Below are 56,318 nucleotides of genomic sequence, written 5' to 3'. Positions count from 1 at the left end.
GTCTTCTTCCAGGCCACGTCCGTCAACGAACTGGCGGGCGTGTCCTTCAAGGCCACGTACTACCACAAGGACGTGTCCGCCCTGTTCGAGCAGCGCCCGCACAGCCGCATCCAGGCCATCGTGTCCCGCCGGGTCATCGAGACCGCGCAGATCATGCTGCGCATCCTCTACGGCAACATGAGCATGGGCTGGGGCAGCCTCTACAGCACCCGCACCCTGGCCACGACGCTGCTGCTGGCGCAGATGCACAACTCCGCGCTGGGCCACTACCGGTCGCACCACACCGGGCGGCGCTGCTACAACCAGAGCGCCGTCGCGTTCACGCTGCTGACGTTCTCGTACATCGTCGCGCAGGCGTGGGTGGACAAGGGCTACGAGTACAACGAGCAGCGCTGGTACTACTTCTGGAAGCTGGTGGGCTCGCTGCTGGGCGTGGACACGCGCCTCATGGTGGATGACCACGCGGAGGCCGCCACCCTGTGGGACCTCTTCTTCGCCCGCGGGGAGTGCTTCGGCGGCCCGACCGCGCCCTACCCCACGAACCTGGACGACAACCGCATCGATCCGGGCCTGCTCGGCGGCTACGACGTGCAGCCGGAGGCGAACCTGCTCCAGTGGATCCCCGCCTTCGTCGTCACCCAGCTGCGCAACGGCAAGCGCTGGGGCAAGTACCTGCTGGGCCTCTGAGTCAGCGCTCCACCGTCACGCCCTTCCAGAAGGCCACGTAGCCCTGGATGTTGGACGCGGCCGGCTTGGGCTCCGGGTAGTACCAGGCGGCGTCGGCGTTCGTCTTGCCGTCCACCTCCACGGAGTAGTAGCTGGCCTCGCCCTTCCAGGGGCAGGTGGTGTGCGTGGCGCTGGGCTTGAAGTGCTCGCGCACCAGGCTGTCCGGCGGGAAGTAGATGTTGCCCTCCACCGTCTCGTAGGTGTCGCTCTTCGCGAGCACCGCGCCATTCCATTTCGCGACAGGCATGGGGAAACCCTCCTGGGGACTTCGCTAACCGTGCGTCAGCCCGCGTGCGCGGCCTGACCGGATGCGTGCTGGGTGAGGAAGGGGGCGAGCTCCGCGTTGACGAGCGCCGGCTCCTCCACCGTGGACGAGTGCCCGCCGCGCGACAGGCGCACCAGCTTCGAGCCGGGGATGAGGGCGTGGAGGCGCTCCGCCTTCTGGGGCACCGTGGCGCGGTCCTCCTCCCCCACGATGACGAGCGTGGGCGTGCGGATGCGCGGCAGCTCCTCCGGGATGCCCTTGCGCTGGATGACGCCGTTGACGGCGCGGTAGATGTCGCGGCGGTTGCCCTTGAGGCGCGCGCGCCACAGCGCCCGCTCCTCCGCCCGGCCCGGGTCGGTGAGGAACGACGCGCCGAACAGGATGCGCATCACCGGCGAGACGACGGGGCCCAGGCCCACGTAGCGCGCGACGAGGTTGAGCGCGGTGTAGCGCGGCACGTTGGCGGCGGGCTCGGGGTCGGAGGACGTCTCCAGCAGCACCAGCGAGCGCAGCAGGTCCGGCCGGCGCGCCGCGAGCCGCAGGCCCACGAAGCCCCCCATGGACAGGCCCACGAAGTGGACGGGGGCCACGCCCAGCGACTCGATGAGCGCCACCGCGTCCGCGTACACCGTCTCCATGTCGATGACCTTCTCCGGGGGCACGTCGCTCTGGCCCTGCCCCCGGTGGTCGTACGCGATGCAGCGGAAGCGCCCGCGCAGGGCCTCCACCTGCGGGTCGAACAGCCGGGTGCTCCAGAGGAGCCCGTGGCTGAAGAGGACCACGTCCCCGGTGCCGCCGGTGTCCTCGTAGTACAGCCGGGTTCCATTCACGGACCGCATGGGCATGGGCGCGGCCTCCCTTCGCTGGGGGCCGACCCTAATCCAGGCCTTGCCGGGACCGCAGCCCTCCCTGGGAGGTCGTTGTCCACTGGAGGTGGAGGGCTTGCTCGGAGCGCCGCTTGTGCCGCCCGGCGCTTGGGAGGAGCATGGGAGGCACCTTCCGGATGCGCTCCTCTCGTCCTGTCCTTGTCGTCCTCGCGGTGGTGGTCCTCGCGGCGGGCCTGTTCTTCTTCCTGCGCCCCTCGTCGGCGCCCACGCCCGCGGTGTCCCCGCCCGTGGCCCAGGCGCCCGCGGCGCCCGTGGACGCGGGCAGCGCCACCGCGCCCGTGCCGGTGAAGACGGTGGAGGCGCCGGCCGCGCAGCCGAGCTCCTTCGTGGGCTCGCAGGTGTGCGCGGACTGCCACGAGGAGCAGCACACCGGCTGGAAGCACGACTGGCACGCGCGCGCGCTGTCGCCCGCGACGAAGCAGTACGTGGCCGGCACGTTCAGCGCGAACACGCACTTCAAGGGCGAGTCCAGCGAGGCGTGGATGCGCCGCGACGGCACCCGGTACCTGATGCGCACCCGGGGCGCGGACGGGAACCTGGGCGAGTGGCCGGTGCAGTGGCTGGTGGGCGGCAAGCGGATGCAGGACCCCATCACGCTCCTGCCGGACGGCCGCTGGCAGGTGCTGCCGGTGTACTTCCACGTGACGGGCAAGGGCGAGTGGGTGGACTACTCGGAGAAGAAGCAGGGGGCGCTGACGCCGGACCACCCGTTCTTCTGGGCGAACTTCCGCCGCAGCGCGCAGCACGCGTGCATGGACTGCCACGTGACGGGGCTGGACGCGCGCTATGACCGGGCGAGCCACCAGTGGGAGACGAAGTTCGCGGACGCGGGCGTCGCGTGCGAGTCCTGCCACGGGCCCGGCGGGCGGCACGCGGAGTCGCAGCTGCCGGCGGACATCATCCAGCCGGCGAAGCTGCCGAAGGAGGAGGGCTTCGCGGTGTGCGCGCAGTGCCACGGGCCCCGGCGCACGCTGTTCCCCATGCTGGACGCGCAGCACCGCTTCCAGCCCGGCCAGCGCTACGACGCGAGCTACCAGCCCATGGTGCTGCTGGTGGGCAACGACCGCTCCGGGGACTTCTTCGAGGACGGGCGGCCCAGCACCTCCAGCTTCGAGTACCAGGCGCTCCTCCAGTCGCAGTGCCACCTGAAGGGCGGGGCCACGTGCCTGACGTGCCACACGGCGCCGCACGACGCGAGCGCGCCCAACGAGGTGCGGAAGCAGAAGCCGGTGGTGGCGCGCACGTCGGTGAACGCGACCACGTGCCAGGGCTGTCACCAGGAGGTGGTGGCGCAGGGCGAGCAGCACACGCACCACAAGGCGGCCGCGGCGCAGGACTGCCTGTCATGTCACATGCCGCCGGTGGTGTCGGGCGTGCTGGACCACTTCGCGGACCACGCGCTGGACGTGCCGGCGCCCCAGAACACGGCGCGGCATGACATCCCCAACGCGTGCAACACCTGCCACGCGAAGGAGACGCCGGACGCGATGCAGGCGGCGCTGGTGAAGTGGTGGCCGAAGGCGGAGGCGCGGCAGGCGCGGCGGCTGCGGCTGGCGGACGCGTTCGACGAGAAGACGGCGGCGCGGAGCCGGGGGGCGCTGGAGGCGGTGCTGGCGGACACGGCGGAGGCGGGCACGCTGCGGGGCGCGGCGGCGAGGCTCCTGGCGCGCCGGTTCAAGCACGACGCGGTGCCGGCGCTGCGCGCGGCGCTGAAGGGCACGACGGACAGCACGCTGCGCTCGGACATCATCGACGGGCTGGGCGCGGCGAACGCGCGCGAGGCGACCGAGGACCTGGCGGCGCTGCTCCAGGACGGCTCGCTGTGGGTGCGGCAGGGCGCGGCGCTGACGCTGGCGGCGTTCGGAGACGCGCGGGGGATACCGGCCCTGCAGGCGCTGGCGACGGAGCCGGAGACGCGCGGGCTGGTGCAGCCGCACGTGATGCTGGGACAGCTGGCCATGCGCCGCAGGGACGTGGCGACGGCGACGCGTGAGTTCGAGCAGGCGCTGGACCTGCAGCCCTACAACGCGGACGTGCTGGTGCGGCTGGCGGACCTCTACATGGTGCAGGGAGATCCGCAGAAGGGCCGTGAGCGGCTGGAAGAGGCGCTCCGGTTCGACCCGCAGAACCGCTACGCGAGGCAGCGGCTGGGCATGATGCCGGCGCAGTGAAGTGAACGGTCCAAGCCCGACCACCCCCTCGTCAGGCCATGGGCCCCCTCCGGGTCCGCGGCCTGCTTCGGTGTGTGGGACCTGGCGGGCATGACGGCCGTGGCGTGCTGAACGCGCGCCCGCCCCACGAGACAGACGCCCGGACGACGCTCACGACGCACGTTGGTGCTTCCCTTGCTCTCGCCAGCGGCAGGACGGCCACCTGCCCTGCCCTGACGTCCGTAAGGGAAACCCCGGACCTCCTACCCGTGGTGGGAGGCCCCTACATCGACTGCTGAGCACTTCCTCGCCCGGCTGTGTTGTCCACTGGAGCGCCGGGGGGCGCGAACCGTGGCGAGGGGCTGGCTTCGCCCCTACCTGGGGAGCATCTCTTATGAACGCGCTCGTGTTCGCAGCCCTGCTGGTCCCCGCCGGAATCCCCGGTGAGGTGACAGGACCGCACGGCTCCGGACCCACCCTGCCGCTCGTCGCGCAGTACACCGCGCCACCCCAGCGAGCCCCGCCCGCGCCGCCTCCGCCCCCGCCGTCCGCGCCGCCACCCGCGCCGGTGGCCCCGGCTCCGAACGCCCCCGCGCCAGCTCCGGCCGCGCCGGCGGCCCGGACCCCGAACGCGCGGACTCCCGCGCAGCCCCCCGGCCGCGCCAGCACGCCCGCCTCCCAGGGCCCGGACGACGTCCCGGAGGTGCCGCCACCGTTCCAGGCGGACGTGTCGGATCCGCTGCTCGCGCCCGCGCCTCCCGCGCCCCAGCAGCTCCAGTCCTGGAACGAAGCGCTCGCGCTCCTGCGCCAGCGCTCCACCGACCTCCAGGCGGCGCTGGGCCAGATTGAAGTCGCCGCGGGCTCGTGGCGCATCGCGCTCGCCAACCTGCTGCCCTCCGTCTCCGGCAACGTGTCCGTCCAGTACAACCTCCTCAACCCGGGCCTCGTCGCCGTCGGTGGCGGCACGGGCGGCACGGTGACGGGCGGCGGGGGCTTCACCCCCACCGAGCTGCTGGGCCTGGGCGTCCTCACCGCCAACGTGCCCGTGGTGGACCTGGCCAGCCTCTACGCCCTGGGCAGCGCCAGGGAGTCCCGGCGCACCGCCGCCCTGTCGCTCGCGGAGACGCGCCGGCAGCTCACCCGCGGGCTCGCGCAGGCGCTGGTCTCCGTGTCCTCCACGGAGCGCCTGGCGGAGGTCAACCGCGTCAACCTGCGCACCGCGCTGGAGCGGCTGGCCCTGGCGCAGCGCCGCTTCGAGCTGGGCGCCGGCACCCGCCTGGACGTCGTCCGCGTGGAGCAGGACGCCCAGGTGGCCCGCCGCAACGTCGTCACCGGCGACGAGGACCTGCGCAAGGCGCGCGAGGCCCTCGGCCTGGCCCTGGGCACCCCCTCCGCCGTGGGCCTCAAGCCGGGCCTCGACCTGAGCACGCTGCTCCAGGGCGCGAGGGCCACCTGCCGCACGCTGGAGGAGCTGGAGAACCGCCCGGACATCGCCGCCGCCCGGTCGCGCCTGGTGGTGGCCGAGCGCGCCATCGGCGAGGTGTACCGCCAGTACGCGCCCACCCTGGACCTCACCAGCAGCACCACCGCGCTCACCGTCAACCCGGGCTTCGCGGAGGTGCCCATCTGGAACGTCGGCGCCAGCCTGGTGCTGCCCTTCTGGGACGGCGGCGCCCGCGAGGGCCGCCTGCGCCAGGCGCGCGGACAGCTGGAGCAGGCCCGCGCGGACACCACCGCCCGCGAGCGCGACGTCGTCGTCGAGGTCGCCCAGGCGAAGCGCGCCGTGCAGGTGACCCAGGCGACGCGCGACCTGGCGGCGCGCGAGCGCGGGCTCGCGGAAGAGAACGACCGGCTCACCCGCCGCAGCTTCGAGGTGGGCACCGGGACGAGCCTCGAGCTGGTGGACGCGGCCGGGGCCCTGCGGCAGGCCGAACTGGAGCTCGTCATCCGCGACTTCCAGTACCGCCAGGCCGTGGTGGACGCATTCCTGTCGGAGGCGGCATGCGATTGGTGAGGGGTGGTTGGGGCGCGTGGGGACTCGTCCTCGCGCTGACGGCGGGCGGGTGCAGCGGCGGCAAGGAGCCCGGCCAGGCCTCGCCCGGCGGCGGCCCCCAGGCGGGCCAGCAGAGCCAGGGCGGCGGCAGGCCCATGCCGGTGCAGGTGATGGCGGTGAAGCCCGGCCCGGTGCGCGACACCGGCGAGTACGTGGGCACCCTCATCTCCCGGCGCAGCATCACCATCCTGCCGCAGGTCGCCGGCTACGTGCAGCGGATCAACGTCCGCCCCGGAGACCCGGTGAAGGCCGGCCAGGTGCTGCTGGTGGTGGATCCGCGCCAGGAGCAGGCCTCCCTGCGCGCCACCCAGGCCCAGAAGGCCTCCGCCGTCGCCAACCGCGAGTTCGCGCGCAGGACGCGCGAGCGCAGCGCGCAGCTCCTCAAGGAGGGGCTCGTCAGCCGCCAGGACTACGACCAGGCCGTGGCCCAGGCCACGCAAGCCGAGGCCCAGGCCCAGGCGGCGGAGGCGCAGATCCAGAACCAGCAGGTGCAGCTGGGCTTCTTCAACGTGAGCGCCCCCTTCGACGGCGTGGTGGGCGACATCCCGGTGAAGCTGGGCGACTACGTGACGCCCCAGTCCGCGCTCACCATCGTGGACCAGAGCCGCGCGCTGGAGCTGTCCGTGCAGGTGCCGGTGGACCAGGCCGCGCGGGTGAAGGTGGGCCAGACGCCGCTGGAGGTCCTCAACGGGGACGGCGAGCCCCTCGTCCGCGCGCCCGCCTTCTTCGTCGCCTCCACGCCCAACCCGAACACGCAGCTGGTGGAGGTGAAGGCCGCCTTCGACAACACCGTGGGCCTGCGCGCCGGCCAGCTGGTGCGCGCGCAGCTGGTCTACGACGTGCGCGACGCCCTGAAGATGCCCACCACCGCGGTGACGCGGCAGGGCAGCCAGTCCTTCGCCATGGTGGTGGGCGAAGGCGACGCCGGCACCGTGGTGAAGCGCCAGCCGGTGACGCTGGGGCTGGTGGAGGGCAACGACTACGAGGTCCTGAAGGGCCTGGACGCGGGCACCCAGGTCATCATCAGCGGGGTGCAGCAGCTGCGGGACGGCATGCCCATCCAGCCGAGGCCCGCGCAGCCGGCGCGGGGCCAGACGGAAGGCATGCCCCTGCCACCCGCCCAGGGCATGGGCGGCGGCGCGGACGCGGGTCAGTGAGGGACGGCCATGTTCACCGACTTCTTCATCAAGCGCCCCGTCTTCTCCAGCGTGCTGTCCATCCTCATCACGCTGGTGGGCGCCATCTCCATCCCCAGCCTCCCCATCGAGCAGTACCCGGAGCTGGCGCTGCCGCAGGTGCAGGTCACGGCGACCTACACCGGCGCGTCCGCGGAGACGGTGGAGAGCGCCGTCACCACCGTGCTGGAGCGCCAGCTCAACGGCATGGAGGGCATGCGCTACATGTCCTCCACCAGCACCAACGACGGCCAGTGCACCATCACCGCGACGTTCGACCCGTCGCGCGACGTGGACCTGGCCGCGGTGGACGTGCAGAACCGCGTGGCCACCGCCACGCCGCAGCTGCCCTCTGCGGTGAACGCGCTGGGCGTCACCGTGCGCAAGGCGCAGACGCAGCTGCTGGTCTCCTTCGGCGTCTATGACGCGGAGAAGCGCTACGACACGGAGTTCCTCAGCAACTACGCGGACGTCTACATCCGCGACGCGCTGCTGCGCGTGAAGGGCGTGGGCGACGTGCGCATCTTCGGCGAGCGCCGCTTCGCCATGCGCCTGTGGCTGGACCCCACGGAGCTGGCCCGCCGCAACCTCACCGCGCAGGACGTGGTGAGCGCGCTCCAGGAGCAGAACGTCCAGGTGGGCGCGGGCAAGGTGGGCCAGGCCCCGTCCGCCAGGGACCAGGCGTACCAGCTGTCCCTCCAGGTGAAGGGCCAGCTGACGTCCCCGGACGAGTTCGGCGCCATCGTCATCCAGCGCGGCGCGGACGGCGCCCTGGTGCGCATCCGCGACGTGGGCAGCGTGAAGCTGGGCGCGGAGAACTACCAGCAGCTGCTGCGCTTCAACGGCCAGGACGCGGTGGGCCTGGGCATCACGCAGCTGCCCGGCTCCAACGCGCTGGAGGTGCGCGAGGGCGTGGAGGCGGAGCTGAAGCGGCTGTCCGCCAACTTCCCGCCGGGCCTCACCTACAAGGTGGCGTTCGACACCACGGCCGCGGTGAGCGCCTCCATCGACGAGGTGCTCCACGCGCTGGGCGAGGCCATCCTCCTGGTCATCCTGGTCATCTTCATCTTCCTGCACGGCTGGCGCAGCGTGCTGGTGGCGGTGACCACGCTGCCGGTGTCCCTGGTCGGCACGTTCATGTTCGTCAACGCGTTCGGCTTCTCGCTCAACACGCTGACGCTCTTCGGCCTGACGCTGGCCACGGGCCTGGTGGTGGATGACGCCATCGTGGTCATCGAGAACGTGGAGCGCGTCATCGAGCACGACAAGGTGGACGCGAAGGAGGCCACCCACCGGGGCATGCAGCAGGTGGCCGGCGTGGTGGTGGCCACCGCGCTGGTGCTGTCCGCGGTGTTCATCCCGGTGTCCTTCTTCCCCGGCACCACGGGCGCCATCTACCGCCAGTTCGCGCTCACCATCGCGTTCTCCATCAGCCTCTCCGCGCTCGTCGCGCTCACCCTGTCCCCCGCGCTGTGCGCGCGCCTCCTGCGCCCCAACGAGGGCCAGAAGTTCCTCCTGGCGCGCAAGTTCGACCAGGGGCTGGACGCGCTCCGGCGCGGCTACGGGAAGCTGCTGGGCCTGATGCTGGGCAAGGCGCGGTGGCTCGTGGTGGCCATCTTCGCCGCGTTCCTCGTGGGCACGGGCCTGCTCTACCGGTCCACGCCCACGGGCTTCATCCCGGACGAGGACCAGGGCTACCTCATCATCGCGGTGCAGGGCCCGGAGGGCACGTCGCTGGAGTACACGCGCAACGTCCTCATCCAGGTGGAGGACATCGTCCGGCAGCAGCGCGAGGTGACGGAGATCTTCACCGTGGGCGGCTTCTCGCTGCTGGGCACGGGCGCCAACTACGGCTCGCTCTTCATCAACCTGCGGCCGTGGGAGGAGCGCAAGGCGAAGGAGTCCAGCGTCGCGGGCCTGGTGGAGCGCCTGCGCGGGCCGCTGGCCCTGGTGGGCGGCGCGCGCGTGCAGCCCCTCCAGCCGCCCGCCATCCGCGGCGTGGGCAGCGTGGGCGGCTTCGAGTTCGTGCTGGAGGACCAGCAGGGCGACCGCACGCTGGACGAGCTGGCGCAGGCCACCCAGGCCCTGGTGGGCACGGCGAGCCAGGAGAAGCGCCTGCGCGGCGTGTTCTCCGCGTTCACCGCGGGCTCGCCGCAGCTCAACATCGACGTGGACCGGGAGAAGGCCAAGGCCATGGGCGTGCCCCTGTCCTCGCTGTTCTCCACGCTCCAGGTGTACCTGGGCAGCCAGTACGTGAACGACTTCACCTTCTCCAACCGCGTCTACCGCGTGTTCGTGCAGGCCGCGACGCCCTTCCGCGACAACCCGAAGGACATCGGCAGCCTCTACGTGCGCTCGGACACCGGGGCCATGGTGCCGCTGGAGGCGCTGGTGAAGGTGACGCCCATCACCACGGCGCCCAACATCACCCACTACAACCTCTTCCGCTCCGCGAACCTCAACGGCCAGGGCGCCCCCGGCGTCTCCACCGGCCAGGCGCTCTCCGCCATGGAGGCGGTCGCGAAGCGGGCCCTGCCGCCGGGCTTCACCTACGAGTGGACGGGCCTGTCCCTGGAGCAGAAGAGCGCGGGCAACACCGTGCTCGTCATCTTCGCGCTGGGCATCGTGTTCGTGTTCCTGGTGCTGGCCGCGCAGTACGAGAGCTTCGCCCTGCCCTTCGTCGTCATGCTCGCGGTGCCCGTCGCGATGATGGGCGCGCTCATCCTCCAGAACCTGCGCGGGCTGGTGAACGACGTGTTCTGTCAGGTGGGCCTGGTGATGCTGGTGGGCCTCGCGTCGAAGAACGCCATCCTCATCGTGGAGTTCGGCGAGCAGCTGCGCGCGCAGGGCCAGGGCGTGGTGGAGTCCGCCATCAACGCGGCGGAGACGCGCCTGCGCCCCATCCTGATGACCTCCTTCGCGTTCCTCTTCGGCGTGGTGCCGCTGATGCTGGCCAGCGGCGCGGGCGCATCCGCGCGCAAGTCGCTGGGCACGGCCGTCTTCGGCGGCATGCTCTTCTCCACCTTCGTGAACCTCATCTTCATCCCCGTGCTGTACGCGCTGGTGGAGGGGGCCCGCACGAGAATCCTGAAACACCGCAAGCACGGCAATTCGCCGGGCGGGCCGGGCAATCCGCCGCCGTCCATCCCTCCCGAGGAGGAGCCACCGCGACCCCAGCCGGCGTAGCAGCGCGTCGCCAAGGACCCGCAAAGCGGGCAGGCACTCCGGTGCGCTATCCGGCGCTGGAGCGTCCTGGTTATCCTTGGGCGACGCATGGCTTCTCCCCTGACTGTCGATGAGCGGCGTCGGTGGCTGTACTCGTTGAAGCAAGCCCCCGCGCTGCGCCACACGCGCGCGTCCGTGCTGCTCCGCCTGCTGGAAAGGGCCCGGCGGGTGGAGCCCCTGCCGGGCGAGGGCCTCTGCCGCGAGGGCGAGCCCGTGGACGGCGTCTACCTCCTGCGCTCGGGCGAGTGGCGGGTGACGGCGGGAGGGACGGTGCTCCTGCACCTGCGCCCGGGAATGTCGCTGGGCGTGGAGGCGCTCGCGCGCGGCACGTGGCCCGTCACGGTGACGGCGGAGTCCGCGTCGCACGCCCTCTTCCTCCCCCGCGCGGAGCTGGAGGCGGTGGCGGCGGTGCCCCGACCTGGAGGCGCGGGGGCGGGCACGGCGCCGCGCGCGGACGTGGTGACGTTCCACGCGCGGGGGCTGGAGCTGCCGCCCGCGGTGCTGTCCGTGCTGGTGGAGCAGGTGGCGAAGGTGATGGTCCACGACTTCGGGGACCGGGTGCTGCTCGTGCGCGCGGGGGGGACGAAGCGCGGGGACCGCGCGGTGCGCGGCGCGGACGGCGTGTTCCGCCGCACGCTGCGCCCCCACGCGCCGCTCCTGCTGGAGGGCGAGGACTTCGACTGCGTGCTGGTGGAGGGCGTGGCGGTGCCGGACGCGCTGAGGCCCCGGGAGGTCCGGCTCGTGCCCCCCGGCGGCGAAGGGGACGGCGCGGGGACGCCGGGCGCGCCGGTGCTGCCCACGGCGCTGGTGTCGCCGTGGCGGCCGCAGGGCAGCCCGACCCTGCAGGGGCGCCCGCTGTCGGAAGAGGACGGGTGGGACGAGCACGCGCCGCCGCCCGGGTGCCGGCTGCGGCTGGACTGGGAGCGGCTGGTGGTGCGGCCCGGGGACGCCCGGCCGCTGGCGGCGCTGGGCCTGGACGCGGGGACGCGGGACGCGCTGTCGCGGTGGGCGCGCGCCATCACCGGCCGGCGCGTGGGGCTGGCGCTCAGCGGCGGCGGCGTGTGGGGCTTCTACCACGTGCACCTGCTGCGCCGGCTGGCCGCGCTGGACGTGCCGGTGGACCTCCTCAGCAGCGCCAGCATGGGCTCGCTGGTGGGCGCGTACTACTGCGGGACGGCGCGCGACGGACGCGAGGGCCTGGACGGCCTGCGCCGGCTCCAGCACCGCGCGCGGGGCGGGCACCTGTCCGCCGCGGCGCTGTCCTCGGTGGTGACGACGCAGGCCATGGAGTGGCTGGTGCGCGGCGACCTGGGGGACCTGGCGCTGGAGGAGCTGCCCGTGGGCTTCCTGCCGGTGACGACGGACCTGACCACGGGCCGCTGCGTGGTGCTGGAGAGGGGGCCGCTGGCGCTGGCGGTGCGCGCGAGCGGCTCCGCGCCGGGCGTCTGGGCGCCCACGCTGCAACCTCCCGCGCGCTACGTGGACGGGGCCTTCACCAGCATGGTGCCGGTGGACGTGCTGCTGGAGGCGGGCGCGGACCTGGTCTTCTCCAGCAACATCTTCCCCGCGGGCCAGCACCACGCCGCGCGGCCGCTGTTGCCCGGGGCGGTGGGGCTGTTCCTCTCCGCGCTCAACCCGCTGGCGCGGGCGAAGGACCTGCTGGCCAGCGGCGTGCTGCTCCTGCACCGCAACGGCGACCTGGAGTCCTCGCGCGGGGACCTGCGGTACGACGTGGGCACGCGCGACCATCCGCTGCTCGGGGCCATGCGCTTCACGCACGTGGACGCGGTGCTGGACGAGGCCGCGCACGACATGGGCCTGGAGCAGAAGCTGCTGGAGCTCAAGCAGGCCTGGGAGGCGCTGCGCACGCGCGGGCACCCGGCCAGCGGGAGCCGGGCCGCGTGATCCCCGTCCGCATCCTCGGCACCGCGAGCGTGCTGCCCGGTCCGCCGGTGACGACCGCGCAGGTGTGCGCGCGCGTGGGCCGCGACGCGGCGGCGGTGGAGCGCAAGACGGGCATCCGCACGCGGCACTTCGCCCCGGAGGGCACGCGCGCGGCGGACCTGGGGGCCCGGGCCCTGCGGGGCGCGCTGGAGGCCGCGGGGCTCCCCGCGACGGCGCTCCGGCGCATCCTCTTCGTGTCGTCCATGGGCGGGGACGTCATCACGCCGGCCAACGGCAGCCGCGTGGCGGCGGCGCTGGGGCTGTCCGGCACGTGCGACGCGATGGACGTGGGCAACGCGTGCATGGGGTTCCTGAGCGCGTTCGACCTGGCGGCGCGCTCGGTGGCGACGGGGCTGGGGCCGGTGGGCGTGGTGTCCGTGGAGCTGCTGTCGCGCACCACGCGGCCGGAGGACCCCCGGCCCTACCTGGTGCTGGGCGACGCGGCGGCGGCGGTGGTGCTGGGCGACGCGCGGCCCGGCGAGGGCGTGCTGGGGGTGGCGCTCGGCAACGACGGCACGCTGCCGCCGGACGTCGTCCTGGAGAACCCGCACCAGGCGGGCGGGCTCGAGCCCATGCGCTTCCTCACGCCCGCGCGGGACATGACGCGCGTGGCGCTGGGGGCGCTGACGCGCGCGGCGTCGGAGGTGCTCCAGGGCGCGGGGCTGGCGGTGGCGGACGTGGAGTGGGTGCTCACGCACCAGCCGAACGGGAGCATGTTCGCGGCCATCCTCCAGGCGCTGGGGGTGCCGGTGGAGAAGAGCGTGACGGTGGTGGACACGGTGGGCAGCGTGGGCTCGGCGTCGCTGGGCACGGGGTTGGATCGGCTGTGGCGCACGCGGCCGGTGAAGCCGGGGGACCGGGTGCTGATGGTGGGCGTGGGCGCGGGCGTGGCGCACGGCGCGGTGCTGTACCGGGTGGGCGGGTGAGCGTCACGGCGACGGCGGCGAGGGCCGCGTGGCTGACGACGTTCCGCCTGCTCCAGCGCTACCACCGCTATGAAGTGGTGAACCTGGAGCCGCTCCTGCGTCCCGGCGCGAAGCTGCTGGTGGGCTACCACGGGCGGCCCCTGGCGGTGGACCTGTGCATGCTGACGGTGACGCTGCACGACCACCTGGGCTACCTGCCGCACGGCATCGCCCACGGCGCGTTCGACCGCATCCCCGGCATGCGGCGGGTGGCGGACGGGCTGGGCTTCGTCACGGGTGACGGCCCGCTGCTGGCGGAGGCGGTGAGGCGGGGCGAGCACGTGCTGGTGCAGCCAGGAGGCACGCGCGAGGGCTGCCGCGACTTCCGGCACCGCTACCGCGTGGACTGGGGAGAGCGGCTGGGCTACCTGCGCCTGGCCGTGCGCTACGGGCTGCCCATCGTGCCCATCGCGGGGCACGGCATGGACGACGCCTACGTGGGCCTGAATGACGGCTACGCGTGGGGCAAGCGCGTGGGGATGCCGGGGCGGCTGCCGCTGTGGCTGGGCCTGGGCGCCACGGGCCCGTGGCCGCTGTCCCTGCCCTTCCCCGTGAAGATGATCCAATGGGTCGGCGAGCCGCTGACGCCCCACCTGGCCCCGGGGTTCGACGCGGAAGACCGGCAGTCACTGCTGACGGTGCACCGCGAGGTGACGGGCGCGGTGCAGGCCCTGCTGGACGCGGCGTGGCCCGGGCGGCCCCGGGGCCGCCCGGATGCCAGGGGCTGAACACTCCCACCGCACCCGGGTGAGGCCGCTTTCACGGTGAGGACAGTCGCACCTCCCTGGCGCCGGAAGCGGCCAGGCGGGGCTCGCGGCAATGATCCCCAGCCTCATTCCATGGCTGGGGGGCCTCATGAGCTGGAGCATCCACATTCCCGCGGTGAACACTCTCAAGCTCGCGCTGGGCAACGCCGCGCACGAGCAGGCGCTGGGCAACGCCGAGCTGAACGGCAACAAGGCCATCCCCATCCAGGGCGGCCAGGTGTCGCTCACGGGCGCCTTCAAGGTCCCCGTCGAGCTCTTCAACGACCGGGACGACAGGGACGCCCACGGCATCATCGGCGTGCCCCCGAAGGAGTCCGACGGCTCCACGGTGGAGCCCCTCTTCTCCCCGGACGGGGCCGCGTGCTGGCTGAAGTACGCCGCGGAGCTGAGCGCGGAGGCCAACGGCCAGGGCTCCTTCCCCTTCGTGGAGCTGAGCGGCGGCGGGGCGCTCCAGGTGCAGGTGGCGGACTACCGGCGGCACGCCGCGACGCAGACGCTGGAGGCCGCGCTGGGCTCGGACGTGAAGTCGCTGCGCCTGCCCTTCGTGCTGGGGGACGTGCAGGCGCTCCAGCCCGGTGACGCCCTGTCGTTCCAGACGCGCGTGGCGCTGAAGACCGGCGTGAAGGCGTCCTGGTCCGCCATCAGCACGACCCTGGTGGCGGCGCTCGCGAAGCGGCTCGCCGGCCAGCTGGTGTTCGAGCTGAAGGCGGAGGCGGGCGCGTCCATCGGCGGCACCGTGTCGCTCCAGGACGAGTTCCGCCTCGTCTTCTCGCGGCCGGAGGACGGCGGCTCGTTCCGCGTGTCGGTCCGCAAGGCCACCTCGGACTCCGCGGCGGCCCAGGTGTCCGCGGGCGTCTCGCTGGGGTACTCGTCGCCGCTGCTCGCGTCCATCCTGGGCGCCGTGGACTCCAAGGCGCAGGACGCCCTGAAGGTCGTCGAGGGCCTGGAGCAGGGCTCGCTCCAGCCCGCGCTCCTACAGCTCGCCGCCGCGCTGCTGAAGCAGCTGGGGTTCCTCAAGTCGGCGGAGCCCACGCTCGCGTCGGTGACGGCCGCGTATGAGGAGCTGAAGGACTTCGTGGAGAGCGTGGTGGGCGGCGCGCTCAAGGCCGGCTTCGAGTACGAGTACGCGCGGAGCACCGAGGACGCGACCCTCCTGGAGCTGGAGGTGCCGGAGGCGGAGCTGGCGGGCGCGCACGGCGCGCTCCTCTCCGGCGACCTGGCCTCCATCCAGCGCCGGGTGGATGACGCCTGGACGCGGCGCTACTTCCACATGAAGTCCGTGGAGTCCCAGCGCGTCTGGGGCCTGGGCCTGGGCTGGCGCGACCTCGACTTCGCCTCGAACGAGGACCGGCGGAAGCTCAAGGCCGTCGTCCAGCACGCGTCCCGCGACCACCGGCAGGGCCCGCGCCGCTTCGCCTTCCTGGGGGCGCGCAGCTACACGAGCTCCGGCGTGCTGTACGGGAAGACGTCCCGCTGGGGGCTCGACTTCAGCGCGCAGATGCCGAGCTTCAGCCTCACGCCCAGCGCGGACGAGTTCGAGTACTCCCTCTTCGCCCAGAGCCAGGTGGAGGACGACCTGACGAAGGAGCTCATCCAGCGCGCGGTGGACGGGGCCACCGTCTGGGGCGCGGTCCGGCCGGAGGACGCGCCGGCGCTGGTGGACCGCATCTTCCGCGCGGCGCCCGCCGGCACGAAGTCCGCCACGCGGCTGGACCTGCGCGTGGACAACCCGAGCTTCCGGCGGCTGCTGGTGAAGCTGGGCTCCGAGCCCGTCTTCGAGCGCAACGCCTTCGCGAGGGCCCTGGCGCGCGCCCTGCCCCGGGCCAACCAGCCCGTGCGCGCCAGCCTCCAGCGCCGGGAGGAGCTCTACATGCCGCTCTGGGACGCGTACCTCAAGGACGGGGGGAAGGACTGGACGCTCGACCGGGCGAAGGCGAGCGTGGCCTGGCACCTGAAGACCCAGGCGGGGGCGGACGGCTTCGTCGCGTCACACTGGGAGCAGAGCGGCGCCACGGGCACGTTCTCGGACGTGCTCGTGCAGTCCTCGCGCTACGGGGGGGACCTCGGCGGCCGCCCCTACGGGAAGGTGTACGCGTTCTGGCGGGACCTGCTCGACAAGCTCATCGCGCTGAACAAGGCCATCCAGTCGGAGGCCGTCATCGCGGAGAACGACTCCAGCTCCGCCGTGCAGCAGGTGTTCGCGGCCCTGGATGACCTGCTCTGCGACGACTTCCGCGTCGCCGCGTTCGTCGCGTGGATGGATCAGCTCGCCATCCGGTGGAAGCTGGGGTCGGGCGTCCAGCGCCTGCTCCAGGTGCGCGTGGGAGCGCAGGAGTTCGTCATCTCCCACGGCTGACGTCTCCGGCCCGCCGCGCTACCAGCGCATCCGGTACGTCGCGGAGGGCGCCGCGTGGGCCTCCACCACGGTGGTGAGCCCCTGCACGCCGGTGGTCAGCGTCCCGAAGTGGCAGAGGGCGCCGAAGAACTCCGGGTGGAGGCCCGCGTCGTTCACCTTGAGCCGGTAGTCCGTGGGGCCCAGCCGCTCCACGTCCACCCGCACGAAGTTGCTGCCGGAGGCCATGTTGCGCGTGGTGCGCTCCAGCGTGCGCGCGGGGCCCAGGATCTTCAGCACCGCTTGCAGCGCGCGGCCCATGCTCGTGGAGAAGTAGGCCTCGATGAACCGCTCTCCCAGTTGCCAATGCGCCTGGGGGAGCGGGACGCCCGGGAAGAGCGCCTCCGCGGAGATCCGCAGCCACTGGTACCACTGCGCCTTGGGATACGCGGGCGCCCGCTTTCCCTCCACGTCCAGGCCCGCGTCCTTCAACCTCGCCCGGAGCGCGGCGTCCAGATGCCCGTCCAGGGCCACCAGCAGGCCTTCCACCGTGTGGCCGAACACGACCTCGTCCTGCGGACTCACGACGTGATGCTCCTTCGCCACGCCTCGGGGGCGAGCCGTGGATGCACCCTCCATGGGTAAACGGACTGGCGTCGTGAAACAACTGATCCGTGACGGCTCAGGTGTATTTTTCCTGCCGTCACACGAAGCAATTCACGAAAGCCTTTCACGCTGCCCAGGGGAGCCAGGCTCTCTACTTTTTCGTGACTTCACTGACTTGTGTTCAAGACATGTTTCAGTGTCATCAGCGCGCCCGGGAGGTCACGGGGAGCTCCTCCCCCATGGCGCGGGGCTGCGTCCCTCTTGGGTAGATGGTCACGGCCCCGGGGACGGGCGACCCCGCCCTTCGTGCGGCGAGACTTCCACCAGCGAACGGAGCCGCTTCCAGGCGCCCGTGGGCGGCGCCATCCGTGGCTTCATCCCGCACATGTTGCTCAAGGCCTGCCTCAATGGAGCCCGCGCCGCGGCGGATCATCCCCGGCTGCCCGTCACCCCCGGCGCGCTCGCGCGGGACGCGGTCGCCTGCCACGCCGCGGGCGCGGGCGCGCTCCACGTGCACCCGCGAGCGGCGCACGGCGGTGAGTCGCTGGACGCGGCGGACATCGGCGTGGCGGTGGCCGACATCCGCCACGCCTGTCCGGGCGTGCCCGTGGGCGTCAGCACCGGCGCGTGGATCCTCCCGGACGTGCAGGCCCGCCGCGCGCGGATCGCCAGCTGGAGGGCCCTGTCCCCCGGCACCCGGCCCGACTTCGCCTCCGTCAACCTGTCCGAGCCCGGCTGGGAGTCCATCGCGGACGCGCTGCTCGACGCGGGCATCGGCGTGGAGGCGGGCGTGTGGTTCCCGGAGGACGTGCCCCGGCTGACCGCGTGGCCCCATGCCCCGAGGTGCCTGCGCCTCCTCGTGGAGACGCAGTCCTCCCACCCCGAGGCCGCGTGTCAGGAGGCGAGGACGCTGGTGGACCTGCTGCGCGCCACGGGGCTCACGCGGCCGCTGCTCGTGCACGGCGCCGAGGGCGGCGCGTGGGCCGTGCTCGAGTGGGCGCGGCGCCACGGCTTCGACACGCGCATCGGCCTGGAGGACACGCTCACGCTCCCGGACGGCCAGCGCGCGGCGGACAACGCCTCGCTCGTGGTCGCGGCCGCCCGGCCCCTGGGCGGGCGGTGAGTCCCCACGGGCCGCGCGGGCATCTCCCGAGCCCCGCCGCGCCCGACTCCCTATGATGGAGGCACCATGCACGAGCCTCCCCCAGCAGGCGGATCTCCTCCAGCAAGGGAGGAGGACCCGCCGCCCCCGGCATGGACGCTCATCCTGGGCGCCTCCTCCGGCACGGGCGCGGCCATCGCGGAGGCGGTCGCGCGCCGGCCGGGCCTGAACGTCTTCGGCGTGCACCGGGGCCGCTACCCGGACACCGCGCGCGCGCTGGAGCTCCGCGTGCGCGACCTGGGCCGGGACGTGCACCTGCGCCAGGCGGACGCCTCCACGCCCGAAGCCGCCGAGGCCGGCGCGGATGAGCTGCTCCAGCGCGCGGGCCCCCGCAGCGTGAAGCTGTTCGTGCACGCCATCGCCGGCGCGTCCGTGGGGCGCTTCCTGTCGGAGGGCCCGGACCGGCTGCACCCGCGCCGCCTCCAGCGCACGTTCGACTGCATGGCGCACTCGTTCGTGTACTGGGCGCAGTCGCTGGTGAAGCGGGACCTGCTGGCCCCGGACGCGCGCCTGCTGGGCTTGCAGAACCCGCTGGATGAGACGCACCTGGGCAACACCGGCCTCATCAGCGCCGCCAAGGCCGCGCTGGAGATGTACGTGCGCCACCTGGCCATGGAGCTGGGCCCGAAGGGCCACCGCGTCAACCTGCTCAAGTTCGGCACGGTGATGACGCCCGCGCTGCGCCACGTCTACTCGCCGGAGGCGCTGGCCCGGCTGGAGGAGCGCCACGCGGCCATGAACCCCGCGGGGCGCATGGCCACGCTGGACGACGTGGCCCGCTTCGTCACCGTGCTCGTGGGCGACGACGCCGCGTGGTTCAACGGGGCCACCATCGACTTCACGGGCGGCATGACGCTGCGGCTGCTGGACCTGGTGCTCAACCCGTGACGGCCGGAACGCGGAACGTGAGGCAGTAGTAGAACGGTGACACCTGCTCCTCGATGACGCCCTCGGAGCCCTGCGGCAGCAGCGCGCGGGGGCTCTTCGCCTCGCGCGTGTAGAACGTGAGGGCGCGGAAGGCGGCGCGCTGGAACAGCGACGGGCGGAAGGCCGCGTCCAGCTGCTCGTCCACCACCACCAGCGGCGTGCCGGGCCGCGCCACCCGCGCCATCTCCCGCAGCGCCACCGCGGGCTGGCGGTAGCTCCCGATGCCTCCGACGTGGAAGACGCGGTCGAAGGCGGCGTCCCGGAACGGGAGCGCGTGCGCGTCCGCGACGAGCAGGCGCGTGTCCTTCACGCCCCGGCCCTTGCGCAGCCGCTTCTCGCACTGCGCCAGCATGCCGGTGCTCAGGTCCAGGCCCCACACCTCCACGGGCAGGCCCGGCGGCAGCGCCCCCCGGATGCGCGGCAGGTTCGCGCCCGCGCCCACGCCCACCTCCAGCACGCGCACGGGCTGGCCGTCGTCGCGGGCCCGCAGCGCGCCCAGCTCCAGCCGGCGCATGTAGCCGTCGCGCATCCGCGACTCGGAGACGGACTGGAACAGCGGCGTGAGCACCGTCGTCAGCGGGTCGTGCAGCGCGGGCAGCCCGTCGTAGAGGTGGCGCATCAGGCGGTCCGTGCCCTGCACGCGGTCCTCGCGGTACAGCCGGGCGAGCCCGTCCTCCACCACCCACGTCTCGCCGCAACGGCCACAGAGCAGGCGCCCCTCGTCCAGCCGGTCGTCCTCGCGCTGCCCGTGCCACACCAGCGGGCCCCGGCAGTCCGGGCAGGCCAGCAGCGCTACGTCCTGCACTCGCATCATCGCTTCGTCACCCTGCCGTCCCCTGTTCGGCCAGGGTGCGCGCCAGGTCCTCGCGCGCCCCCAGCCGGGTGAAGTCCTCCGCCGCCTGGCGCAGCAGCTCCGCGCGCGCCGCGTCGTCCGCGGGCAGGCGCCGCGCCCACTCCAGCCGCGCGCGCGCCGCCTCGTAGGGCGTGCCGCGTGCCGCCGACGCCACGATACAGCGCTTCCACGCGCGGAGGGCCTTGCGGTGCCGCCCCGAGAGCCACGCCTCGCAGCCGCGCCACAGCCACGCGGCCGGCTCGCCGAAGGGGAACACCTTCGCGAAGCGCTCCACCTCCTGGAGCGCGGCCCGCGCGCTGTGCGTGAGCGCCTGGAGGCCGGGCCCGGGCGTCTCGCGCGACAGGAGGGTGAGCAGCACCTCCGCCACCGCCGTCGCGCCGAAGTAGACGAAGTGCGCCACCGGCTTGCCCGCGGACAGCCGCGCCAGCGCCTTCTCCGCCGCCGCGCGAGCGCCCGCCGCGTCGCCCTCGCGCAGGCACAGGAGCGCCAGCGTGCCGTCCACGATGATGCGGTCGGTGGCGCCGCCGTGCGCCTCCGTCCACGCGAGCGCCGGCTCCAGCGCCGCGCGGGCCCGCGCGTGCTCGCCCAGCCGCAGCAGCATGTGGGCCCGGTAATGCTGCGCCCAGTGCCGGGTCTGCGCCGAGCCCCGGCGCACCGCGGACGCCTCCAGCCAGTCCATCAGCGGCAGGCCCCGCGCGAACTGGCCCCGGTACATGGCGGACACGGTGAGCAGCGCGCGGCACTCCTCCGCCAGCCGCAGGTCTCCCACCGAGTCCACGATGGCCGTCGCCCGCGCCAGCCACGCCTCCACGTCCTGCCAGCGCGCCTGGTACACCGCGCACACGGCGTTGCGGTTGAGCACGTAGGCCAGGTCCGCCGGGCGGCCCACGCGCTCGGCCACCTCCTGCGCCCGCTTCACCCACGCGTCCGCCACGCGGTGCACCGGCACCGTGCCCGCCACCACCGCCATCACCGTGTAGCCGCGCGCCAGCTCCGGCGTGGGCCCCGCGGGCTCGCACAGGTTGAGCATGCGCAGGCCGCTCCACAGCACCGGCAGCGCCTCCTGCGCGTAGATGAACGCGTCGGTGAGCCGCATCAGCAGCCGGCCCGCCACCCGCCGCGTCTCCCGCCGCGGCGGGGAGTCATCCACGAACGCGTCCGGCCGGGCGCCCTGCGCGAGCCGCGACAGCGCCTGCCCCAGCGTGCCCAGCACCCACGCCACGCGCGACGCGGGCACGCGCCAGCCGAAGCGCGCGAGCGCGGACTCCGCGTGCACGCGGAAGGCCTCCAGGTCTCCCAGCTGGAAGCGCGCCTCCGCCAGCAGCGCCTCCACGCGGCCCTGCTCCAGCGGCGGGGCCTGGGGCGCCACCGCCAGCGCCCGCGTGAGCAGCGGCAGCGCTTCCCGGCACGCGCCCACCGCCAGCGCCTCCTCGCCGGCGATGCGCGCGTGGTGTGCCTCGCGCGCCGCGTCCCCGGCCTGCCCCCAGTGGTACGACAGCGCCGCGGCATGGCCCGTGGGGTGGGCCGCCTCCAGCGCCTGGGCCGCGCGCCGGTGGAGCGCGGGCCGGACCGCGGGGGACAGGTCCTCCAGCAGCCGCTCGCGCAGCTTGTCGTGCGCGAAGCGCCAGCGGCCGTCCGCCACGTCCAGCACCGCCGCCGAGGCGCAGTCGGTGAGCCACGCCTCCACGTCCACGCCGGGCGCGGCCCGCTCCAGCACCGCCAGGTCCAGCTCGCGGCCGAGCAGCGCCGCCACGTCCAATAGCTCCCGCGCCTCCCGGGGCACCTTCTCCAGCCGGCGGTGCACCAGCGCGCGCATGCCGCCCGCCCACACCCGCTGCGGCAGCGCGACGGCGCCCAGCCGGTCCAGGCCGCCCGCCTCCTCCGCCAGCGCGCGCACCACCTCCACCAGCAGGAAGGGGTTGCCCTCCGACTCGCGGCGCAGCAGCTCCACCACGTCCGGCCGGCGGCCGACGGCGCCCAGCATGGACTCGCCCAATTGGGCGATCTCCTCCGCGTTCAGCCGGTGCAGCTTCAGCGTGCGGGTGCCGGCCAGGCGCTCCGGCAGCTGCGGGGCCTCGTCGTCGCGGAAGCTCGCGAGCAGGAGCAGCGGCAGCCCCGGCGCCTTCGCCGCGAGCTGCGCGAGGAGCTGGAGGGACTCCGCGTGCGCCTGGTGCAGGTCCTCCAGGATGACCACGGTGGGCTGCGGCAGGCGGGCGAAGACGTCCTCCACCGTCTGGTGCAGGCGCAGCTGCGCCATGTCCGCGTCCAGCTCCGGCGCGGCGGACACCTCGCGGCCCACGAGCGCGTCCAGGTCCGGCACCAGCGGCCGGAGCACGCCCGCCTCGCGGTCGGAGAGCTCCGTGAGCATGGGCAGCCAGCGCAGCACGGCGCGCCACTCCTGGTAGGGCAGGCCGCCGGTGTCCACCGCCTGGCCGCGCAGCACCACCGCGCCGCGCACCAGCGCCAGCGAGCGCACCTCCTCCAGCAGGCGCGACTTGCCCACGCCGCTCTCCCCGCCGACGAGCCACGCGCCGCCCTGGCCCGCGAGCGCCGCGTCCAGCACCTCCGTCAGGTGCTCGCGCTCCGCCACGCGGCCCACGAAGCGCGCGGACTGGAGGAAGCTCTCGCGCGTGGCGGCGGACTCGGCGGGCCGGGGCTGGCCCACGGCGGCGCTCAGCGCGGTGATGACGGACTCCGCGTCGCGAGGCCGGCGGTGGGCCTCCGGCGCCACCAGCTGCTCCAGCAGGGCCTTGAGCGCGGGCGGGAAGCCCGGCGTCGCGAACACCTGGCCCGCGTGGGGCAGCCGGCCGAAGAACATCTGGCACGCCATGGCGCCGAAGCCGAACAGGTCGGTCAGCTCGGACGGGGGCTGGTCCTCGAAGAGCTCCGGGGCCAGGTAGCCGGGGGTGCCCGCGGGCTGCGCGCGGCGGCCCTGCTGGTCGCGGCCCACGGCCAGGCCGAAGTCCAGCACCTTCACCTGGCCGCGCACCACCAGCACGTTCGCGGGCTTCAGGTCGCGGTGGATGATGCCGCGCCGGTGCAGGTACGCGAGCGCCTGGAGCGTCTGGATGAGCAGCCCCACCTGCGTCGCCAGGGGCGCGCCCGCGCCGGCCTCCACCAGCGTGCGCGCGTCCTCCAGGAGGTCCATGGCCAGGTAGGGCCGGCCCTCCGCGTCGAAGCCGTAGTCGAGCACGCGGATGACGTGCGGGTGGCGCAGCGACACCAGCGTCTGGAACTCGTGGGCCAGCGACAGCGCCATGCCCTGCGTGGCGAAGGCGGAGGGGGTGCCCCGGCCGGGCCGCCGCGCCAGGTCCGCCACCGTCTTGTGCAGGCGCTTGAGGGCCACGGGGCCCGAGAGCCCGTCCTGCGCGCGCCACACGGTGCCCGCCCCGCCGCGCCCCAGCAGGTCGAGGATGCGGTAGCGACGGCCCACCACCTCCGGATCCATGCCCGGAGACGTGTCGGCGTCCGGAGCACCCGTCCGGGGGGAAGTCTGGCAGGAGGGGGGGTGAGACATGAGGGGGAGCCGCCCTGCCAGCAAGGATATCCCCCCTTCCCGTGCGAGAGGGGGATTGAATGCAACCGGGGCAGGCGGAGCGGGAGGCGCTCTGGACCCCGGGGAGCAGCCCGGCGGGCAGGGCCCGGCAGGGTTCCTTCCCGTTGGGGCGCTGAACCCCCATTTCTTGAAGCAGGGAGGACACCGATGGCGGGCTACGACTTCGACTTGTTCACACTGGGCGCGGGATCGGGCGGCGTGGCGGCCAGCCGGCGCGCGGGGGCCTCCGGGGCGAAGGTGGCCATCTGCGAGGAGGGGCGCGTGGGCGGCACCTGCGTGCTGCGAGGGTGCGTGCCCAAGAAGCTGCTCGTGTACGCGGCGCACTACCGCTACGACCTGGAGGACGCGGCGGGCTACGGCTGGACGGTGAGCAGCCCCGCGCTGGACTGGAAGAAGCTCCAGGCGGTGAAGGCGAAGGAGCTGGACCGGCTGACGGGCATCTACGGGCGGCTGTTGCGCGACGCGGGCGTGACGCTGGTGGAGGGCCGGGGCCGGGTGGTGGACGCGCACACGGTGGAGGTCGCGGGCAAGCGCTACACGGCGGAGCGCATCCTGGTGGCCACGGGCGGGCGGCCCTACCTGCCGGAGGTGCCGGGCATCGAGCACGCGCTCACGTCGGAGCAGGCGCTGGAGCTGCCCGCGCTGCCGCGCCGGGTGGCGGTGGTGGGGGGCGGCTACATCGGCGTGGAGTTCGCGGGCATCTTCGCGGCGCTGGGCGTGAAGGTGACGATGCTGATTCGCGGCGACACGGTGCTGCGCGGCTTCGACAACGACATCCGCGCGGCGCTGACGCAGGAGATGCGCAAGAAGGGCGTGGACATCCGCCCGGAGACGTTCGTCCAGGACATCGAGAGGCGCGCGGACGGCACGCTCAGCCTGCTGACGCGCATGGGCGACACGGTGGAGGTGGACGCGGTGCTGTACTCCACCGGCCGCGTGCCCAACACGCAGGGCCTGGGGTTGGAGGAGGCGGGCGTGAAGCTGAACGAGCGCGGCGCGGTGGTGGTGGACGCGCAGTCGCGCTCGTCGGTGGAGAGCATCTACGCGGTGGGGGACGTGACGGACCGGCTCAACCTCACGCCGGTGGCCATCGCGGAGGGGAGGGCGATGGTGGAGACGCTCTACCGGAACAACCCGGTGACGATGGACCACGAGAACGTCCCGTCCGCGGTCTTCAGCCAGCCGCCGGTGGGCACGGTGGGGCTCACGGAGCGGGAGGCCATCGAGCGCCATGGCAAGGTGGACGTCTACGTCTCCAGCTTCCGGCCCATGAAGCACACGCTGACGGGCCGGGACGAGCGGTCGATGATGAAGGTGGTGGTGGAGCGGGGCACGGAGCGGGTGCTGGGCTTCCACATGGTGGGCGCGGACGCGCCGGAGATCATCCAGGGGCTGGCGGTGGCGCTGAAGTGCGGCGTGACGAAGAAGCAGTTGGACGCCACGGTGGGCATCCACCCCACGGCGGCGGAGGAGTTCGTCACGCTGCGGGACAAGCGGCCGGATCCGTCGGAGAGCGCCACGCTGCTGGAGCTGGGCCGGGAGGTGGTGGCCACGCCGCCGGGGGATACGAGGGGATGAAGCGATAGGAACCCCGTGCAGGACGCGCCGTTACCCTCTATCGCCTTCATCCCAACCGCGTCGTCCCCTTCTGCTCCCTGGTGTGTCCCTTCAATCCACGTTGGAGGGACACATAGCGGCTCCCGCGCGGCTCGCTGGACTGGTCAGGCTTCCTCGTCAGGCAAGAGCGCGCGAAGCAGTTCGTCATCGGGGCCGAGCGGGCGCCAGCCGGGCGGTGGTGGATTCCCGCGAAGAACCGCCCTGGCCTGTCTGACCCGCTCCTTGTGAGAGTCAGGCGTATCGGCAGTCCAGCAACCAAGCGCCTTGGCGACCTGGAACCGAGACTCGTCGTCCATGACAGCCGGCCAGCCATTGGGGAGGCTCTCGGACAACTCACGCACGAGCACGTCACGCACAAAACGCGTGACCTGTTTGCGCTGCTCCGCCTCGGCATACAAGCCCCCCAGCACCTGCACCCCGGCGATGTCATCCCTTCCCAGTTCCTCGGCAAGTTGGTTCAGAGGAATGGCGGGGCGCGCCTCGGCAAAGGCGGTCAGCGAACTGAAGCCGCGTTCGCGCACACGCTCATAGAGGCGGGCCTTCCAATTGCCCTGCCAAGAACGTCCGTCGGTCATCGCGGTCCCGATTGAATGAATCTCATGGGGATGTCGTAGCGCTTCATGCGAGCCGCGATAATGCTCAGGATCTCATTCCGCGTCAGCGTGCGTCCCACTTCGATTTCAGTCTCACGCAATGCTTCCATGATCATCCTGTTCCACTCGCCGGGCCATGTGCGTCCCAGCTTCCAGTTTCCCCCGCCGTGAATGGCCTCGTGGTGGGCCTGCTCCAACTGGACACAGAACTGGTCGATGTCCATGTCGCCCGTGAAGCCGCGCTGCTCGAACCACTCGCGGTGCTCTTGTGGCAACACGTGGTGCTTCGGCGCGTCGGACATGCCCGCCCCGGCTCTGCCGGTTTCGTGCATCGCCCGGACCTCGGGGCTGTCCCCCAGCGCATCGCGCACACCCTTGGGCAGGTCCTCGGGCGCCTGCGCCATCAGCACCTGTCCACCGTGGATGAGCACGGCGGAGCCGACGGCGGGAACGGAGAGGACACCCGCGCGCACCAGCCTTCGCATCATCTCCACCCACTCGGCGGAGACCACCAGCCGGGAGCCCATCAGGACTCCGCCCGAGCCCATCACGAAACCCACGCCGAGCGTCGCGGGCGCCGCGGGGGGCAATCGCGGTAGCGACACCTTCAGCGTGGAGATCATGGCGAGCGTCTCCATCGCCTGTACCGCCACGATGACCTGCCCGCCGAGCTTCATGGTCGAGAGCGTCTCTCGATGGAGCGCGGCGAATTCACGGGTCAGTTTCCCCACCAACCCGGGCATCTCAACCGCCGCCGCCTCCACCCGCTCCAGGTCCTGCGCAGCAAGGCCCGCGAGCGTGGGCTCCATCATTCCCTGCACGCGATGCAGGTCGACGAAGAGCTTCTCCACGCTGCACATGGGACAATCGCGGAGCCTGGCATCCGCGAGGTGGAGGAAGTCCACCCAGGTGGCCAGGAGGAGCGTGCCGAACAGGGCCGCCTGGAGCTTCGGCCCCGTCATGCGCAGGAGCCCCAGCTCCATGTCCGGCTCCCCCACCTCCGAAGCCGCCCGTGTCAGCGCGGTGGCGCTCCCGAGCGCGCCACGCATCCACCTCAGCTGACTGGAGCCATGGTCGAGGTAGCGGGTGAAGACACCATGGAGGCTCCGTCCCACGAGGGCCGGAGGACGGGACTCCAGCTGCGAGAGCGCGGCTTCGACACCGCCCAGGGAAGACTTCACCTCGGCGATGCCAGTGAGCACGGCTTGACGCGTCTGGGTGGCGCTTCGTGCATCACCCCCAACAGCAACCTCCGCGCGTGCGCCCTGACGGCGCGACAATCGCTGCCGCGACTCCGAGGCCTCTCCTCGCCCATGCGCCTCGCGCGGCGTGTAGCCCAGGCTTCGAGTTCGTGGTGCGGAACCACAGCCCGTCACCAGCAGCACCATCAGCAACCCCGCCCCACTTCGCGTCACTCGCATCTGCGGCTCAGGCCCATCTCGGAAGGCCGCGGTGCAGGCACTTTCGTGTGACGAGACAGCGAAGCCCGAAACGACGAAAAGCATCGCCCCCAGCCCGAAGGCCTCCCCTCCTGGACGCCCCTACAATGCCCATCCCACGACAGGGAGGAGCGGCCAGCACAAGCACGCCACGAGCAGCGGCCATCCCCGCTGCCCCAGGTCCCTCCACTGCTCCTGGGAGCCGGACATCGCGGACGCCTCAATCCGTCTCGCCCAGGTCGAACGCGGTGGTGCCGTTGTGGTGCTTGCGCCTCGGGAGCTGGTGCTCCTCGCGGAGCTGGTTCTCGAAGAACGGCAGGTGCTCCGCCGTGCGGCGCTTGCGCAGCGCGCGGATGGTCTCGTGCTCGGAGGTGTTGCTGTAGGCGTGCTTCGCGTGCCCGTGCGGATAGACCAGGGGGTCCAGGATCATCCGCGTCGGATAGCGGTGCTGGAGGATGTGGATCAGCTCGTGCCCGTACACGATGAAGGCCGGCGCGGGGATGGGGTACTGCTCGCCGGAGTAGTTGCGCTGCGTGCTGTCGCGCAGCCCGGAGCGCATGCTCAGCCTGGAGCCCCGGCCACTGGCCTTCCCCGCGATGCCGGGCGCGGGCTCGGTCAGCATGTAGTCCTCGCCGTGACCGTCCTCCTCGTACTTGGGGAGCTCGTCCTTGATGTGGTCGATGCGACGGCCCAGCTCGTCCTGCCTCGTAGACAGGTCGGCGTAGGGCTTCGACGAGACCTTCAGCCGCTCGCGCAGCTCGCCCCACGGCTCGTTTCCGCGCCGGGCTTCGCCCTCCATCTGGGACAGCTGCCCGCCCACCGCCTCGTATTCCTCCTCCAGGGGACGCAACTGGTCGGTCATCTCCGTCACGCGCTGGCGGTTGACCGCCACCTGCTGGCGGAACCGGGCGGACGGCGTGAACGCCTGCGTCAGCACCAGCGTCACCGGCCACACCGGATCCTCGGCGGTGGAGGCGAGGATCCACCGCATCAACTCCCGGCCATGCGGCCGAGACAGCAGCCGGGCGTGGATGGCGCGCACCTCGCGGTTGCCACGCGCGAACCGGGGGTCGGCGGGCAGCGCCACCGCGCCCGTACCGTTGCGCAGCGCATCCCAGTCCGCGTCCAACTGCGCGCGGGCCGCGGTCCCCAGCGTCGCGCGGTCCGGCGTGAAGAGCAGCAGGTTCTTCGTGTGGACATAGTCCACCAGCTCGATGTGCTTCTCCTGGATCTCCACCAGGAGCCGCATCAACAGCCGGCGCGACGCCCTGGAGCTCGTGAGCCGCTCACGCTCCAGGTCGAACAGCCGGTACAGCAGGTGCTCCGCCGTATCGAGCGCCCTCAGGCGCGCGTCCACCCACGCCTGCTTGCCCGTGAAGTAGTACGTGGCCTTGCCACCCCAGCCGCTCCAGTCCGCATGGAACGCATCGAGCGCGGCGCAGAACGGCCGGACGAAGTCATCCAACCGGGACACGATGGGCAACAGCTGACGGGGCTCCATGCCCAGGTCCGACTTGAACTCCGCCGACGTGCTCAGCGCCATGTCCGCTCCCCATGTCTCGACGGGAGTGACGGTAGCACGCGCCCCCTACTCGCAGGCCCGGGCCCGCCCGAGCAGGTACTCCCGCTGCGGCGGCGTCCGGGCCAGCGCCGCGGCCTGACGGAAGCAATCCGCCGCCCGACTCCGCTCGCCCAGCTGCTCCAGCAACATGCCCTCCACGGCGAAGCGGTACGGATAGCGCCGCAGCACCGCCTCCGCTCGCAAGGGGCCCAACGCCTCCAGCGCCTCGGCCGGTCCGCGCACCCGTCCCAGCGCCACCACCCGGCCCAGCGCGACGATGGGCGACGGCTTGAGCGAGAGCAGCGCGTCGTACAGCCGCAGCAACCGGGCACTGTCCTCCGGCCCCGGCACGGACGCCTTCGCGTGCACGAGGGCGATCTCCGCCTCCAGGTGCAGCGGCGTCAGCACCGTCCCCATGGAAGCGCGCAGGTGCCGCAGCCCTCGCGCCATCCAGGGCGGTGACGCCTCCGTCCCCTCCCGCGCCTCCTGCGGCACGAACGCGCCCCGGGCATCCACGCGCCCTGGCAGCCGCGCGATCCGGAAGCAGAACAGCGCCGCCAGCGCGTGCCCCTCCGGCGTCGCGGTCCCCGGATGCGACAGCAACACCTCCACCAGACGGAGCGCCTCTCCACACAGCTCCGCGCGGGACAGGTCATGGCCCTCGGAGGCTTCATAGCCTTCGTTGAAGAGCAGGTAGAGCACGGCGTGCACCGAGCCCACCCGCTCCGGCAGCGCCTCCGGAGCAGGCACCTCCAGCGTGGCGCGGCAGGCGCGCAGCGTCCGCTTCGCCCGCACCCACCGCTGCGCCACGGTGGGCTCGTCCGCGAGCAGCGCGGCGGCGACCTCGCGCACGGAGAAGCCACACGCCACCTTCAACGTGAGCGTCACCTGCATCTCGCGCGAGAGCGCCGGATGGCAGCACGCGAAGAGCAACCGCAGCGCATCGTCCGGAAGCTCCGCCGCGAAGCGCGTGGGCGCCTCCTCCGGAGGCCCGGCGTCCTCTTCGGGCGCCGAGTCCCCCTCCGGCACCTCCGGCGCGCGCTGCCGCAGGAGGTCCGTCAGCCGGTTCAGCGCCACGCGCAGCAGCCACGCGCGCGGCTGCTCCGGAATGCCGTGGAAGCTCCACGTCCGCGCCCCCTGGAGCATGGCGAACTGCACCGCGTCCTCCGCCAGGTCCAGCCGCCCCAGCCCCACGCGCCGGACCAGGGCCGCGACGAGCCCCGCGGACCACCGGCGGAAGGCCAGCTCCAGCGCCTGCTCCACGGAGGACACGCCGTCAGACCTCTTCGATGGCGCGAAGCTCGACTTCGCCGTAGCGCAGGTGTGGACACGTCCGCGCCAGGGCCACGGCGGCGTCATACGACTCGGCCGACAGGATGAAGAAGCCCCCCACCACGTCCTTCACCTCCGCGTACGGCCCGTCCGACACGAGCACCTGTCCGCCCTGCTGCTTCAGGCGCCGGCCGCCGTCGTCGCGCAGCTTCTCGCCCTGGAGCAGCCGGCCCTCCTGGAGGAGCGCGTCGCTCCACCGGGCGTACTCCTCCAGGATGGCCTGGAGTTCGGCGGGGGACATGGCGGCGAAGGCGGCGGGGTTCTCGTGCAGCAGCATCAGGTAGCGGGACATGCGAGGGACCTCTCGGGGGACTCCACGGGTTTCGTCGAAAAAGACGGCCCACGTCGCGGGAGATCGACATGGACGCGAATCCTCCGCGAGACCTACCTCACCACCCTGCGCGCACATCCACTCCGTGGACAGAGAACACTCGCCTCGTGCTCACGGGTGACATGCCCCCCGGCGGTGCCTACCCCTGAAGGTCAGGAGGCGCGGGCAACGGGCGTGGGCAAGGGCGGGCGAGGGTGAGGGGGAACATGGGGGCGAGGGTGCTCGCGGGAGGTCCGTCCGCGTGCATCACGAAGGCGTCGTCCCTCCCATTCCAGCTCACGGGGCAGGTGGGGTCGCGCAGGGCGGGTTTCGCATCGGCGCCAGGGCGCCGCATGCGGCGTGAGGGGTGAAGAAGTCGGCCCGGGCCCGCGCCTCCATCCACCTCGAGGAGAGGTCCAGCGCCGAGACCGGCGTGTCTGCTTTCCCGCCCCGCCTCCAGAAACAGTGGGCAGGCCGGAGGCGCTGTGCTCAAGAGGCGCTCCAGGGGCCGCGAACGCTGGCCCGGGAGGCATCGCCATGAGCAGCGCAGCTCCTCGTCATCTCTTCGTCGCGGGCGCCACGGGCGCCACGGGTCGCACGTTGATGCGGCAGGCCCTGGCGCGGGGCGTGTCCGTGACGCCGCACGTCCGGCCCAAGAGCGCGGACACGGAGCCCGCGAGCACCTGGCCCGGGAAGGCGGTGCTGGAGCTGGCGGACGCCCCCGCGCTGGCGGAGGCGATGAAGGGCAGCACGACGGTGCTCCAGCTCATCGGCACGATGCGCAAGCGCTTCGCGGCCGGGGACACCTACGAGACGAGCGACATCGGCACCACGCGCCAGCTGGTGGACGCGGCGAAGGTGGCGGGGGTGGACCACTTCGTGCTGCTCACATCGGTGGGCGCGGGAAGCCCGGTGGGCGCGTACCTGAAGGCCAAGGCGGAAGCGGAGCGCATCGTCCGGGAGAGCGGCATCCCGTACACGATGGTGCGTCCGCCCGCGCTGGAGGGCGAATACCACGCGCCGCCCGGCATCCTGCACACGCTGGGCAAGCTGCCGCTGCTGCACAACCTGCGGCCCATGCACCTGGAGCAACTGGCCGCGGTGCTCCTGCGCGTCGCGGAGCGCAGGGCGCCGCTCGACACGGCGCTCGAAGGCAAGCGCCTCTGGGCGGAGGTCGAAGCGGCGGGCCGGTAGCCGCCGGCCACCGGGCGGGAAGGCTCCTCCGCGACGGAGGAGGCCCCTGGAGACCATGACCCCGAGCCGGGCGCGCGAGCAGCGGCGGCCCGCGCCTACTCCTTCACCGCCCCGGCCGTGAGCCCGGACACGATGCGCCGCTGGAACAGCACCGTGAGCACCACCAGCGGCAGCGTGGCCACCACCGACGCGGCGGCGATCTCTCCCCACGGTTCCTTGTACTCGCTGGCGAAGAGGCTGATGGCCACCGGCACCGTGCGCTTCTCCGGCGTGGACAGGAACGTCAGCGCGTAGAGGAACTCGTTCCACGCGAAGATGAAGACCAGGATGGCCGTCGTCGCCAGGCCCGGCGCCGCCAGGGGCAACAGCACCCGGCGGAACGCGCCAATGGGCGTGCACCCGTCCACCCGCGCCGCCCGGTACAGCTCGTCCGGCAGCTGGCGGAAGAACGACGTCAGCACCCACAACGTCAGCGGCAGCGCGAACGTCGTGTACGGCAACGCCAGCCCCACCAGGCTGTCCCGCAGCCCCACCGCGTTGAGGATGAGGTACAGCGGGCTCACCGTCGCGATGGGCGGGAACATCGACACGCCCAGCGCCGCGGACAGCAGCAGCCCCCGCCCGCGGAACTCCAGCTTCGCCAGCGCGAACGCCGCGGACGCCCCCACCGTGAGGCAGAACACCGTCGTCAGCGTCGCCACCACCAGCGAGTTCAACACCGCCCACAGGAACGGCCGCCCGAACAACACGCTCTGGTAGCTCGCCCCCGTCAGGTGCGAGGGCCAGGGCCGGGTCAGCTCGCCGTCCGGCCACAGGCTCGTCAGGGCCTGCCACAGGAACGGCCCCAGGAAGAACGTAAGGAACGCCACCGCGGCCAGCGCCGTGCCCAGCCCCGGCCGCTTCATCGCCGCCCCTCCTCGCGCCCCAGCCAGCGCAGCCACACCACCGCCAGCAGCACCACGCCCAGGAACGTCGCCACCGACAGCGTGCTGCCGTATCCGAAGTCCCCGGAGCGCATCAGCGTCTTGTACGCGTAGATGCTCAGCGTCTCCGTCGTGTTCGCCGGCCCGCCCTCCGTCAGCACATAGATGGCGTCGAACACGCGGAATGCGTCCAGCGACCGGAACAGCACCGCCAGCAGCAGCGCGGGCTTGAGCAGGGGCAACGTGATGGACCGGAACTGCCGCCACTCGGACGCACCGTCCACGCGCGCCGCCTTGTAGAGGTCCTCCGGAATGCCCTGCAACCCCGCCAGCACCAGCAGCGCGACGAACGGCGTGGTCTTCCACACGTCCACCAGGATGGCCGCGTGCAACGCATACCCCGGGGCGCCCAGCCAGTTGATGTCCGCCCCGCCCAGCAGCCGGTTGATGAGGCCGTAGTCCGGGTTGAACATCCACGCCCACAGCCGCGCGCTCACCACCGTGGGAATCGCCCACGGCACCAGCACCGACGCGCGCAGCAGCCCCCGTCCCGGGAACGCGCGGTTGAGCAGCAGCGCCAGCGGCACCGCGAGCAGCAGCTCCACCGCCACCGCCACCGCCGTGAAGTACGCCGTGTTCCCCAGCGCGGACCAGAAGCGCGCGTCCCCCATCAGGTAGGCGTAGTTCTCCAGCCCCGTGAAGCGCCGCTCGCCGAACACCAGGATGAAGCGGTGCAGGCTCAGCCACACCGCCGCCAGCACCGGGTACAGCGCCACCACCGCCAGCACGACCACGGCCGGCGCCACCAGCAGGTACGCCTGCCGCCGCTCCCTCGCCTGCGACCCCGCGCCCCTCACTCGTCCTCCTCGCGAGGCTGCTCACCCGTCAGGTGATCCACCTGCTTCTGCGCGCGCGTGAGCGCCACCTCCGGCGTGCGCAGGCCCGCCACGGCGGCGGAGAACTCGCTCTGCAACACGTCCGCGATGAGCAGGTAGTACGGCGTCACCGGCCGAGGCCTCGCCCGCGTCAGCGCCTCCTTCAAGCTCGCGATGAACGGCTCCGCCGCGCGCAGCTCCGGGTCGTCGTACAGCGCCAGCCTCGGCGGGTTGCGCGCGTAGTGCAGCGCCAGCACGCGGTTCGCCTCCGGCGACGTCAGGTGCGCGATGAGCCGCGCCGCCGCCTTGCGCCGCGCGGGTGACACGTGCGCGTTCACCGCCAGCTGCCACCCGCCCAGCGTCCCCCACCCCGGCTGTCCATCCTCCGTCGGCAGCGGCGCGATGCCCACCTTGCCCCGGATGGGGGAGCCCTCCGCCTGCGCCTCGCGCCACGCATAGGGCCAGTTGCGCATGAACACCGCCCGGCCCTCCTGGAACACGCGCCGCGCCTCCTCCTCGCCGAAGCCCGTGACCGTGGAAGGAGACACGCCGTCCGCGATGAGCCCGCGCAGGTACGCCAGCGCCTCGCGCGCGGGCTCCGTCTCCAGGAGCACGCGGCCGTCCTGCCCCAGCGACAGGCCGCCATGGCCCCAGATGGCCTCGTACACGTTGCAGGTCAGCCCCTCGTACTGCCGCCCCTGCCACACGTAGCCCTGGATGCCGGGCGCCTTCGCCATCGCGTCGCGGGTGAAGCGCCGCAGCTCCTCGTAGGTGCGCGGCGCGCGAGGCACCAGGTCCGTGCGGTAGTAGAGGATGCCCACGTCCACGTACCAGGGCACCGCGTACGTGCGGCCATTCATCACGACGGCGTCCACCGGCCCGGGCAGGAACTCCTCGCGCAGGCGCTCGGGAGGGAAGTCCTCGGACAGGTCCGCCACCCAGCCCGCGCGAGCGAACTCCGGCACCCAGACCACGTCCGCCACCAGCACGTCGAAGTCCGTGGCCCCGCCCTGCAACGCCGTGAGGAAGAACTGGTGCGCCAGGTCCGACGCGTTCGGCAGCGCCTCCGTCACCAGCTCCACGTCCGGGTTGGCGCGCTCATACTGCGCCAGCAGCTCACGGAACGGCTTCGGGTCGCCCCACAGCGGCTGGAACTTGAAGACGATGCGCGTGCGGCCCCCGGCGCCCGCCTCGTCGGACGAGCGCCGGCAGCCCCCCACCCCGAGGCCCAGCGCGAAGAAGAGGACGAGGAGACGGCCCATGCGCCCGGATGACTCCAGCGCGCGGGCCCACCGTCAACGACAAGCCCCATCCCCGGTCATCCAGGCGACATGCCCGGCACGAGCCCCACCGGCCCCGGCGCGAACAGGCGCCGGGCCGTGGCGCCCACCGCGCGGCACGCGAGCGCATCCACCGCGCCGCCCACCAGCCCACCGGCCAGCGGCACCACCTTGGACAGGTTCACGACGCCCTGCTGCGACGCCTTGCTCACCAGCCGGAAGCCCACCGCGCGGTTGATGCTGCCCAGCGTGTGCTTCGGCACGGCCTCCAGCGCGCGCAAGCCCAGCTGCTGGCTGAGCTCGATGCCGGCCTGCTTCACCACCTCCTTGCCGATGTCCCCCACGATGGCCAGCAGCGTGAGGGTCCGCACGCGGTCCTCCTCCACGTCGTGCCCGTGGATGCGCGCGATGGCGCCCACCAGCCGCGCCTGCACCGCCCACGACACGCCCAGGCCCGCGGGCAGCGACACCGGCAGCGTGAGCAGGCCGCCCAGCCCGGACAGGAAGCCCGTGGTGAACAGCTTCCCCGTCTCCCAGTGGATGAGCGAGTCGATGCGCGCCTCGTGGTCCACATAGCGCGTGTCGCGCAGGTACTCGTCCGCCAACCCCGTCGCGCTGCACAGCGGCCCCAGGCCCTCGAAGCCCGCGGTCAGCACGGCGTTCACGACTTCCAGCGGCTTCGACATGCGTCCACCTTCCACGATGAGGCCAGCCCCGCATTCTATCCGGCGGAGGCGCCATGGCGGAGCCACGCGGCTCCGCCCCCCTTCCCTCTTGTCTGTCCCCCGGGCAGGCTCATCCTGCTGTACCGCCACGCGGTGCCCCACCGATGGAAGCGGCGGTGCATCTACACCCCCACGTGCTCGCTGTACGGGCTCCAGTCCCTCCAGAAGTACGGCCTCTGGCGCGGCGGCCTCCGCGCCTGGGCGCGCCTCCGGCGCTGCAACGACGTGCTGTTCCTCGGAGGAACCGACCTGCCCTGACGCGCCCTACTCCGACGCCGGCGCGGCCGGCTCCCTCGGCGGAACCCGCGGCAGGCGCACGGTGAACACCGTGCCCTCCGCCGCGGAGGAGCGCGCCTCCACCGTCCCGCCGTGCGCCAGCACCAGCTGCCGCACGATGTAGAGCCCCAGCCCGATGCTGCGCTCGGAGCGCCCCGACATCGTCCCGCGCTGGAGCGGCTCGAAGATGCGCGGCAGCATCTCCGGGGGAATCGGGTCACCCCCGTTGCGCACGCTCACCACGACCGCGCCCGGCTCCCCCCGGCTCTCCACGCGCACCGGCGTCTCCTCCGGGCTGTACTTCAGCGCGTTGCCCAGGATGTTGGACAGCACCTGCGCCATCCGGTCCGAGTCCCACGCCCCCTTCCCGTCCCCCACCTGCTCCAGGTGGAGGGTGCGCTCCGGGTGCGCCGTGCGCGCCTCCTCCACCACCTGCAACATGAGCGCGTGGAAGTCGCACGGCGCCGGCCGCACCGGGATGCCGCCGCCCATGCGCGCCTGCGTGAAGTCCAGCAGGTCGCGGATCATCCGCGTGGCCCGCTCCGCCGCGGACAGGATGCGCGCCGCCGCCTTCGCGTGCCACGGCTCGATGTCGTCGCGCCGCAGCATCAGCGACGCGCCGGTGAGGATGGCGCCCAGCGGGTTGCGCAGGTCGTGGCTCACGATGCCAATGAGCTGCTGCTCGAACTCCACCCGCGCCTGGGCCTCGTGCACCAGCCGCTGCCGCTCCTCCTCCACGCGCCGCGACTCCGTGATGTCGCGCATGGCGCCCACGATGCGCCGCGCCTTCCCGCTCACCCCCCGCAAGATGGAGCCCTGCGCCGCCACGTACGCGTACCCCCCGTCCTTGCGCAGCACGCGGTACTCGTCCTGCCACCGGTCCTCGTCCGAGTCGAACACGCGCCGCAGGCCCGCCAGCACCCGCTCGCGGTCCTCGCCGTGGATGTGCCGGCGCCACCACCCTCCGTCCGAGCCCACCTCTTCCAGGGGGAAGCCGAAGACCTCCTCCGTCGCGTCGCCAATCCAGTGCATCGCGTCCGTCTGGAGGTCCAGGTCCCAGATGGCGTCGAAGCTCGCGTGCGCCACCAGCTGGTAGCGCTCCTCGGAGCGGCGCAGCGCCTCCTCCGTGCGCTTGCGCAGCCGCACCTCTTCCGCCTCGCGCAGCGCCCGCCGCACGCTGGGGCCCAGCCGCTCCAGCCGGTCCTTCAGCACGTAGTCCGTGGCGCCGCGCTTGAGCAGCTCGATGGCGCGGTCCTCGCCCAGCGCGCCGGACACGAAGAGGAACGGCGTGTCCGGACACACGGCCTGCGCCGCCTCCAGCGCGCTCATCCCGTCGAAGCCCGGCACGTTGTAGTCGGACAGGATGAGGTCGAACCGCCCCTTCTCCAACGCCGCGACGAAGGCCGCCCGCCCCTGCACGCACTCCAGCGTCGAGGGCAACCCGCCCTCCTCCAACTGCGCGGCCACCAGCTGCGCGTCCAGCGGGCTGTCCTCCAGCAAGAGGATGGACAGGGGCCGCTCCGTCGACGGCAGGGGCGTCAGGTCCGGCGCGGCTCCGCCGCGTCCGCTCACTTCGGGGCTCCGAACGCGCCCGAGGAACCCGGCGGCGGCTGGTTCACCACCGCCCAGAACAGCCCCAGCTCGCGCAGCGCGGACACGAAGTCCGGGAAGGCCACCGGCTTCACCACGTAGGCGTTCACCCCCAGGCCGTAGCTGCGCGCCAGGTCCCGCTCCTCGCGCGACGAGGTGAGCATCACCACCGGCACCGCCTTCAGCTCCGGAGCGCCCTTCACCTTCTCCAGCACCTCCAGCCCGTCCACCTTCGGCAGCTTCAGGTCCAGCAGCACCACCGCCGGGTGGCCGTCGCGCCGGTCCGCGAACTCCCCCTGGCGGAAGAGGTAGTCCAGCGCCTGCTGCCCGTCGCGCACCACCACCACCTCGTTGGCCAGGTGCACCTCTTCCAGCGCCGCCAGCGTGAGCGCCACGTCGTTGGCGCTGTCTTCCACCAGCAGGATTCGCTTGAGCTCGATCACGCGTGCGTCTCGACTTTCTTCTCCAGCGGAGAAGCGCGGGGCAGGGTGAAGGTGAAGGTCGCGCCCTGCCCCACGGCGCCCTCCGCCCAGGTCCGTCCCCCATGGCGCGACACGATGCGCCGCACGTTCGCGAGCCCGATGCCGGTGCCCTCGAACTCCTCGGCCGTGTGCAGGCGCTGGAAGACGCCGAACAGCTTGTCCACGTACTGCATCTCGAAGCCCACGCCGTTGTCGCGCACCCACACCGCGACCTCGCTCTCCGTCTCGCGGGCCCCCACCTCGATGAGGGCCTCCGGCTTGGGGCGGGTATACTTCAGCGCGTTCGCCAGCAGGTTGTGGATGACCTGCCGCAGGAGCGCGGCGTCACCCTCCACCGTGGGCAGTTCTCCCACCCGCCACTCGACCTTCCGCTCGGCCGCCTCCGGCATCAGGTCGTGGCGGGCCTCCTCCACCAGCTGGCGCAGGTCCACCCGCGACTGGCGCAGCTCCGCCCGGCCCATGCGGCTGAACGCCAGCAGGTCGTCCACCAGCGTGCCGCCCTGCTTCGCCGCGCCCGCGATGGTGGAGAGGTAGCCGCGCGACACGTCGTCCAGCCTCGCCCCCGCTCGCCGCTCCAGGAGCTGCGCGAAGCCGGTGATGTGGCGCAGGGGCGCGCGCAGGTCGTGTGACACGGAGTAGCTGAAGGACTCCAGCTCCTTGTTCGCCTCCTGCAACTGGGCGGTGCGCTCGCGCACGCGCTTCTCCAGGCCGGTGTTGAGGTGGCGGATCTCCTCCTCCGCCCGCTTGAGGCTCTCCAGCGTGCGGCGCTCGTCGTCGATGTCCGTGTTGGTGCCGAACCAGCGCGCGATCCGCCCCTCGCCGTCCCGCACGGGCATGGCGCGCGACAGGAACCAGCGGTAGCTGCCGTCCGCGCGGCGCAGGCGGAACTGGTCCTCCCACAGCTTCCCCTCGCGCAGGGCCGCGCTGAAGTGCTCCAGCACGCGCCCGGCGTCCTCCGGGTCGAGCAGCTCGTTCCAGTCCTTCTGGTCCACCTGCGAGGGCGACGTCCCGGTGTAGTCGTACCAGCGCTGGTTGAACCAGAAGAGGCGCCCGTCCGGCTCCGCCATCCACGCCAGCTGCGGGATGGAGTCCGCCAGCGTGCGGAACTGCTGCTCGCGATCCTTCAGCTCCGCGGCCAGCGCCTCGATGCGCCGGCGCGCGAGGACCTGCTCCGTCACCTCCCAGGACACGGCGACGACGCCGTCCACCTTGCCCTCCGCGTTGCGCAGCGGCTGGAAGGTGAGGTTGAAGTAGCCCTCGGGCGCCGCCTGCCCCACGTCGCGGCCCAGGAGCATGGGCACCTCGTGGCCATGGTAGATCTCGCCGGTGCGGTAGACCCGCTCCAGTTGGACAAGCTGCTCCTGGTCCTTCAGCTCCGGCAGCGCCTGGCGCACGGGCAGCCCCAGGAGCGGCCGCGAGCCGGTGAGCTTCAGGCGCAGGTCGTTGGCCATCTCGAAGACCAGGTCCGGCCCGCGCAGCACGGTGATGGCGGCGGGCAGCTGCTTGAGCACCGCGAACAGGTTGCGCCGCTCCGCCTGCGCCGTCTCGTACAGGCGCGCGTTCTCCAGCGCCACGCTGGCCATCTGCGCCAGCTGCACGGCGACCGCCTCGTCCTCCGCGTCGAAGTCGCCCTCCACCTTGTCGGACACCTGCACCAGGCCCAGGTTGCGGCCGTCGTGCCCCACCAGCGGCACCGCGAGGAAGCCCTTCAGGGGCAGCGCGGGCGGCGGCGCGGGGGGCGCCTCCGTGTAGGCCGCGTGCCGGCGCAGCTCCTCGCGCGTCAGGCGCAGCGGCCGGTTCTCCCGGCACACCCGGGCGAAGAGGCCGCGCTCGTCCACCGGCACCTGGGCGGCGCCCGGCGCGGTCGGCTCCTGCCCCGCCGCCGACAGCGCGGCGAGCGGCGGGGTGTCACCGCCGTCCGCCACCTGCACGAAGGACTGGCTCGCGCCAATCAGCTTGCGCGCCTTGAGCGTCACCAGCTCCAGGATGGCCGGCACGCTGCCGGCGGCGTTGAGCGCCAGGCTCGCGCGCGACAGGCCGCGGAGCTGCTCGGTGCGGCGCAGCTCGCCCGCCATCAGCCGGGCCCGCTCCGCGTCGGCGCGCTTGCGCGCGGTGATGTCCTGCACGGTGCCCACGAAGCGCACCGGCTTGCCGTCCTGGAAGTGCGTGCGGCCCGTGGCGCGCACCCAGCGCTCCACGCCGTCCTTCAGCCCCACGATGCGGTAGGCCACGTCGTAGTCGCCCCTGCCGCCGGGGTCCCAGCTGAGCGCCACCGCGCGCTGCACGGCGTCCCGGTCCTCCGGGTGCACGCCCGCGAGGAACAGGTCGTAGGACGGCTCCGCGTCGGGCGGCAGGCCGAAGAGCGCCTTGCAGCGCGCGTCCCACTTGAGCCCGCGGGTCACCACGTCCATGTCGAAGGTGCCCAGCTGGGTGGCCGTCAGCGCCAGGCGCAGGCGCTGCTCGCTGTCCGCCAGCGCGGCCTGCTGCCGCCGCAGGTCCTGCGTGAGCGCCTCCGTGTGCCGGCGCGCGCGCACGAACTCCGTCACGTCGGCGGCCAGGGTGATGACGCCGGACGCGGTGCCGTCCAGCTCCACCATGGGGTGGTAGATGACGTTGAAGAAGACGGAGTCCAGCTGGCCGTCGCGCTCCAGCCGCACCTCGAACTCCGGCCGCACGAAGGGCTGCTTCGTGCGCACCACCCCGCGCAGCACCTCCAGCACCTCCGGCTGCGCGGCCAGCTCCGGGAACGCCTCCAGCAACGCCTGGCCCGGCGTCACCCGCCGTCCCACCAGCAGCTCGTAGTAGGGGTTCGCCAGCTCGAAGACGAAGTCCGGCCCGCGCGTGATGGAGATGCCCACCGGGGCCTGCATGAAGAACGCGTGCAGCCGCTCGCGGTGGACGGCCTCCAGGGCGTCGCGCTCGCGCACGCGCAGCGCCTCCTCGCGCCGCTGCACGGCCTCGTGCGCCAGGTGCAGCTCCACGAACATCGACACCTTCGCCAGCAGGATCTCGGGCCGCAGCGGCTTGCGCAGGTAGTCCACCGCGCCGTGCGCGTACGCCGCCAGCCACTCCTTCTCATCACCGTCGCCCGCGGTCATCAGCAGCACGGGCGTGCGCCGGTTGCGCTCGCGCTCACGCAGGAGGCCCAGCACCTCCACGCCCGTCATGTCGCCCAGGTTCATGTCCATCAGGACGGCGGCGAAGTCCTCGTCCAGCACGCGCCGCAGGGCCTCGCGTCCGGAGGCCGCTCGCACCAACCGCTGCCCCAGCGGCGCGAGGATGCCCTCCAACGCCAGGATGTGCCCGGGCGTGTCGTCGACGATGAGGATGCTGGCCCTGGGGGAGGACGTGGGCCGGGACACGGCGGCGGAGGACATGGTGGAGGCTCGGGGGAACAGGCTCCTTTTCCCTTTAGGCTGTCAGGCACGTCGGGGGAGGACGGGCCCGGCTTCGGTGCGTCCCTGTTGATTGCAGGACAACACTCCGCAGCGCAACCTGCCTCCTCCTCCACCATGATTCCAGCAGAACCCTGGAAGCCCTCTCATCGCCCGCCTCTTCGCCCGCCCGGGGACACGCCAGGAGAGCGCCCGTGAGGCCGCACTCCCAGGGTGCTCCATGTCCCCTCAGGGTGACGGCAGGCGGCGCAGGGACGACATGGGGAAGGGCGCCCAGAAGGGCGTCGCCAGGTCCTCTCCCTCCAGCGGAAACCAGGGCCCGTCCTTTCCCTTCAGGATGTGGAAGTCCTGCGCGGGGGTGAAGCCCTGGCCCACCAGCGCCACCCGCTCGCCCTTCGCGTTGGTGGCCACGTCCAGCACGAGCACCGTGTGGCCGGGGCTGCCCCCCAGGACGAAGAAGTCCCCGGGGCGCAGCTGCTCCCGCGTGGGACGGGCGCCCTCCGCTTGAATCGACAGGGTGCCCGCGTAGGTGAAGAGCAGGTCCAGGTAGTTCCGGAAGGCCGCCCGCGAGCTGTCCGCCGCCGCGCTGCCCGGCACCCACGTCACCTTCGAGCCCGAGACGCGCGCCCGCTCCCCGGCCGCGTACCGGGGCCAGGACGCCAGGTGGCCGCTGGTGAAGCGGTACGCGATGCGCTCCGGGTGGCCGGACGCCCAGCGCCACTCGGCGTGCAGGCGCAGGATGGAGTCCGCGCACTGCTGGAGGTTCGCGGCGCCCACGTCCAGCTCCGCCACCGCCGCGAGCCGGGCGTCGGAGGCCGCCAGCACCGGCCGGCCCTGGAAGTCGAGCACGGGGGTGCCCTCGGGGCGCAGGGGCAGTCCGCGCAGCCAGGCGCCGAAGGAGCCCGCCTCCAGGGGCACGCGCGTGTAGCCCTCGGGAGGGACGAAGGTCTCCTCCAGCGAGCGCACCCGGGCGGAGGCGGTGAGCCACGGGTAGCGCGTCCGCTCCTCCGCCGAGGGGGCGCGAGGCGCGACCTTCACCCGGCCGGCCGCTTCGCAGCTCGCCAGGGGCAGCGCGACGGCGGACAGGGTGGCCAGGGCCAGCAGGGCACGGATGGGTCCCAACGCGTTCACGGGGCGGACTCCAGGGGCAGGCAGGCCGGGCAAGCGTCCCGGACAGGACCTGGGACACCACACGAGGGTCCCAGGGTCCATGGCCGGGCGCGGCTCCGCGAGGGCGCCGAGGAGTTCTTCGCCGGACGCTCGCCATGACGGGCAGGTGCGCGCCAGGGGCCGAGCACTACCTTTTGAAGGCCATGCACCGTCGGGCAAGCCTCGTGCTGCTCAATACGCTGTCCCTCTCGCGACTGCCGCTCGCAGCGGCGTTCATCGCGGTGTCGGACCTGCGCATGCGGGCCTTCCTGGTGGTGCTGGCGGCGGCGACGGACTTCCTGGACGGCTGGATTGCCCGGCACCGGGGGCTGGCCACGCGGCTGGGGGCGCTCATCGACCCGGTGGCGGATCGCGCCTTCATGGTGACGGCCTTCATCGTGTGTCTGCTGGACGGCCTCATCGACCCGGTGGAGCTGACGCTGCTGCTCCTGCGCGACCTCGGCACGGCCATCGGCTTCATCGTCGCGAGGCTGCGGCCGGACATGCGCGCCGTCGAGCTCAAGGCTCGGATGCTGGGCAAGGTCGTCACCGCGTTGCAGCTCGCGGTGTTGCTGTGCGTGCTGCTCTACCCGCCGCTGGTGAGGCCGCTCGTCGCGCTCGTCGCGCTGCTGTCGCTGGCGTCGGTGGTGGACTACTCGCGGGCGGTGTGGCGCCAGCGCCAGCGTCGGGGGCTGCCGCCGTCCCGGCCCGACCCGCCGCGGGTTCCCCAGGGGCCCACGGGCGCGCCCATGGGCTCCGTGCGGGAGTGACGCGCCCCCTCACGCGGACACGGCGCGCGAGTCGAGCGCCAGGGCCAGCCGGGCGCGTTCGCGCTCCATGGCGGCGCGCTCGCCGTCGGACAGCGCGTCCCAGACCTCGTCCATCGCGTCGAGCAGCGCGTCCGCCTCGGGCGAGTCCCCTCCTGGCGCGCGGGCGCGAACGAGGGCGAGCTTGTGCAACAGGGTTCGGTATCGGTCGTAGACCGTCATCGTGGAAACCTCCGCCGGGGAGACGCGGACGGAGCCATGCGGCTGACGTCACCGGCGCCGGGTCTCGGCGTCGCGGCGAGCCTCGGCGCCGGTCAGCACGGCGATCTCCCGCGTGTGGCTGCGGCCCACCAGGTTGACGGTGGCGCGCACGCGCTCCCCCTCCTTGAGCTGCGTCGCGCGGATGTTCTCCCCCTCGCGGATGATGCGTGTCTGGGTGCTGATCTCCAGGGGCAGGCGCGTGCCCTCGTTGTCGATGACAACCTCCTTGGGAGAGACCGACTCCACCGTGCCCCGGTAGATGGCATCCACCACCGCGACGCCTTGCGGAGCGCCAGGGGAGGGAGGCGGGGCCGCGGGAGCCCCCGCGCCCGTGCCTCCGGTGCCCGCGTTCGCATCCGGGTTGGGAGGCGTCGTGCGCCCCTCCGGGTTGGGCTCCGCGCGGGGGCTGTTCGGCTCCGAGGTGGGGCGCTCCCCTGGGTTCGCATCCTGTGGAGAGGGGACCTGCGCGGGCGCCGTGCCGGACGTGCCCTGCGCGGGCGCCGCGCTGGACGTGCCCTGCGCGGGCGCCGTGCCGGCTGTGCCCTGCGTTGGCGCCGTGCCGGCTGTGCCCTGCGCGGGCGCCGTGCCGGACGTGCCCGGCGTGTTCGCCCCGGAGCCGCCCGTCCCTGACTGCTGCGCGGGCGTCGCCACCGGAGCCGCTGGGGTTGCTGGAGCCCGCGGAGAAGCCGGCTGCGCGGCCGCGGGAGCGGGAGTCGCCTCGGACGCCGCGTCATCCTCCATGCCGCCGGACTGCGCCCCGGCGCACATCAGCAGGCAGGCCACGCCCGCGATTCCCATTGCCAGCCAGGTGTCTCGCTTCATGCGCCGCGCGCCTCCCTTCCGGGAAGGTGCGTGCGCGCATCGCCAGAGCCACCGCCCTGGAAGCCCGGCGCCCGCCCCCCCGCCCGCATCGCCAACCCACGACGCGGCGCCTGCCCGGGAAAAGGAGACGCCCCCGGTCCCACGAAAGGGGACGCGAGGGCGTCGGTGACACGCGGACGCGGACGCGGTCGCTACGGCAGCGGGAGCGGACCGCCGCCCTGGGGCAGCGTGCGCGCCAGGTCCACGGCCTTGGCCGCCTGCACCAGGCCATAGCCATACTTCTCGTCCTTGCCCGGCGTCGTCTTGTCGTCCAGCGCCGTCTTCTCCAGCACCGCGCGCACGTGCGCGGCGGTCAGGTCCGGACGGGCGCTGAACACCAGCGCCGCGACGCCCGACACGTGCGGGGTGGCCATGGAGGTGCCGGACTCGCGCTGGTAGTCCAGGCCGGTGATGGACACCGTCACGTCCTGGCCCACCAGCTTCTTGAGGGCCGCCCCGGACGCCATGGACACCGACACCGTGGGCACCCAGTGCTCGTTCGCGGAGCCCAGCGTGAAGGTGCCGTCGCCGTCATCCTCCACGTTGTTGCCGATGATGACCGCGCGCGCGCCGGCCTGGATGACGTTGCGCGCCTTCTCCTCGAAGAACAGGTCGCCGCGGTCCACGTAGGCGACGAAGCCCTCGCAGGTGGCGGATGAGCCGCACGCCGCGCGGTCCGCGCCCAGGCCGCAGTTGACCAGCTTGCCCGTGTACGTGCCCTGCGCCGTGTACGTGAGCGGCGACGAGGTCATGGGCTGCGACGGCGCGGTCACCGAGGACAGCGACGCCGCCCCCAGCACCGTGGCGCTCAGCACGTTCACGCCCGGGCCCACCACGGACAGCTCCTGGCCGTACTGCGAGAAGGGCGCGTACTCGCCCTGCATGTCCACCGCGCCCACCGCCATCACCGACGGCAGGTACCCGGCCGGATAGGAGATGCCGCGCTTGCCGTCGTTGCCGCTGGCCGCGATGGACAGCATGCCGTTGCCGTTCTCCCAGACCTTCTCGAACATGGTCTGCTCGACGGCGGACGAGTCCGGCGCGCCCAGCGACAGCGAGGCGATCCGCGCCCCCTGCTCGTGGCACCACTCCACCGCCGCGATGACGTCGTCCGTGCTGCCGCCGCCGCCCGTGTCCAGCACGCGCGCGACGAGCAGCGACGCGCCCGGCGCCACGCCCACCACGCCGTTCGGATCCGCCCCGGGGGCCACGCGTCCGCCGGAGCCCGCGCCGAGCTGCGCCAGGATGGTGGCGGACACGTGCGTGCCGTGGCCGCCGCCCAAGGTGATCACGCCCTGGGACTCGGTCTGGTCGGACGGGTCGTCATCGTTGTCGACGAAGTCCTTGCCCTTGAGGAACGCCGCCTTCAGCTCCGGGTGCTTGCTGTCCCAGCCGCTGTCGATGACGCACACCTTCACGCCCTCGCCCGTGGGCGCGCCGGGGTCGAGGGTGCCGTCGTTGTTCGCGTCCCACACCTGCGGGGCCTGGATCAGCTTCAGCCCCTCCGTGTACTCGCCCACCGACCCCTGCGTGCTGAACGCGCCCTGCCACGACGCGAGCGGCGGAGGCGTGGGCAGCCCCATCGCATGCACGCGGCGGTTGGGCGTCACGGAGACCACGTCCGGCCGGAGCTTCAGCGCCTCGATGGCCGCCGGCGACAGCCGGGCGGACACCACGTTCATGTTCGGGATGCGGCGCTTCACCGTGCCGCCCTCGCGCTCCACCGCCGCCGCGATGTCCGCCGAGACCGCCAGCGCGCTCGCGCTCACCTGCGGCTTGAAGGTGATGATCACCCCGTCCGCCGTGTCCGGGCTCAGCGCGGAGGCCGCCGTCGAGGTCGAGGGCAGCGACATCTCCGAGGTCCCCGGACACGCCTGTGGGACGACGATGGGGTCGGGATCGCTTCCACAGCCGCTCGCCACCAGTCCGGACAACCCGAGCCCAAGCCAAAGCCAACGCTTCATGGGGTGCATCTCCTTCGTCCGGCCACTGTGGAATACCGCGCCGTGAGTCGCCCCCGAAAGAGGGCCGGGAAGAACGGGTCGACCCTGCTCCCCGTTCCCACGACGATTTAAGCATGGACGTAGGACGACTGCTCGGGCGGCTGTCGTGCGCCCGACGGACGTCCGGTGCTGGACCAACGTGAGGCGCCCAACGCTCGGGGCGCGCGCCCGTTCACGGTCCAGCATCCGGGGCCATGACGCACCGGGTCCGTCTCCTCCCCCGCGAGCGGTCAGGCGTCGGAGCGATCCACGCCGAAGATGCGCTGCGCATCCGCGGCATAGGTGGCCAGCTGACGCTCGGTCTCCGCCGCGTCCCAGCCCAGCAGCGGCGCCATCACCTCCGCGGCGCGGACGGCGGCGGCGCGCCCCTGGTCGCGCGTCTCGAACGCGACCTTGAGGCGGCGGATGAGCAGGTCGGCCAGCGTCTGGACCATCTCGTGGGTCACGCCCCACGCGGCCTCGGCGCGGCGGTACGGCATGCCGTCCACGAGCGGCTCGGCCAGCGCGGGCGTCTCGCGCGTGAGCGCCCACACCGCGCGCCAGCGGCTGCCGTAGGCGCGCACCAGGTGCTCGCCCGTGGCCGCGCCGCCCACCTCCTGCTTCGCCGCCGCGAGCTCCGCGTCCAGCTTGAGGATGTCGCCGCCCGGCAGGGGCTGCTCGTGGGTGACGGGCTTCTTGTGCGGAAGGGCCAGGTGGCGCTCCACGGCGTTGACCACGTCGCGGGCCATGACCCGGAAGGTGGTGAGCTTGCCGCCGCTGATGGCGAGCACGCCGGACGGGCTCACGTCGATGGCGTGCTCGCGGCTGGCGCTGCCCGCGTCGCTGTTGCCGTGGTAGCCGCTCGCGGCCAGCGGGCGGATGCCGGCCCAGGCGCTGACCATGTCCTCGCGCGTGAGGTTCGCGTCGGGGAAGAAGGCGTTGGCGGAGGAGAGCAGGTAGGCCACGTCCGCCTCGCTCGCGCGCACCTCGGCCGGGTGGGCGCGGGTGGCCGTCTCCGTCGTGCCGATGAGCGTGAACGCGTCCGCGGGCAGGATGAACATCACCCGGCCATCCACGGGGGACAGGAGCGTGAGCGCGTCCGTGATGTTCAGCCGCGTCCGGGGCACGGCGATGTGCACGCCCTTGCTGCCGCGCACCGCGGGGCCCGTGCGAGCCTGCTGCGAATCCAGCTGGCGGATCTCATCGCTCCAGGGGCCGGTCGCGTTGACGACGGCGCGAGCGTGCACGGTGTGCTCCAGGCCGGTGAGGTGATCCACCACCACCGCGCCCTTCGCCTTGCCGTCCTCCAGCACCAGCCGCTTCACGGAGGCGTGGTTGAGCACCACCGCGCCGGCCTCGCTCGCGCCCAGCGCGTTGGCCAGCGTGAGGCGGGCATCGTCGGTGGCCGCGTCGTAGTAGCGCGCGCCGCCCTTGAGCCCCTCGGAGCGGATGCCGGGCTCGGCCTCCACCACCTGCTTGAGCGACAGGCGCTGGTAGGCCTTCACGTTCCGGAAGAGGGACAGGGCGTCGTACAGCATCAGGCCCGCGTTGAGCTTCCAGCGAGGCACCCGGGCCCCCTCGTACACGGGCCAGATGAAGGCCAGCGGGCGCACCAGGTGGGGCGCCAGGTGGAGCAGGCGGCGCCGCTCGATGCTCGACTCGAAGACGAGCCCCAGGTGGCCGTGCTCCAGGTAGCGCAGGCCGCCGTGGATGAGGCGCGACGAGCGGCTGGACGTCCCGCTGGCGAAGTCCTCGCGCTCCACCAGCGCCACCTTCAGGCCGCGCAGCGCCGCGTCCCGGGCCGCGCCCGAGCCCGTCACCCCGCCGCCGATGACGAGCAGGTCGAAGGACTCGGTCCCCAGCGCGCGCAGGCGGTCGGCGCGCGAGGGCGGAGCGGGAACCTCGGTGGAGGCAGGCAGGGAACGAAGGGCCGCGGATTCAGAACGCACGCCTGGAGTCTATGACGGGAAGTCTGTGGCCGCAGCGGATTCCGATGCGATGCGTCAAGAGGTCCACGGGGTCGTGGGACTGGGCGGCGGGGCACTGTCTGGCAGCGGGCGACGGGGGCGGCCTTGCGTGTCGGGAGAAGGACGGATAGGCAGGCAGCCGCCTCACCTCTCCCGTCCTGGACGCTCCGCCGCCCCTGAACCGCCGTGTGGGATCCCCGAGACCGACGTGACCTGGCGTGCCTGGGACTGTGGGTCCTGGTGTACGGGCTCGCGGTGGCGCCGGTGCTGCACGCGGTGGTGGGCCACGGCGGAGGCCTGGGTCCACACGGCCACGAACACGGCGCCAGCACCCACGTCCACCGGACCCCGTGCGGTGACGCGAGGTCCAGCTGCTCGCCGGAGTCCGAGCACGGCCAGCCGGCCGGAAAGAAGCAGGGCCATGGCCACCAGCACCTGACGGGCTCGGTGGAGCACCTGTTGGCGGTGGCGGCGAGCTGGACGGTGTTCGTGCCGCCAAAGCCGCGCTGGGTCTCCTGGAGGGTGGAGTCAGCACGAGCGCCTGGGTGGTCACCCGGCCAGCAATTGCGGTCCGCGGCGATGCCGCAGGCCCCATAGCGCGGTCAGCGCGCTTCGGAATTCCGTAAGGATGATTCGCGAGCATGCGGACCGTCTGGCCCAGGCCAGACCTGGGCCTGCGTGAGCGTGTGTCTTCGGCCTGAAACCGTCTGCCTTTCCATCCGCATGCCCTGGAGCGCGCCCCGACGCGAGCTGGGGACGTGTCGCCGTCTGCTCGTGCCGTTGCTCCCGTGACCATGTTGCTCATCGCGTTCGCCACGCTCTCGACGTGTCTTTCCGCAACCGTGCCCACCGCGCAGGGAGGGCCGCCCGTGGAAGCCACCCGTCATGAGGCAACAGAAGCCACCCAGACACAGCAGCAACCTGAGTCACAGCAGCAACCCGAGGTGCGGCGGCAGGTTGGAGCCGAGCCACCACCGCAGGAGGCCACCGCCCCCCCTCCGCCGTCGGAGTCCTCCGGGAAGCAGCGTGCCACGGTGGTGCGAGGCACGCGTCCAGCCCAGAGCGCCGCCGAGGTCACGCTCGGCCGGGACCTCCTCGACACGGCGCCGCGCACGAACGCGACGGACGTGCTGCGAATCGTCCCGGGCCTGGTGGCCTCGCAGCACAGCGGCGAGGGCAAGGCGCAGCAGCTCTTCCTCCGGGGCTTCGACGCGCTCCACGGCCAGGACGTGGAGCTGAACGTCGGCGGCCTGCCGGTGAACGAGGTGAGCCACATCCACGCGCTCGGCTACGCGGACACCAACTTCATCGTCCCGGAGCTCGTCCAATCGCTGGAGGTGACGGAGGGCTCCTACCGCGCGTTCCAGGGGGACTTCGCGGTCGCGGGAACGGTGCGCATGGACCTGGGCGCCCGGGAGCAGGGCGTGGAGTTCGCCGGCACGCTGGGGCAGTTCAACACGCGCCGGCTCGTCGTGACGGTGCGGCCGGGCGAGGACCCCGGCACCTTCGCGGCGGCGGAACTCGGAGAGAGCCACGGCTTCGGCCCGCAGCGGGGCTACGGCCGGGCCACGCTCCTCGCCCAGGCGAACATGGACCTGGGCCACGGCCTGAGCGCCCGCGTCCTGGGAAGCAGCTACTTCACGCGCTTCGACTCGCCCGGCGTGGTGCGCGAGGACGACCTGGAAGCCGGTCGCAGCACCTTCTACTCCGGCTCCTTCGACCGTCAGGGCGGCACGGCCTCCAGGCACCAGCTGCTCCTCGGCGTGGACCTGCCCCGCGAGGGCACCGCGCGCACGCGCCTGGAAGGCTTCGGAATCCTCTCGGACCTGCGCCTGCGCAACAACTTCACCGGCTACCGGGTGGACGACCGGGGCGACGGCCTGGAGCAGACGAACGACGGCACCACGCTGGGGCTGCGCGTGGAGCACCGCCGCCAGGTCACCCTCTTCGACCGGCCCGTCGCGCTGGAGCTCGGCCTCGGGGGCCGGCGTGACGGCATCCACCAGACGCAGCGCCGTTACCGCGAGACGGACGGCACCTTCTTCGCGGCGGAAGTGGACGCGGACATCACGCAGACAGATGTCTGGGGTTACGCCGAAGCGAGACTCCCCGTGGGTCGCTGGGCCTTCCGGCTGGGAGGCCGCGCCGACGCGCTGGGGGTGGAGGTGTTCGACGCGCTCGCCTTCCAGGACCCGCGCTACTACGACGGACAGGGCTACTCACGCAGCGCCTTCGGGGTGCACTGGGGCGCGAAGGCCGGCATCGAATACGCGCTCACGGACACCTGGGCCCTCTTCGCCAGCTATGGAGACGGCTTCCGTTCCCCCCAGGCGCGAAGCCTCTCCGAGGGAGAACAAGCCCCCTTCGTGAACGTGCACGGCGCGGAGCTGGGCACGAGAAGGGACGGAGAGCGCCTGTCCGTCCAGGCGAGCGTCTTCGGCTCGCAGGTCGCGGACGACTTCTTCTTCGACCACACGGTGGGCACCACCGTCTTCACGGGAGAGACGCTGCGCACGGGCATCTCCGCGGCCCTGCAGGCGCGTCCGCTCGAAGGAGTCACCGCCGCGCTGAGCGCCACGGTGGCGAACGCGACGGTGACGAAGACGGACGCGAAGCTCCCCTACTTCGCGCCACTGGTCGCCCGAGCGGACATCGGCTGGGAGAAGCCGCTGCTCGCCATCGATTCCCTCCTGTCGCTGGGCACGGGCCTCACGCTCATCGGGCCCAGGCCCCTGCCCTACGACGAATACAGCCACGCCGTGTTCCTCGCGGACGTGCAGGCCGCGTTGCGTCGGGGAGCGCTCGCGCTGCGGCTCGACGTGAAGAACCTGCTCAACACGCGCTGGCGCGACGGCGAGTTCGTCTACAGCTCGCGCTTCGACCCCGCGGCGCAGCCGAGCCTCGTTCCAGCCAGACATTTCACCGCGGGGTCGCCACGCATGGCCTCGCTCACCCTGGAGGTCCACCTGTGATGAACACACTCCCCGCCCCGCTCCGAGCGCTGGCGCTGACCGCGACCCTGCTGAGCCTGGGCTGCGGCGGCAAGACGGAAGCGGAGCGCCGCACCTTCGCCGTGGCGATGACGGCGACGCCCCCCACCGCGCCCAACTCCTACGGCTGGACGGTGACCCCCGAGGCCGCGCGGCTCTCGGTGGGCTCGGTGCGGTTCTTCGAGGGTCGAGTGCTGCTGTCGCGGCGCTTCGACTGGTACTCGCTCATCGGAGGCACCGCGCACGCGCACCCGGGCCACTACGTCCCCGGCGACGCGTTGGGAGAGGTGCTGGACGCCCAGACGGTGGACCTGCTCGCGGGCGCCAACCTGGGTGACGCCAACGCCGTCACGGGCGCGTATGGCTCGCTGGAGCTGACGCTCGTGACGCCGACGGCGGCCACGGATCCAGGGAACGTGCTCGGAGGCCACCAGGCCCACGTGCGCGGCACCGCGACCCACACGTCCGGAGCCACGGTGCGCTTCGATGCGACGGTGGACCTGCCCAAGGCCATCGAGGGCGTGCGCTTCGAGCGAGACCTCCAGCAGGAGGCAGGCCACGTGCGCATCGCGGTGGACCTGGGGAAATGGATGGACCGCATCGACTTCGCCACCGCGTCGCCTCCGGACGCGGATGGCGTTTCCACCTTCCCCGCCGACAGCCAGGCCCAGAACGGGCTGGTGCGCGGCGTGGAAGACACCAGCGCCTACGTCGTGACGTGGGTGGAAGGAGCCGCGGAATGAAGCAACATTGGCTGATGGGAGTGTCCTGCCTGGCCCTGGTCGCCTGCTCGTCGGGTCAGGGCAACGTGACGTTCACCACGTACGGAGAGGACTTCATCGAGAAGGAGATCCCCGCCAGCGCCTTCGAGGACGGCTGGACGGTGAAGTACGACAAGTTCCTCGTGAAGCTCGGCGAGGTGAAGGTCGCCAACCACGAAGGGGAGACCGCCGCCGAACAGACGGCCGTGAAGGTGTACGACGTGCACCGTCCGGGCCCCATGAACGTCGCGACGTTCAACGACCTGGCCGCCGAGGAGTGGGACGAGGTGAGCTACGCCATCTCCCCCGCCACGGACGCGACGGCTGGCAACGCGGACGCGGAGGACGTGACGCGGATGAACACCGAAGGCTGGTCCGTCTACGTCGAGGGCACAGCCACCAAGGGCACCGCGACGAAGCGCTTCCACTGGGGCTTCCCCACCGACACCCTCTACGAGCACTGCGAGAACGAGGACATCGGCAACGGCGTGACGGTGCCCAAGGGCAGCACGGAGACAGTGCAGCTCACCATCCACGGCGACCACCTCTTCTTCGACGACCTCCAGTCGGCCGACGCGAAGATGCGCTTCGACGCCATCGCCGCGGCGGACAGCGCGGGCGTGGTCGGCCCGGACGGCGAGATCACGCTTGATGAGCTGGGCCTCGTGGACCTCACGTCGCTGCCGTCGGACCAGTACGGCACGGGAGGCGCGGGCAGCGTCCGGACGCTGCGCGACTTCGTGACGGCGCTCGTGCGCACCGTGGGTCACTACCGCGGTGAAGGCGAGTGCTCGCCGCGCGTCCGCTAGGCCCCTGCACCCGGAGGGGCCGGCCGGAACGCGCGGCCGGCCTCTCCCTCTGCGCTCAGCGCTTCGAGGAACCGTCCCCACCCGTCATGCCGCCGCCGTGCGAAGGCATGTGTGACGGAGGATTCTGCGGGTTGTGGGGATGGTTCGGGTTCATCTGGTTGGAGCGGTTGTCCTGGGCGGACTTGTGCTCCGGGCGCTCGGGGTTCTTCGTGTTGGAGCGCTGATCATTCGGGCTCGGGTTCTTGTGCTTGCTCATCGTTCCGGGACCTCCCTGTGTCCGGACATGAGCGCCCGGACGAAACGGACGGTAGGGAGACGCGACCGGGAAACGCAGGGGCCCAGGGGACGCTGCACAGTGTCCGGCACCCGTCGCTTGGGCTGTCCTTCGCGGGTGATGAGTGCCGGCGGCGCCTCCGCGCGAGCTGACTGGGAGGAGGCGAATGCCTGCTCATGGCCACCAGAAGGCACGGTGCGTGAAGACGGTGACTACGAGCGCAGCGGCCAGACGAACACTGGAGCGCAGGCGCTGCGAGTGGAACGCCTCAAGCACCACTGCGGGCTCATCAAGACCAGCCAATGGTGAAGCAGGACCTGACACAGGAGGATCTCCACCGACTGGCTCCCATGCTGGAATCCCGCTAGCACCAACCCGAGCCCGCCACCCTCGTCCCACAGACAGGCGGTAGGCCGGACGTGCTGGCGGTGCCCCTCGCCTTCGAGGACGAGGAGACGCCGCGCTCGAGCGTCGCCAAGAACCAGCTTGCCCGCGAAGAGAGGCCCGTATGATCGCCTGCTCACGGAGCTGGACGCCCTGCTGAGGGCGGCGCTCCACACGCGCGCCACGAAGCACGCGCGCGTGGTCCTGCCGTACCAGCTCCGCCATGAGGAATGAGGGAAGCCGCACGGGCCGTGGGGGCCGCGTCGGCCAGGGTACAGCAGGGGAGCGGCCGGGGCGGGTTGCCCTGACGGCCCGGTTCTGACAGACAAGCAGCATGAAGCGCGTGCAGTTCTCCGTGCACCGCACGGTTGGAGAGGCACGGATGCTGGCGGGCGCCCTGGAATCGGCCGGGCTCTCGGTCGACATCCGCGGCGAGTCCCTGGTCCCGCTGAGCGGAGAGATTCCCAGCACCGAGGCCTGGGTGGAGCTGTGGCTGTGGCCGCAGGAGCTGGAAGCGGCGCGCCAGGTCCTCGCGGAGCTCCAGGCCAACCAGGAAGCCGCCAGCCGCTCTGTGATTTGTCCACGTTGTGGCGAGGAGAACCCCGGCAACTTCGAGCTCTGCTGGAGCTGCGAGCTGGAACTCCCTTCGGGGCTGCGCCCCCACCTGCGCGCCGTCTAGAAACGCCCCATGAGCGACCCATCGAAAGAACCCGGAGAGCGGAGCGGCCGGCGCTGGAACCAGGGAATCAAGGGCGTCCTCTGGGTCTGCGGGGTGGCGCTCGGCATTCACGTCATCCCCCTGTTCCTGCCCCGCAACATGCCCGAGCAGGAGCTGGCCATCGCCCGGGCCACGGAGAACGTGGATGGCCGCCTGCGGTTCCTGGTGCCCCTGAAGCACAACGACAAGGCGACAGCGGCGGACCTCCGCGAGGCAGCCGAGCTCCTGCGCGAAGGAGCCCCCGCGGAAGCGCACGATCTGGCCGAGGAGGCCGAGCGCAGGGACCCGAACTCCCTGGAGACCCAGCTCCTGCTCGCGCGCATCTGTGACCGGGAGCGGATGGCCCGCTGCGTGGAGCAGTCCCTGAGCAAGGCCCAGAAGCTGGCACCCGCGGACCCCAGGGCGGAGCTGCTCCGGGCGGACCTGAGCGAGGAGAAGGGCGACGTCGAGGGCGCCACGGCGGCCCTGTCCCGGGCCTACAGCCGCACTCCGGGCGAGCCCCTCATCGGCATGCGCTACGGCCGGCTGCTCAGCCGCGTGGGAAGACCCGAGGAGGCCCTGAAGGTCTTCACCTCCCTGGAGGGCAAGGTTCCCGCGGCCCGGCTCCTGGTGGAACAGGGGCTGGTGCTCACCAAGGAAGGCCGCAACCGCGAGGCCATGGGACTCCTACAGCAGGCGGTGCAGAAGGACCCGAAGCTCGCGGAAGGCCACTTCCAGTTGGGCATCGTCTGGTTCCAGTTGGGGAACCAGGACGCCGCCGAGGCGGCCCTGCGCCAGGCGGACCGCCTGAACGTGTCCGACACCCGGGCGCTGGCCACGCTCTGCACCCTCCAGGTGAAGGCGGGGAAGCTCGAGGGAGCCCGTCAGACGCGCACGGACCTGGAGCGACGCTTCCCGCAGCGGATGGACGCCATCCGGGAGCAGTGCCGGCTGCCCTGAAGCGCAGGGGATGCTCAGCGCGGCTCCTGCCCTCGAATCTGGCGCAGCATCCGCGCGGCCGCGATGACCGGCGCGTCCACGGACCCATCCGCCCGTTCGGTGCGCACCACGGCCTGGAGGAAGGGGATTGCCTCTTCGTCCCGGCCCTGCTGGAAGAGCATTTCCCCCAGCGCGAAGCGCGCCTGGGTCAGGAGGACCAGGTCCTCCGCCGCCACGGCCGCATCGATGGCGTCACTCAGCGCGGACTCCGCCAGCTCGGGCTGGCCGCGCCCAAGCAGGTCACGGGCACGCTGCAGGTGTTCGAGGGTATTCATGGGGCACGCTCCCCGACCGGAGAAGACGGCAATGGAAGACAAGCGCCTGGTCGAGCTGGAAATCCGCTACACGCAGCAGCAGGAGCTGCTGCAGGAGCTGAGCGACGTGCTCTACCAGCAGGGGCGCGTCATCGACGCGCTCCGGATGGAGCTGGACCAGCTCAAGCGCAAGCTGGACGCCGAGCCGGGCCTGGTGGACGCCCGCCACCAGGAGCGGCCCCCCCACTACTGAGGCCCGGCCTCAGAACTTGTAGCCCAGCCGCAAGCCGATGATGGGATTCGGGTCGAGGTAGCCGACCTCGACGCCAATGCTCGCGGCCTTGCCCTGGAGGCCAAAGCCAAACGCCGCATGGGCCTTGAAGGTGTCACCCTTGAACATGATCCAGGGGCCCGCGAGCCCCTCGATGTAGACAGTCCGGCCCACCGTCGCGCGCAGCGAGATGTCCAACGGAACGCCAATGATGTTGCCGTCCGTGACGAGCACCGCGCCGAACCGGGCCCCCACGAAGAGCGGGCCCGCGACATGCCCTTCGACGCCGAGCGTGAAGTTGAAGGCGGCGCTGGTGTCGACCCAGTAGTCCGCCCCCACGCCCAGCCGCACGCCCGAGTCCGCCCTGGACTCAGCTGGAACCAGCAGGAGCCCCAACGCGAACAGCCCGGCGGCGTAGATTCGAAGCAGATGCATGCGAGAGGCTCCTGTCCAGAGAAGGGGGAAGGAGCACCACTCAAGCAAAAGCAGGCAGGGTCAGGCCAGCCTCAAAGCCAGGCGGCTGTACGTTCGCATCCCGCCGGATCAATACACGAGAAGCGTGCGTCTGCGCCGGGGGCCACAAGCCCGCAAAGAGAAAGCCCCTGGCGCCAGGAAGGCGACAGGGGCTTCAAGAAAAGAATCCGGCAGCGACCTACTCTCCCACGCGGTTTCCCGCGGAGTACCATCGGCTCTGGAGGGCTTAACTT

At 72.4% G+C, this 56,318-nt stretch carries 48 protein-coding genes (1 of these 48 running past the window's edge); 23 read left to right on the top strand and 25 right to left on the bottom strand.

Going from position 1 to position 56,318, the window contains the following annotated elements:
* Positions 1-687: the 3' portion of an oxygenase MpaB family protein gene (locus U8525_RS29160; RefSeq protein WP_374269977.1), read on the top strand. It extends 357 nt beyond the left edge of the window; 687 of the gene's 1,044 nt are visible here — the last part of the coding sequence; the start codon falls outside the window, past its left edge; it ends in the stop codon at positions 685-687.
* 1 nt (position 688) lies between these two features.
* On the opposite strand, the gene U8525_RS29155 is transcribed toward U8525_RS29160, so the two are convergent.
* Positions 689-973, bottom strand: coding sequence for a DUF427 domain-containing protein (locus tag U8525_RS29155; RefSeq protein WP_121776965.1), 285 nt, complete (start codon positions 971-973; stop codon positions 689-691).
* A gap of 35 nt (positions 974-1,008) precedes the next feature.
* Entirely contained in the window at positions 1,009-1,836 is an 828-nt protein-coding gene (locus U8525_RS29150; protein ID WP_374269976.1) for an alpha/beta fold hydrolase, read from the bottom strand.
* 158 nt (positions 1,837-1,994) lie between these two features.
* Here U8525_RS29150 and U8525_RS29145 point away from each other — a divergent pair, with 158 nt between their 5' ends.
* The 8 genes from U8525_RS29145 to U8525_RS29110 all read left to right on the top strand — a co-directional run bounded on the left by U8525_RS29145 (position 1,995) and on the right by U8525_RS29110 (position 16,513).
* On the top strand, positions 1,995-4,049 hold the full coding sequence (locus U8525_RS29145) for a HEAT repeat domain-containing protein (RefSeq protein WP_374269975.1): 2,055 nt from the start codon (positions 1,995-1,997) through the stop codon (positions 4,047-4,049).
* Positions 4,050-4,422: 373 nt separating this feature from the next.
* Positions 4,423-6,042: a TolC family protein gene (locus tag U8525_RS29140; RefSeq protein WP_374269974.1), complete on the top strand. Its 1,620-nt coding sequence runs from the start codon at positions 4,423-4,425 to the stop codon at positions 6,040-6,042.
* Complete coding sequence (locus U8525_RS29135; RefSeq protein WP_374269973.1) at positions 6,030-7,238, top strand: efflux RND transporter periplasmic adaptor subunit; 1,209 nt, start codon at positions 6,030-6,032, stop codon at positions 7,236-7,238. Before U8525_RS29140 ends, U8525_RS29135 begins: the two co-directional genes overlap by 13 nt.
* Before the next feature lie 9 nt (positions 7,239-7,247).
* Complete coding sequence (locus U8525_RS29130; protein WP_374269972.1) at positions 7,248-10,442, top strand: efflux RND transporter permease subunit; 3,195 nt, start codon at positions 7,248-7,250, stop codon at positions 10,440-10,442.
* 87 nt (positions 10,443-10,529) lie between these two features.
* On the top strand, positions 10,530-12,386 hold the full coding sequence (locus U8525_RS29125) for a patatin-like phospholipase family protein (RefSeq protein WP_374269971.1): 1,857 nt from the start codon (positions 10,530-10,532) through the stop codon (positions 12,384-12,386).
* Positions 12,383-13,351 (top strand): 3-oxoacyl-ACP synthase III family protein, encoded by a 969-nt coding sequence (locus tag U8525_RS29120; protein ID WP_374269970.1) that lies wholly within the window; start codon positions 12,383-12,385, stop codon positions 13,349-13,351. Before U8525_RS29125 ends, U8525_RS29120 begins: the two co-directional genes overlap by 4 nt.
* Positions 13,348-14,118: a lysophospholipid acyltransferase family protein gene (locus U8525_RS29115; protein WP_374269969.1), complete on the top strand. Its 771-nt coding sequence runs from the start codon at positions 13,348-13,350 to the stop codon at positions 14,116-14,118. The genes U8525_RS29120 and U8525_RS29115 overlap by 4 nt, the downstream gene beginning before the upstream one ends.
* 127 nt (positions 14,119-14,245) lie before the next feature.
* Positions 14,246-16,513 (top strand): hypothetical protein, encoded by a 2,268-nt coding sequence (locus U8525_RS29110; RefSeq protein WP_374269968.1) that lies wholly within the window; start codon positions 14,246-14,248, stop codon positions 16,511-16,513.
* An 18-nt stretch (positions 16,514-16,531) separates the two neighbouring features.
* Here U8525_RS29110 and U8525_RS29105 read toward each other — a convergent pair whose 3' ends face one another.
* Positions 16,532-17,074, bottom strand: coding sequence for a DUF2378 family protein (locus tag U8525_RS29105; RefSeq protein WP_374269967.1), 543 nt, complete (start codon positions 17,072-17,074; stop codon positions 16,532-16,534).
* A 406-nt stretch (positions 17,075-17,480) separates the two neighbouring features.
* Here U8525_RS29105 and U8525_RS29100 point away from each other — a divergent pair, with 406 nt between their 5' ends.
* The gene (locus tag U8525_RS29100; RefSeq protein WP_374269966.1) at positions 17,481-18,218 is read left to right on the top strand and encodes a 3-keto-5-aminohexanoate cleavage protein; all 738 of its coding nucleotides are present in this window, start codon (positions 17,481-17,483) and stop codon (positions 18,216-18,218) included.
* 66 nt (positions 18,219-18,284) lie between these two features.
* Positions 18,285-19,145 carry an SDR family NAD(P)-dependent oxidoreductase gene (locus U8525_RS29095; protein WP_374269965.1) on the top strand — a complete coding sequence of 287 codons (861 nt, stop codon included), beginning with the start codon at positions 18,285-18,287 and terminating at the stop codon, positions 19,143-19,145.
* Here the strand turns inward: U8525_RS29095 and U8525_RS29090 are convergent.
* Positions 19,135-19,998 (bottom strand): methyltransferase domain-containing protein, encoded by an 864-nt coding sequence (locus U8525_RS29090; protein ID WP_374269964.1) that lies wholly within the window; start codon positions 19,996-19,998, stop codon positions 19,135-19,137. The genes U8525_RS29095 and U8525_RS29090 overlap by 11 nt on opposite strands.
* 7 nt (positions 19,999-20,005) lie before the next feature.
* The gene (locus U8525_RS29085) at positions 20,006-23,485 is read right to left on the bottom strand and encodes an AAA family ATPase (RefSeq protein WP_374269963.1); all 3,480 of its coding nucleotides are present in this window, start codon (positions 23,483-23,485) and stop codon (positions 20,006-20,008) included.
* A gap of 255 nt (positions 23,486-23,740) precedes the next feature.
* Between U8525_RS29085 and gor the strand changes: the two genes are divergently transcribed.
* Positions 23,741-25,171: a glutathione-disulfide reductase gene (gene gor, locus U8525_RS29080; protein ID WP_374269962.1), complete on the top strand. Its 1,431-nt coding sequence runs from the start codon at positions 23,741-23,743 to the stop codon at positions 25,169-25,171.
* A 143-nt stretch (positions 25,172-25,314) separates the two neighbouring features.
* Here the strand turns inward: gor and U8525_RS29075 are convergent, their stop codons facing one another.
* The 5 genes from U8525_RS29075 to U8525_RS29055 all read right to left on the bottom strand — a co-directional run bounded on the left by U8525_RS29075 (position 25,315) and on the right by U8525_RS29055 (position 30,427).
* Positions 25,315-25,785 (bottom strand): NUDIX hydrolase, encoded by a 471-nt coding sequence (locus U8525_RS29075; RefSeq protein WP_374269961.1) that lies wholly within the window; start codon positions 25,783-25,785, stop codon positions 25,315-25,317.
* Positions 25,782-27,191, bottom strand: coding sequence for a DUF2380 domain-containing protein (locus U8525_RS29070; protein ID WP_374269960.1), 1,410 nt, complete (start codon positions 27,189-27,191; stop codon positions 25,782-25,784). Before U8525_RS29070 ends, U8525_RS29075 begins: the two co-directional genes overlap by 4 nt.
* Before the next feature lie 271 nt (positions 27,192-27,462).
* Entirely contained in the window at positions 27,463-28,785 is a 1,323-nt protein-coding gene (locus U8525_RS29065; protein ID WP_374269959.1) for a hypothetical protein, read from the bottom strand.
* A 45-nt stretch (positions 28,786-28,830) separates the two neighbouring features.
* Positions 28,831-30,075 (bottom strand): RNA polymerase sigma factor, encoded by a 1,245-nt coding sequence (locus U8525_RS29060; RefSeq protein WP_374269958.1) that lies wholly within the window; start codon positions 30,073-30,075, stop codon positions 28,831-28,833.
* A gap of 4 nt (positions 30,076-30,079) precedes the next feature.
* Positions 30,080-30,427, bottom strand: a complete 348-nt coding sequence (locus tag U8525_RS29055; protein WP_374269957.1) for a YciI family protein — start codon at positions 30,425-30,427, stop codon at positions 30,080-30,082.
* A gap of 555 nt (positions 30,428-30,982) precedes the next feature.
* Between U8525_RS29055 and U8525_RS29050 the strand changes: the two genes are divergently transcribed.
* Positions 30,983-31,639, top strand: a complete 657-nt coding sequence (locus tag U8525_RS29050) for an NAD(P)-binding oxidoreductase (protein WP_374269956.1) — start codon at positions 30,983-30,985, stop codon at positions 31,637-31,639.
* 95 nt (positions 31,640-31,734) lie between these two features.
* Here U8525_RS29050 and U8525_RS29045 read toward each other — a convergent pair whose 3' ends face one another.
* From U8525_RS29045 to U8525_RS29030, 4 genes are read right to left on the bottom strand one after another with little or no spacing between them, the layout of a single operon-like run.
* Entirely contained in the window at positions 31,735-32,544 is an 810-nt protein-coding gene (locus U8525_RS29045; protein WP_374269955.1) for a carbohydrate ABC transporter permease, read from the bottom strand.
* Positions 32,541-33,419, bottom strand: coding sequence for a carbohydrate ABC transporter permease (locus U8525_RS29040; protein ID WP_374269954.1), 879 nt, complete (start codon positions 33,417-33,419; stop codon positions 32,541-32,543). Before U8525_RS29040 ends, U8525_RS29045 begins: the two co-directional genes overlap by 4 nt.
* The gene (locus U8525_RS29035) at positions 33,416-34,699 is read right to left on the bottom strand and encodes an ABC transporter substrate-binding protein (RefSeq protein WP_374269953.1); all 1,284 of its coding nucleotides are present in this window, start codon (positions 34,697-34,699) and stop codon (positions 33,416-33,418) included. The genes U8525_RS29040 and U8525_RS29035 overlap by 4 nt, the downstream gene beginning before the upstream one ends.
* 56 nt (positions 34,700-34,755) lie before the next feature.
* Positions 34,756-35,403 (bottom strand): EcsC family protein, encoded by a 648-nt coding sequence (locus tag U8525_RS29030; RefSeq protein ID WP_374269952.1) that lies wholly within the window; start codon positions 35,401-35,403, stop codon positions 34,756-34,758.
* Between U8525_RS29030 and yidD the strand changes: the two genes are divergently transcribed.
* Positions 35,290-35,700 carry a membrane protein insertion efficiency factor YidD gene (gene yidD, locus U8525_RS29025; protein WP_374270003.1) on the top strand — a complete coding sequence of 137 codons (411 nt, stop codon included), beginning with the start codon at positions 35,290-35,292 and terminating at the stop codon, positions 35,698-35,700. The genes U8525_RS29030 and yidD overlap by 114 nt on opposite strands.
* A gap of 6 nt (positions 35,701-35,706) precedes the next feature.
* On the opposite strand, the gene U8525_RS29020 is transcribed toward yidD, so the two are convergent.
* The 4 genes from U8525_RS29020 to U8525_RS29005 form a co-directional block, all read right to left on the bottom strand.
* Entirely contained in the window at positions 35,707-37,290 is a 1,584-nt protein-coding gene (locus U8525_RS29020) for an ATP-binding protein (RefSeq protein WP_374269951.1), read from the bottom strand.
* Positions 37,287-37,751 carry a response regulator gene (locus U8525_RS29015; protein ID WP_374269950.1) on the bottom strand — a complete coding sequence of 155 codons (465 nt, stop codon included), beginning with the start codon at positions 37,749-37,751 and terminating at the stop codon, positions 37,287-37,289. The genes U8525_RS29020 and U8525_RS29015 overlap by 4 nt, the downstream gene beginning before the upstream one ends.
* On the bottom strand, positions 37,748-41,167 hold the full coding sequence (locus tag U8525_RS29010) for a PAS domain-containing protein (RefSeq protein WP_374269949.1): 3,420 nt from the start codon (positions 41,165-41,167) through the stop codon (positions 37,748-37,750). Before U8525_RS29010 ends, U8525_RS29015 begins: the two co-directional genes overlap by 4 nt.
* 246 nt (positions 41,168-41,413) lie before the next feature.
* Positions 41,414-42,307, bottom strand: coding sequence for a DUF4846 domain-containing protein (locus U8525_RS29005; RefSeq protein ID WP_374270002.1), 894 nt, complete (start codon positions 42,305-42,307; stop codon positions 41,414-41,416).
* 191 nt (positions 42,308-42,498) lie between these two features.
* On the opposite strand from U8525_RS29005, the gene U8525_RS29000 reads away from it, so the two are divergent.
* A complete protein-coding gene (locus tag U8525_RS29000; RefSeq protein WP_374269948.1) occupies positions 42,499-43,104 on the top strand; it encodes a CDP-alcohol phosphatidyltransferase family protein in 606 nt (201 codons plus the stop codon).
* Between the two features lie 9 nt (positions 43,105-43,113).
* Here U8525_RS29000 and U8525_RS28995 read toward each other — a convergent pair whose 3' ends face one another.
* The 4 genes from U8525_RS28995 to glpD form a co-directional block, all read right to left on the bottom strand.
* Positions 43,114-43,323, bottom strand: coding sequence for a hypothetical protein (locus U8525_RS28995; RefSeq protein WP_374269947.1), 210 nt, complete (start codon positions 43,321-43,323; stop codon positions 43,114-43,116).
* Between the two features lie 48 nt (positions 43,324-43,371).
* Positions 43,372-44,184 carry a hypothetical protein gene (locus tag U8525_RS28990; RefSeq protein WP_374269946.1) on the bottom strand — a complete coding sequence of 271 codons (813 nt, stop codon included), beginning with the start codon at positions 44,182-44,184 and terminating at the stop codon, positions 43,372-43,374.
* Between the two features lie 191 nt (positions 44,185-44,375).
* Entirely contained in the window at positions 44,376-46,187 is a 1,812-nt protein-coding gene (locus tag U8525_RS28985; protein WP_374269945.1) for a S8 family serine peptidase, read from the bottom strand.
* A 269-nt stretch (positions 46,188-46,456) separates the two neighbouring features.
* Positions 46,457-48,154 (bottom strand): glycerol-3-phosphate dehydrogenase, encoded by a 1,698-nt coding sequence (gene glpD / locus U8525_RS28980; protein ID WP_374269944.1) that lies wholly within the window; start codon positions 48,152-48,154, stop codon positions 46,457-46,459.
* A 204-nt stretch (positions 48,155-48,358) separates the two neighbouring features.
* On the opposite strand from glpD, the gene U8525_RS28975 reads away from it, so the two are divergent.
* From U8525_RS28975 to U8525_RS28960, 4 genes are all read left to right on the top strand, one after another.
* Positions 48,359-48,769: a hypothetical protein gene (locus tag U8525_RS28975; protein ID WP_374269943.1), complete on the top strand. Its 411-nt coding sequence runs from the start codon at positions 48,359-48,361 to the stop codon at positions 48,767-48,769.
* A gap of 197 nt (positions 48,770-48,966) precedes the next feature.
* Positions 48,967-51,144: a TonB-dependent receptor gene (locus tag U8525_RS28970; protein WP_374270001.1), complete on the top strand. Its 2,178-nt coding sequence runs from the start codon at positions 48,967-48,969 to the stop codon at positions 51,142-51,144.
* A complete protein-coding gene (locus U8525_RS28965; protein ID WP_374269941.1) occupies positions 51,144-51,905 on the top strand; it encodes a hypothetical protein in 762 nt (253 codons plus the stop codon). The genes U8525_RS28970 and U8525_RS28965 overlap by 1 nt, the downstream gene beginning before the upstream one ends.
* Positions 51,902-52,732, top strand: a complete 831-nt coding sequence (locus U8525_RS28960; RefSeq protein WP_374269940.1) for a hypothetical protein — start codon at positions 51,902-51,904, stop codon at positions 52,730-52,732. The genes U8525_RS28965 and U8525_RS28960 overlap by 4 nt, the downstream gene beginning before the upstream one ends.
* A 55-nt stretch (positions 52,733-52,787) precedes the next feature.
* On the opposite strand, the gene U8525_RS28955 is transcribed toward U8525_RS28960, so the two are convergent.
* A complete protein-coding gene (locus U8525_RS28955) occupies positions 52,788-52,988 on the bottom strand; it encodes a hypothetical protein (RefSeq protein WP_374269939.1) in 201 nt (66 codons plus the stop codon).
* A gap of 504 nt (positions 52,989-53,492) precedes the next feature.
* Between U8525_RS28955 and U8525_RS28950 the strand changes: the two genes are divergently transcribed.
* The 3 genes from U8525_RS28950 (at position 53,493) to U8525_RS28940 (ending at position 55,047) form a co-directional block, all read left to right on the top strand.
* Complete coding sequence (locus U8525_RS28950; protein ID WP_374269938.1) at positions 53,493-53,624, top strand: hypothetical protein; 132 nt, start codon at positions 53,493-53,495, stop codon at positions 53,622-53,624.
* A gap of 100 nt (positions 53,625-53,724) precedes the next feature.
* Positions 53,725-54,069, top strand: a complete 345-nt coding sequence (locus U8525_RS28945; protein ID WP_374269937.1) for a hypothetical protein — start codon at positions 53,725-53,727, stop codon at positions 54,067-54,069.
* Positions 54,070-54,078: 9 nt separating this feature from the next.
* Entirely contained in the window at positions 54,079-55,047 is a 969-nt protein-coding gene (locus U8525_RS28940; protein ID WP_374269936.1) for a tetratricopeptide repeat protein, read from the top strand.
* 14 nt (positions 55,048-55,061) lie between these two features.
* Here U8525_RS28940 and U8525_RS28935 read toward each other — a convergent pair whose 3' ends face one another.
* On the bottom strand, positions 55,062-55,361 hold the full coding sequence (locus U8525_RS28935) for a tetratricopeptide repeat protein (protein ID WP_374269935.1): 300 nt from the start codon (positions 55,359-55,361) through the stop codon (positions 55,062-55,064).
* 31 nt (positions 55,362-55,392) lie between these two features.
* On the opposite strand from U8525_RS28935, the gene U8525_RS28930 reads away from it, so the two are divergent.
* Positions 55,393-55,593, top strand: coding sequence for a SlyX family protein (locus tag U8525_RS28930; protein ID WP_374269934.1), 201 nt, complete (start codon positions 55,393-55,395; stop codon positions 55,591-55,593).
* A 9-nt stretch (positions 55,594-55,602) separates the two neighbouring features.
* Here U8525_RS28930 and U8525_RS28925 read toward each other — a convergent pair whose 3' ends face one another.
* Positions 55,603-56,046, bottom strand: coding sequence for a hypothetical protein (locus U8525_RS28925; protein ID WP_374269933.1), 444 nt, complete (start codon positions 56,044-56,046; stop codon positions 55,603-55,605).
* Positions 56,047-56,318: the final 272 nt, after the last annotated feature.

Origin of the sequence: Corallococcus sp. RDP092CA, from assembly GCF_041903675.1 — a bacterium.
Taxonomy (GTDB): Bacteria; Myxococcota; Myxococcia; order Myxococcales; family Myxococcaceae; genus Corallococcus.
Note: the sequence above shows the minus strand (reverse complement) of the source record. Positions and strands in the feature narration are given on the sequence as shown.

Excerpts from the sequence above, each read along its gene's own strand:
- U8525_RS29050 (WP_374269956.1), top strand. The coding sequence starts at position 30,983 with ATGAGCAGCGCAGCTCCTCGTCATCTCTTCGTCGCGGGCGCCACGGGC.
- U8525_RS29065 (WP_374269959.1), bottom strand. The coding sequence starts at position 28,785 with ATGGCGCTGAGCACGTCGGCGGAGTTCAAGTCGGACCTGGGCATGGAG.
- U8525_RS29010 (WP_374269949.1), bottom strand. The coding sequence starts at position 41,167 with ATGTCCTCCGCCGCCGTGTCCCGGCCCACGTCCTCCCCCAGGGCCAGC.
- U8525_RS28960 (WP_374269940.1), top strand. The coding sequence starts at position 51,902 with ATGAAGCAACATTGGCTGATGGGAGTGTCCTGCCTGGCCCTGGTCGCC.
- U8525_RS29130 (WP_374269972.1), top strand. The coding sequence starts at position 7,248 with ATGTTCACCGACTTCTTCATCAAGCGCCCCGTCTTCTCCAGCGTGCTG.
- U8525_RS29035 (WP_374269953.1), bottom strand. The coding sequence starts at position 34,699 with ATGGGCCGTCTCCTCGTCCTCTTCTTCGCGCTGGGCCTCGGGGTGGGG.
- U8525_RS28970 (WP_374270001.1), top strand. The coding sequence starts at position 48,967 with ATGTTGCTCATCGCGTTCGCCACGCTCTCGACGTGTCTTTCCGCAACC.
- U8525_RS29095 (WP_374269965.1), top strand. The coding sequence starts at position 18,285 with ATGCACGAGCCTCCCCCAGCAGGCGGATCTCCTCCAGCAAGGGAGGAG.
- U8525_RS29110 (WP_374269968.1), top strand. The coding sequence starts at position 14,246 with ATGAGCTGGAGCATCCACATTCCCGCGGTGAACACTCTCAAGCTCGCG.
- U8525_RS28935 (WP_374269935.1), bottom strand. The coding sequence starts at position 55,361 with ATGAATACCCTCGAACACCTGCAGCGTGCCCGTGACCTGCTTGGGCGC.
- U8525_RS28995 (WP_374269947.1), bottom strand. The coding sequence starts at position 43,323 with ATGACGGTCTACGACCGATACCGAACCCTGTTGCACAAGCTCGCCCTC.
- U8525_RS28955 (WP_374269939.1), bottom strand. The coding sequence starts at position 52,988 with ATGAGCAAGCACAAGAACCCGAGCCCGAATGATCAGCGCTCCAACACG.
- U8525_RS29045 (WP_374269955.1), bottom strand. The coding sequence starts at position 32,544 with ATGAAGCGGCCGGGGCTGGGCACGGCGCTGGCCGCGGTGGCGTTCCTT.
- gor (WP_374269962.1), top strand. The coding sequence starts at position 23,741 with ATGGCGGGCTACGACTTCGACTTGTTCACACTGGGCGCGGGATCGGGC.
- U8525_RS29150 (WP_374269976.1), bottom strand. The coding sequence starts at position 1,836 with ATGCCCATGCGGTCCGTGAATGGAACCCGGCTGTACTACGAGGACACC.
- U8525_RS29070 (WP_374269960.1), bottom strand. The coding sequence starts at position 27,191 with ATGGTGCTGCTGGTGACGGGCTGTGGTTCCGCACCACGAACTCGAAGC.
- U8525_RS29030 (WP_374269952.1), bottom strand. The coding sequence starts at position 35,403 with ATGTCGAAGCCGCTGGAAGTCGTGAACGCCGTGCTGACCGCGGGCTTC.
- U8525_RS29055 (WP_374269957.1), bottom strand. The coding sequence starts at position 30,427 with ATGTCCCGCTACCTGATGCTGCTGCACGAGAACCCCGCCGCCTTCGCC.
- U8525_RS28985 (WP_374269945.1), bottom strand. The coding sequence starts at position 46,187 with ATGAAGCGTTGGCTTTGGCTTGGGCTCGGGTTGTCCGGACTGGTGGCG.
- U8525_RS29075 (WP_374269961.1), bottom strand. The coding sequence starts at position 25,785 with ATGACCGACGGACGTTCTTGGCAGGGCAATTGGAAGGCCCGCCTCTAT.
- U8525_RS28925 (WP_374269933.1), bottom strand. The coding sequence starts at position 56,046 with ATGCATCTGCTTCGAATCTACGCCGCCGGGCTGTTCGCGTTGGGGCTC.
- U8525_RS28945 (WP_374269937.1), top strand. The coding sequence starts at position 53,725 with ATGAAGCGCGTGCAGTTCTCCGTGCACCGCACGGTTGGAGAGGCACGG.
- U8525_RS29135 (WP_374269973.1), top strand. The coding sequence starts at position 6,030 with ATGCGATTGGTGAGGGGTGGTTGGGGCGCGTGGGGACTCGTCCTCGCG.
- U8525_RS28940 (WP_374269936.1), top strand. The coding sequence starts at position 54,079 with ATGAGCGACCCATCGAAAGAACCCGGAGAGCGGAGCGGCCGGCGCTGG.
- U8525_RS28965 (WP_374269941.1), top strand. The coding sequence starts at position 51,144 with ATGAACACACTCCCCGCCCCGCTCCGAGCGCTGGCGCTGACCGCGACC.
- U8525_RS29145 (WP_374269975.1), top strand. The coding sequence starts at position 1,995 with ATGCGCTCCTCTCGTCCTGTCCTTGTCGTCCTCGCGGTGGTGGTCCTC.
- U8525_RS29140 (WP_374269974.1), top strand. The coding sequence starts at position 4,423 with ATGAACGCGCTCGTGTTCGCAGCCCTGCTGGTCCCCGCCGGAATCCCC.
- U8525_RS28990 (WP_374269946.1), bottom strand. The coding sequence starts at position 44,184 with ATGAAGCGAGACACCTGGCTGGCAATGGGAATCGCGGGCGTGGCCTGC.
- U8525_RS29085 (WP_374269963.1), bottom strand. The coding sequence starts at position 23,485 with ATGGATCCGGAGGTGGTGGGCCGTCGCTACCGCATCCTCGACCTGCTG.
- U8525_RS29125 (WP_374269971.1), top strand. The coding sequence starts at position 10,530 with ATGGCTTCTCCCCTGACTGTCGATGAGCGGCGTCGGTGGCTGTACTCG.
- U8525_RS29155 (WP_121776965.1), bottom strand. The coding sequence starts at position 973 with ATGCCTGTCGCGAAATGGAATGGCGCGGTGCTCGCGAAGAGCGACACC.
- U8525_RS29090 (WP_374269964.1), bottom strand. The coding sequence starts at position 19,998 with ATGATGCGAGTGCAGGACGTAGCGCTGCTGGCCTGCCCGGACTGCCGG.
- U8525_RS28930 (WP_374269934.1), top strand. The coding sequence starts at position 55,393 with ATGGAAGACAAGCGCCTGGTCGAGCTGGAAATCCGCTACACGCAGCAG.
- U8525_RS29000 (WP_374269948.1), top strand. The coding sequence starts at position 42,499 with ATGCACCGTCGGGCAAGCCTCGTGCTGCTCAATACGCTGTCCCTCTCG.
- U8525_RS29100 (WP_374269966.1), top strand. The coding sequence starts at position 17,481 with ATGTTGCTCAAGGCCTGCCTCAATGGAGCCCGCGCCGCGGCGGATCAT.